Origin of the sequence: Pseudomonas sp. KB_15 (assembly GCF_052114525.1) — a bacterium.
In the GTDB taxonomy this organism is placed as follows: Bacteria; Pseudomonadota; Gammaproteobacteria; order Pseudomonadales; family Pseudomonadaceae; genus Aquipseudomonas.
The window spans coordinates 1-57,671 of record NZ_JBFREX010000018.1; the positions used below are offsets into that span (position 1 = coordinate 1).

Below are 57,671 nucleotides of genomic sequence, written 5' to 3' on the forward strand. Positions count from 1 at the left end.
CAAGCTTGCGCGGTCGACCTCGCAAACGCTGCCGATGGTTGTTGGCCGATAAAGGCTATGACGCCGAAGCTTTGCGCCGCTACTGCGACCGGTATCGGATGCAGCCGGTGATTCCTCTGCGCAGCATGAAGCGTAAACCTAAGCCGGGGCTGCCGAGACTGTTTGATCGTCCCAAGTACCGGCAGCGCAATATCATTGAGCGCATGTTCGGCTGGTTGAAAGAGAACCGCCGCATCGTTACGCGCTTCGACAAGCTTGCGAAAAGTTATGCCGCGATGGTCTCGCTGGCCTGCGCCATGCGCTGTTTACGACATTACTTTTCGTACAGAGCCTAGCTTGACCTTTGGAATGTTTGTGACATAAACGGAGCGCTCATGAACGCCCCGCTAATGCTCTTCAGGATGGAGCTGACTTCAAGCCGCGCACTTGGACATGCAGTCACCGGCTGGTAGGGCAAGAGCAAAACGTCTGTTCAGAGATCCAATGGTGGGTTCTTCAGACAAATTACGGTCAACCGGCCTATACGTTTGACGACCGAGTCTACTCTGCGAGAGGCTCAAGATGAGGCAGTTGCCAAGTCCAACAATCACAAAACCTTAATTCCGCAGAGCGTCGGTGAAATGCTAAATGCTAGGTCAGCGCAACCGGCAGATAGCTCAAAGCTGAAACTGACCTGCATATGCCATAGGCTATTGATGCAAAAGCGGAGCGATATCAAATGGAAATAGCATATCCAAAGTCGATCTCACTCGCTGGCACTCCGCCACGCATACCCCAGTTCTCTGGCTCTTGCTCGACCAGTAGTATCAGCGGGGCATGCTCTGAAATATCGAGCTGCGCAGCGATTCTTTTACTGATCAACTGATAAAGCTGGCGCTTGGTTTCCAGCTTGCGTCCTTTGAAGACCGTGATTTCAATTTGGATGAACTCACTGCGATCTCCTGGGGAACGGAAGTGGTCTTTGTCATAGCAGACATAGCGTGCCTGGAGCTCTTCGTCACTGACCTTGAACACCGATTTCAAGCAACCATAAATTGTCTCGATTATGGCTTGTTGGGTCTCGGCGTCACGGTGTACAGGGTCTTCTACTCTAACGATTGGCATACTGACCTCAGTTCGAATGCGGCTTGGTCGCGGCGTGCAGGAGCTCCATCAGGAACTCGGCATGTTCGTGTTTTCGGTCGTCGAGTAACCACTGAAGCGCAGCTGACGAATCCGGCGAGGATTTGTCCTGGGAGAGTTTAAAGCGCCCTTCAGAATTTTCCGGCTTTATGACCAACCCAAGAATGTGTGGCAGGTTCGATATAACCCGAGGGTCGTGCTCGTCGACCTGAAAATCAGATTCCTGCTTTGCCAGCCTTTTCGCGGTTTGCTCGAGGATTTCCAGTTTTTGGTGGGGAGCGTCCAGCACCGTGATCTTTGCCTGCATGTGAACGGCAAGGTAATTCCAGGTGGGGAGCTGGCGGGAGACGTAAGCCTGTGGAGGAATGTAAGCCGAAGGCCCCATGAAGACGATTTGAGTACTCAGATATTGTTCGCCTTTGAACTGTGGGTTATTGCCGTCGACATGTCCGAACAACGAGCCATCCGGCTGACGCAATAGGGGAATGTGGCTACAAAAGAATTGGCCGTCCCGGTGTGAGGTGATCATTGCCAGCGGAAACGCATCAATGAAACGGTCAATCATTGCCTGATCTATGGAACGGTATTGAGGGTAATGAAATGGGCAGGCAGACATAGTATGTACTCTGATTTAGAAGATAAGATCAGGACGCAAGCACGGTGCGACGTTGTTTGCGGCGATCAAGTGCGATGACCATTTGCGCCAGCCAAGTCATGGCGTTACCGGCCTTGAAAGAGCCTGATGAGAGCAGCAGATGCAGGCCGTTGACTCCACAAAGTCGATCCATCAACGTTCGTCCCATCAGCATTGAAAGCGCAATGCCTCGACCGTTACAGCCACTCCAACCCATGATTCGTTCGTCATGATGGTGAATCATCGGCATACCGTCTGGAGTTAGGCCCACCCACCCGGCCCACTGTTGCTCAGGCTCTTGTACGACAGTGCCATAGAGGCGCTTGATGCGATCCTGGAGCAATGCACTGCAATCGGCAGAGTTCTGTAGCGGTAACGCGAAGCAGCCCGTCAGCAAGCTTTTACGCCCTAGGCGGCGTGCAAACCACATGTCTTTGCGGTTGTCTGAAAATGGCAGCAGGCCTCCACCAGAGTGCAGCTGAGGTACAGCGAAAGTCGCAAGCGTTAGGGCCAGCGGGCTAACTGCCCGCCGAGTCTTGCGGCTGGCGGCAGAACCATAGGCATTGCCGGCGATAAATACGCGTCCTGCCTTGATCTCACCCTGCTGAGTTTGCACCGCGATCCAGCGATCCTGCGGTCGAACATCGAGCGCACTGCAATGCTCGATGATCTGCCCACCTTTGCGGTTGATCGTGTCCGCCAGTTGGTACACGAATGCGAGGGGATTGATGGCACCAGCATCGCTAAAATGGAGGCCCTCGGCATACTCTGGAGTCCCTAATGAGGACTCCAGTGCTTCAGGCTCCATGGGTTCTACCTTGACCCCCAGGCGCATCCAATTCTTTGCCAGTTCAGCTGCCCCAGCCTTCGTAGCCCGAACCATTGGTTGTACCCAACCTTTGACCGTTATCTCCGATGGGGTGTACTCAAAAATAGACTCCGCTGTTTCGCGCAGAGCCGCCAAAAATGGCGCGGTATTCTCGCCTAGCAAGTGTTGGAGTGACTCCGGCGAGTGCCTCGATGGGATGGGTACAACGAAGCCCGAATTGCGACCGCTTGCCCCAGAGCCGACGTACCCGGCCTCCAACACGGTTACCGAGTAACCAGACTCAAGCGCCCGTAGCGCTGCCGCCAATCCACCAATTCCTGCTCCTACTATCACGACGTCACTTTCAAACGGAAGGTTACCGGCGCGAGCGGTGCGGCAGGGCAGCTGTGTTTGCCAACAAGAGGGCGCCGCCAGCATTTCGCTTATGGCGAGTTTACGCATGGCGCTGTTCCCTGGCCTTCAAGTTGCTGGCCAGTGATTGCACAATGTTTTGTGAACGTAACGCCAGCAAGCTGAACGAGCCTGCGTCGCCCATGCCATGCGAAGACTCGCACAAGCCGTTGAGGTAGGTGGGTAGGCCGTTGTGCAAGTCGACCCGATAATCCCTGGCAATGGTCAACGTGTCGATTTCATTTTCACGGGCGATTGGGGCCAGCAATCTCGGGAACGGTTCCTGACGGTCTCCGGCGCCAAGGTCAAGGAAACCCGTGGCCAGAATAACCAAATCGAACGACTGGCTATGAACGATCCCTTGAAGATACTGCCGACTTTCGATTTGCACCCCGTTAGGGGTAGGTATGCAGCCGACCATGTCCTCACACGTTCGTAGCTGCAACAGACCTTCACCTTGCAGCATTTGCTCATACTTACGTACATAGAGCTGGTTTAGGACATCGATGTCGGCAGACGAATAATTGGTATGCACCAGTTCCTGACGTAACCGCGCCTTATGTTCTGCGCTGGCGTTGTGGAACGTGTCGACGAATGAGGGGAAGTAGACCTCGTCGGAAAACGGGCTTGTATCCTTCTGGCGATAGCCAAAATTACGTGTGAACCCCACGACCTCTCGTACTCCAGTGTGACCACTGGCGTGAAGCAAAATCTCTACCGCACTCTGACTGCCGCCGACTACAGCTACCCGGCATCGCCCATTGGTGGCTGCCACAGCTTCGGCGAGGGCAGGCAAGTAGTCGTTCAAATGGCGTACGCGTCGATCTTTGATGTCCACGAAAGGGGCCGGAATGTGAGGCGTACGGCCAGGGGCGAGCACCAAAGAACGAGCATGAAATACCCGGCCATCGACGCAACACACTTTGTAGTGGGCGCCTTCGCCATTCGGTGGGTTGACTGCTTCCACCGATGCAGCTTCACAGCCGTAGGCGACTTTATCGTCAAAGAAATTTGCAGCCCAAGAAACGTACTGGGCATATTCCGCACGCAGGGGATGATGCAACGGAAGGTTCAAATGCTCATAAAGGCGATCTTGTTCAAACAGGAAGTTCGTGAAGCTGTAACGGCTACGCGGATTGCGCGGGGTCACTAGATCTCGCAACGGATGATTCTGGATGTCTGAGCCCGGCAGCAGCATGTTCGGCTGCCACAATGGGCCCAAGCGCTTTTCAAGAAATTGCACGCTCATGCCCGGAGCCAATTCTTCCAGGGCGATTGCCAATGCGATGTTTGCTGGGCCAAATCCTATTCCCAGTACATCTAGGATCTTTCCAGGAGTGTTCATGCCTGCACCTCCGCATGGCGAGTAAGTTTAGTGATCTGAGTTGAACTGACCATTTGTGAGGCCAGAGCACGGTCAAGCCGCTCTAATACCAGGTCGACTTCAGAGCTGGTGATTACCAAGGGCGGGAGGAAGCGCAGCACTGCGCCATGGCGTCCTCCCGTTTCAATAATCAGGCCCTCGTTCAGACAGGCACGCTTAACACTTGCAGCTATGGCTCCAGCCGCCTGCGGGTGACCTAGTGCATCGACGCTGCCATCCGGTTCAATCATTTCCATGCCGAGCATCAAACCCCGTCCACGAACGTCACCGATGCATGGATAGCGCTTCTGGAGCTGCAACAGGCCTTGGCGTAGCTGTTCACCGACAACCTTGACGTGTTCCAGCAGCCCTTCTTTTCTGATGAACTCCAAGGTCGCGGCTCCGCTGACCAACGCGATCTGATTGCCCCTGAACGTACCGGTGTGTGCTCCCGGCTTCCATTGGTCGTACTGATCTAAATACAGCAACAACGACAGTGGGTAGCCACCACCGATAGCCTTTGAAAGCAGAATGGCGTCTGGCACGATATCCGCCTGCTGGAAGGCAAACAGGTCTCCACTGCGACCAACACCGGCCTGGATTTCGTCAATGACCAGTGGAACATCGTACCGTTGGGTGATTTCCCTCACCTGGCGCAGCCAATGCGCGCTTGCTGGAATGCAGCCCCCTTCGCCCTGTATTGCCTCGAGTAAAACCATCGCCGGTTTGCCAATGCCACTTTCCGGATCGCTGAGGGCGTTTTCTAGGCAAACGAGGCTGAGTCGTTCTGTCTCTTCCGAACTTGTGCCTGCGCCAAATGGGCTGCGATATACGTAGGGGTAGGGCAGAAAGTGCACTTCGCCAGGCAGGCCAGTAATCTCTTGTTTGGGGGTCAGGTTGCCCATCATGCCTAGTGTGCCGTGAGTCATACCGTGATAAGCACCCTGAAATACGATGATCGGACGGCGTTTCGTCGCGGTTTTGAAGAGTTTGAGGGCAGCCTCGGCGGCGTCGGCTCCCGTAGGCCCACAGAACTGGATCTTCGCTCGTTTGGCAAAGGCCGGGGGAAGCATCTCGTAGAGCTCCTGGACAAAATGCAGCTTTGCCGGGGTCGCTATATCGAGGGCCTGTTGCAACTGCCCGGATTGCAAAAACTGGATGACGCGTTGCTGCACAAATGGGTGATTGTGACCAAGGGGAAGAGCACCTGCGCAAGCAAGGCAATCCAGGTAACGGCGCCCATCGATGTCGACAACTTCAGTGCCTGCACCTTTGCTCAGAACTTTTGGGATATTCCGGGCGTACGTCCGGGCATTGGATTCACGACGCGTGAGAAAATCGATAGATGATTCAGTCATGGTTGACATTCCTTGTCAGATGGAAACAGATTCAATGACCTGAGATTGTTGATTGGTGGATGCTGCTTCACCCAGCGCACGGATCCAGCGGCGGTACTCAATGCCCATTCGATCACTTACCACGTGCATTTCCGCGTGGGGGTCTAGTGGCAGGCGGGCGGGGCGCTGGGATTCGACAATACGGCGATCCTGTTCGAAAACAATATTCTGCCGAGAAAGGATCTGTTCGAGCGTCAGATCCTGGCCAAAGTTAATAGCGACTATCAGCCAGATAACGCATTGAGATTCATCCACCGGAGTGGCGTTGAAAAAGGTGCAGAAGCGTTCCGTTTCACCGGTTTTTTTGACGAAATATGCAGTCGTAGGATTCAGGACTGAATAGGTATAGCGGGCATTAACCGGTATGCCACGATGGTCGCCGTACGGTTGAAAGACGCAAATTTCAGAAGAGTGCAGGCCATGTTCGTCTTCCTTCACGTTGTACCGCTTCAGCGGTTCAGGTGCGTCCGGTAAACCATTGAGATTGGCATGCACAAAGGGAAAGTGTGACGCATCGATGAAGTTTTCGAGTGAGCGCAACGCGTTTGCGTTGTAAAGGTATGGGCCCGCAAACACCTTGCGGAAGCTGTCGTCATGCCACTGTGGCAATTCAGGCAGCGGTCGCAGCGGTTTCTCCAGGCTCACCCAGATGTATCCGTACCGCTCTTCAGCAAAGTGGCGAAAAATTAGGCGCTGAGATGAGGGGCCTTTTCGCTCTGGATGTGCAGGAACTAACGTGCATTCGCCTTGGCTGCTGTAGCGCCACCCATGATAAGGGCACTCGATCTGCCCTTGTTTGACGCAACCAAGTGACAGTTTTGCACCTCGGTGGCCGCAGTAATCCTTCCAAGCATTCACTTTTCCTTGGTCGTCTCGCCATAAGACCAATTCCTCGCCAAGTAAGCGCACAGCCTTGGGTTGATCGGCGCCGACATCCGTACTCAGGCAAACCACATGCCATTGCCCTGCGAGCGCCCGGTAATCGAGTTCGTTGGGATTCCATTCGCCTTTGTATAACATGCCATCTCCTTGTAGTGCATATTAGCTAAAAATCTGTTTTTACAAATCGTCGAGTGCCAGATACTTTGCTGTTTGAATAATCAACTCGCGCTCAGAAAAGCTCGTCAATTCAGCCGCCATGGCATGGCTATCTCCAGAACGCTGGAGTTCAACCAGGGTCTTTTTCATAGCATGGATGGCTGCTCGCTGCAGATCCGATGGCACGATGACAAGTTGATAACCGAGTTCTGCAAGTGCTGGCAGAGAAACGAGAGGAGTTTTACCACCATAGAACATGTTCATAAGCTTAGGCCCAGGAAGCCGTTGGGCAATAATCTGAATTTGTTCCAGCGTTTCCGGCGCTTCTACAAAAATCATATCGGCACCAGCATCAACGTAACGTTGCGCCCTAACAAGCGCTGCTTCGAAACCTTCAATCGCAATCGCGTCGGTTCGCGCAATAACCAAGCAATTAGCGTCTTGCAAACTAGCACGCGCTACTTTGATCTTCTGGCACATTTCTTCAACATCGATAAGCGACTTGTTATCTAAGTGCCCGCATCGTTTAGGGAACGTTTGATCTTCTAGATGGAAGGCTGCTACACCGATCCCTTCCAATGCTCTCACGGTGCGTTGCACGTTGGCAGTTCCGCCAAATCCAGTGTCCGCGTCTGCGATAACGGGGATATCGCTGGCTTCTACAATTTTTTCAATCCGCTCGATAACTTCAGAAAAGCTCAGTAACCCGATATCGGGATAACCAGAAGATCTGGCGATAGCGCCCCCACTTGCATACACAGCGTCAAAACCCGCCAGACTTACTAGTCTTGATGACAGGCCATCATAGGCGCCAGGAGCCATAATGGTTTTTCCAGAATTCAAAAGATCGCGAAGAGCTTGAGCACTTTTCAATTGCAAACCTCACTACAGATGGTTAATTCCAGGCAGTCGTGCTGGATGTGTTTTTAACTGATACCAAAATAGGCTCGGTACACAAGAGTAATACCGCTAACCAATATGATAATGTTTATTAGCTTGGTGAATGTGTTGCGAGACATTTTAAATGAGATATGTTCGCCAGCCCAAAGTCCTAGCAATAAGGCTGGCAATAAGTAGATCGCAGTCACAACTAACGCAAGATCGGCGTAGGCCCCTGCTATGGTGAGCATGGTAATGCGTACGAGCGTGCTAATTCCTATCAATGTGCTTTGAGTGGAGCTTGCTTCCTCTTTTGTGCTTGTCCTGCCATTCAAATATATCGCGTAGAGGAAGCCGCCGCTGCCAAACAGGGCGCCAAACAGCCCGCCGCCTACACCCAAGGGCATCGCCCACGCCGGAGATATGTAACTAGTTTTTACAGGCTTTGTGAGCATATACAATGCGTATAAGGTTACGAAACATCCCATCGCGAGCATTAAGACGTCAGATTTGGCTTTTAGTAGCACCGCTATACCAGCCATGCTACCAATGGCCATAAATGGCACCAGCCTTGTAAGTTCAATGCGCACGACATGCTTATGAGAACGCGCTAGCTTTCCAAATGCTGCCACGCAGTCAAGAAGCACTAGTAGGGGGATCGCTTGCGACAGAGGCATGTAATTCACCAACACAGGCCCCGCGACCAGCGCCGTCCCAAAACCTGCGATAGAAAAAATTACGTAAGACAGGCTGATGGTGACGAACATTATTGCCAAGGTTGCGTTGTCRAATGGGGCGTGGAGAAAAGCGTCTGGCATTATCGAGATCTCCCTAGTGTGTTGGTTCATCACCCTACCCAACAGAGCAGAAATCTACTAATATGAAAAAGTCACATTTCTGATCACATTTTGGCATAGCTCTTATGATATCAATGAAGCAGTTGCGATATTTTGTAGAAATCGCGGAACATGGAAGCTTCAGTGGCGCAGCGCAGAGACTATTTATTGCTCAATCCGCGCTAAGTCGACAAATGAAGGAGCTAGAAAGTAACCTTGGGGCGCTTTTGTTCGAGCGCACCGCAAGGCAGCCTCAGCTAACACATGCTGGCTTAGCCTTCTTGCCAAGAGCAAAAGCAATTTTAATCGACGTCGACAGCGCAGCTCGACTGGCTACTTCGGTAGGTAATGGCCAAAGCGGTACTATACGGCTTGGCCATGCCAGCACGGTACCGCTTATAGGTAGGTTAAAAGAGGCGCTTGGGGTTTATCTGGACGGCATGAGCGATGTTAATATCGAAGTGTCGGAAGAGTCTTCAGAAATGCAACTAATGAATTTGGTTAATAATCGTATTGATGTGGGGTTGTTTCGGCTGCCGGTTTTACATCAATTAGATGACATTAAGCTTGTTACCTTGTTTAGTGAGAAGGTTGTCGTGGCAGTCGGCCAAGCTCATCCTCTGTCATCAAGACAATCTATATCACTTGCCGAGTTGCGAGATGAGCCATTCGTTTCGATAGCGCATCCAAAACGCGGCGGRCTTAGTTATCTGTCTTTTGAACTTTGTGCTCGCGCAGGATTTACTCCGAAGTCAGCGCAGGTTTATTCGTTAAAAACCACGCAATCGTTGCTTATCCAGGCCGGATTCGGCATAGCTCTGCTTCCCGCTTCGATGGTGAAAGCTTCTTCCTTGCATGCCATTGATATAACAGATGAGGGTTGTGAAAGCGGGGTCGTTCTTGCTCATCACGAGCGAAATTCCACTCTGGTCGCAGCTTTCGTTGAGCACTTTCGAGATGCATTTTCCGTCGATTGAAGTTCAGCGTTATAGCACGGTAGAGAGTCGAAAATAATCGATAACGTTCGCCAAAAGCGGCCTGCTTGTTGGCGCCGACGCCGAATTGACCCAGTTGCCAAGATATCACTGACCCGCTCAGACTCCTCGCGAACCACTACCTTTGCTGGATTTGTGTTGATTTGAAGGTGGGTTAGACTCGCATCAGCACGTAGGTCAATTGGTCGCGTTAGGAATGGCAGTCACAGCACCGGGTCGAGACCGGCGATGGGCACGGCAGCGAGCACCTGCGTCATGATTCGATCACCGTTGCTGTGACGTCTCAGGCCCCGTTTGAGAAGCCGCAACGGATTGGGCAGATCGGCAAACGGTGCGCCATTGCGCAGTGCACCCGGCTTGCGTTCGATGAGTGGGATGTAATGCTGCCAGTCAAAACTGACCTGATCTCGATCAAAGAGGCGCTCGTGGCTGGCAATCATCGTTTCATCGGCGATGACCACGATCCGGAATGGGTAAAGACGGCTGCTGACCCACTGGCCGACTCGCTCACAAGGCACCGAATAGCGATTTCGCGCCACGCTGATCAGGCAGGTGCTGGAGACCCGTACGGTGCGCTCGACGTAGCCATCAAAGGCCGTCGGCATCGGCATCATTTCGACCCGTTCCAGCTCCAAAACTTCCGCCACCGTAAGTCCGTTGTACTGCGGATGCAGCAGCTCGCTCCAGAGCGCACGACAGCGTTGGCCGAGCCAGGCATTCAGTTCCTCGAAGGTGTGGAACATGCAGTTTTGAGCGTCAAGCCAAATGCGCCGTCGACTGTCTTGAACGTTCTTCTCGACAATGCGCTTTTCCCAGCCAGAGGCTACGTTGCAGAAATCCGGATCGAACAGGTAGTGCGCACACATCACGGAAAACCGGGCATTGACCGTGCGGCCCTTGCCTTTATTGACCTTGTCGACAGCCGTTTTCATGTTGTCGTAGATGCCGCGACGCGGCACGCCACCTAACGCTCCGAACGAGCGTGTATGGGCATCGAAGAACATCTCGTGACCTTGGCTAGGGTACGCAACCAACCAGAATGCGCGACTGGCGCAAAGCTTCATGTGGGAGACCTGTATGCGTCGAAACAGGCCACCGATCAGCAGCCCTTCTTCGCTCCAGTCAAATTGAAAAGCTTCACCGAGCGCAAACGTCAGCGGTACAAAAGCTCGTAAAGACTTGCCTTGCTCACCTCGCCACGAGCGTACAAACGCCGTGAGCTGGCTGTAGCCGCCGTCATAACCCTCGGCCTTGATCTGCTCGAAAAGTGCTTTGGCGCTTCTGCGATTGTGCTTTGCCCGGAACGAATCGGCTTTCAGCGCCTGTTCCAGCGTGTCGTGGAAAGGGCTGAGTTTGTTGAAGGTCGCGCACCGCTGGTACGCCGGCTGAGTGGCTTCGGGCGCTCTGACCCATTTTCGGATGGTGTTTCTCGACAGCCCGGTACGCTTGGCTATCTGGTGCAGTGAGAGCTTGTCGCGGAAGTACATCCGCCGGATTTTTCCCAACATTTCCATGCTGATCACCCTGTGTTCTCCTGCTCGGAAAGTGAGCAGAAGCAGTTGAACACCTGGGTCAGTTTTCAGTCGGCAGAACAGCCTTTACTGGGTCAGTTTTCGGTCAGCGGCAACAGAAGTGAATGTCGCTATCAAGTAATTCAATGCCGTTGTCCTCTAGCGAGAAGCGCTGGCTACCCTGGTTCGGTAAAACTGGAAAAATCATGATGGGCTGGTCGTGTTGGCTCAATCAGTCCGCTTACCCGGTGATTGAACAAACATTCGAAGCCATCACTGAAACCCGTGTGCAGTTGCTGCAAAACTGGACGCGCGAGCAATGGGAGCACCTGGCTGAACTGGCGGAAAACCTCGGCCGTAATTTCGCCCATCTCGACAGTTCCTCGTTGATGGACAAACTCAGCCAGGCAGAAGATTTTTCGGAGCTGTTTGTTGTTGACGCCAGCGGTAATGTCGTCGCCTCGACTTGGAATCGGCGCGGCAAAACTCGGCTTGAGCAAACCCGTGCCTTGGCCGAAGGGTTGAAGGCGCCGTTTCTTCACGGCCCTTACAGCGATCCATTGACCTTGCAAATCGGTCCGTCGTCTTCCCGCTTCCACGATGAAGTCACGCTGATGTTCTATCAGCCCCTGAAAGTCGAGGGAAAGGTCCTTGGCTGCCTCTGCGGTCGCGTGCCCAACGATGTGCTGGGCGATCTCATCCAGCGCGAGGCCGGGCACATTTTTACCGAGTCGGGCGATAACTATCTGTTCATGGCGCAATCGCGTTTTGATCCCGCTATAGAGCCGGGAACCGCCTTATCACGCTCGCGTTTCGAGGACGGAACATTCACCCATGGCGAAAATCTGAAAAGCGGTGTGCACACGCCATGGAGGACCGTACAAATCCAGCGACACACTGAACTGGAGCTGCGCTTTACGGATCCGGCGACGCAGCAACTGCACCCGGGCGTACGCGAGACCATCCGCTTGGGTTCCAACCTGTTCGTGACATATCCCGGTTATTCGGACTACAGGCACATTCCAGTGGTCGGCAAGGGCGTCACGTTTCAGTTGCCTGGATCACCAGACCGCTGGGGCATGATGTGTGAAGCCGATCTGGAGGAGGTCTACCGCCGGCGCTCCCTCAGTTATGGTTTGATGAAACCTTACATCGCGACCATGACCGGACTCTTTGCCTGCAATTTCATGGTCCAACATTCCAGTGGCCTGGCGCAGGGTATGATCGATACCGTCGAGGTTTTGAGCATGTTGTGCGCCACGGTCCTGTTCAGCCTGCTCGGGCCTAAACGTCTCGCGGCGAGGTTGAGTGAGATGACGAGTGTTATCAGGACCATTGCCGAGGGCGAGGGTAATCTTCGCCAGCGGTTGGACACAACGCGAATGGCCAACGACGAAACCGGGGACATGGGGCGTTGGATCAACAGCTTCATCGACCACCTGGACTCGGTGGTCGGGCAGGTGGTGAAGGCCAGCCGCAATGTCGGCACCACCAACCTGATGATGCTCGGGCGCAGTCAGGAAGCCAGCGTCGGGTCCACCGAGGTCGCCGAAGCGGTGCATCGCATGATGATTATCGTTGAAGATCAATTGGGCGAGATCCAGCAAGCATCTGCAAGCGCTGAACAAATGAAGCAGGCGATGGATGAAGTCGTTACCCGTGCTCGCGAGCAATTTCTCGCAGTACAAGAAGGGACGCAGTCCATTCGGGATGTGGTACAGCGCTCTTCTTCGAGCGTGCAGTTGCTCGACAGCAAGATGACTCAGATCGGCAACATCACCGGCCTGATTAGCGACATCACCAACCAGACTAATCTGCTGGCACTCAATGCGGCCATTGAAGCCGCACGCGCGGGTGAACATGGGCGAGGCTTTGCGGTGGTTGCCGACGAGGTACGCAGTCTCGCCTCACGCACATCACGTGCTGCGGACGATATCAGGCAGATGGTCGAAGGCTTGCAGAGCGAAACGCAAAAAGCTGTCAGCTTCATGGAGGAGGGCGTCAAGGACGTCGATAACAGCCTGCGCCTGGCCGAAGATGCCTCCTCAGAAAACGTGCAGTTACATCAAGCCGTGGAAAGTATGTTTGCGATCATTCAGCAACTCAATAAGCGCAGTCTTGACTACGGTAAGACGATCAAGCAAGTCGATCAATCCTCCGCAGAGATGCGCCAGACGGTGGTGGTGCTGCAAAGCAGTTCGGAAACGGTGAGGCTCAATGCCAACAAGCTGCAAAAACTAGTGGGCCAGTTTGAGGTGAGTAGCAACAACGAACGAGTTGTGGCGGCTTAAATCTGCGCGAAGGGGACATGTCACGCTCAGTTGCGGCGTTTAACCGTCTCGACAGTCCGTTTCGAACGGTTTGGTGACGATACGAAAACGTTCCGTACTTGAGGCGTGGGCATTCCCTGCCGAGCTGGTTGTCGTTCACAAACACGTGCAATCTCTTTTAGCCACTTGCGCCTGGATGCTAGGCAACCCGTCACTTGCAATGACTTGCGCATGATGCGTTCGCTGATCCGCCAAGGAGTGGGTATCGGCATGTTGTCCTGGCTACACAGTTGTGCAGCCAGACTCACACCGCTGATCCGTCAATAACCTCATCTGTGGCCGCGAGAAAGACCTTAACGGCATCGGAACAAAGCATCTCCTGAGGTCGATGATTGCCGAGGAACCCGCTGCTAGAGGCAAACCAAAATGCGATTCCCCATCCATCTTTTTTCGATCTCAATACATCGAGTATCACCTTCAGATCAGGTACCGGCCCGTGCCCAGCAGCGTCCTGGAAGGCATACTTTGGAAACAATGAGCAGCCGGCGTGCTCAATTGAAAAAATCTGTCCCTCAGCTTCCCATTCATCCAGAGTCGTAGGGGGCAGGCCAAGTCGCTGAGCAGTTTGGTCCAGAGAGAGAAAGTCACCACTATCGAGGATGGCTTTCTTCGCGAGCTCGAGCATTTGCTGCTCCCGAAAGGCGGTATCCCGATGCGCAGCCATAGTAGGATCCCTTGAGCAAAAAAACACGATCCGCCATTGGACATAGGGCAGTCAACACCAGATGCATGCGTGTACGGAAAAGGTGATTCCRGGAACGGCTCTGACTGGCATCGTGTGCAGTAATTGGCCGGAAAAAACGAAAACCATCCATATTTTTTCTTAAGATCAGGATTGTTGCTGTAACGGCTACAGCCGGTGTACTGCGGGGGCTAAGGAGAATTTAACATTCAAAAGTGAGTTACTAATTCTCCGGAAACCCCTCTGTAATTAACCGGAAATTCGTTAGCAGGGTTGCGGGCAGCAAGAATTGCTAGCCTCATTTTCCGGTGAACTAGAGATTTTCTGGAGGGCTGCTGGATAAAGAATTTTATTTACTCTTTAAAATCAGCGAGATAGTCGATTATCCGACATTCCATTTAATTAACGACGCTGACAGGCCTGTGGAGAAGTTCCGCCCTGATACATCATTTAACATAATATACATTATGCGAAGCGTCCYATACGGGCCTGAGGGCTCTGGGTGATCAGATTTGAAGCCAGGCGCTGCCTCACTACAATGTCATCAACCACGAGGCATCGACTATGACCACTAAAACGAAAAGCCATGTTAAAGCTGAAGCCCGAGCCAAGCTTGCACGTCTGCAAAAGTCGCCTAGGTACCAGAGCTTTTTCACCGTTGCTGCTATCGATGCTTTTGCAAAGGTTGAGACATCGGCCTTCGCTGGAACGTCCTGCAAAGACTCTGTACACGAAATTCCGGTCCCTTAGGACACGGAAAAACAACCTGACGGCACAATACACTGACGCCAGTTCGTTCGTAGGATTCCATTATGCGAACCTACGGATAAAAGCCTGGAGGCCATGAGACACGACTTTCGATGTGCTAAAGCCCCCGAAAACGCTCAAATCTAGCTTCGATCAATCACGATACGCTTCTGGATCAAGAGATCGAGGTTTCATACCCAGCAAGTCGATGGTTCTTTTGGTAAGCACGACATCATCAAAGCCATTGAAACCTTCCCCTGAGTGCCGGATGTAACCCTCATGTTCGAGCCATCGGACACATGCCATGAAGTGCTTTTCTTCGGAGCTTAAGTCAATCATAGGGCCTTCCCCCCAATTCCCATCTGCTGCTGATTTGCTCACGACCGAATATCCAGCTGAATCCGCCTGAATATATAGAGGTTCCGGAAAGGACTTTCGAAGGTGCTCAAATATGCTGACCACAGCGGTATCAAAGTTTTCGACTTGCTGATTTACCATTAAATATTCCTCAATTGATGATATGCATCCCTGCTGCATTAAAAGAGCGTCGGGGATTGACATATTCTAGCACATATGATTTTCACTACTTTTGATGAGCAATTCGAAGGGAAATACAATGTGGCTGGTTATAACTAAACTAAATGACTATTTAGTTGAGCTATAACGACTTTCAGTAACTACTATTCAACACGCTATCTTTCATTGGTATGGCTGACTGACCAGGTTTATCCAGGACGATGGCCACGCTCTGTTTAGCGCGAGTCACCGCCACGTAGAACGCCGCTGCAGGCCCGGGATCCAGCGCAACGCCTTTTTGCAGAAATATTGTAATGGGGGCCGTAGCGATGATAAGTGTCCGTTCATACGTAGTTCCCTTCGCGACCTTGAAATTGGTGTAATCCAGGTCGAACTCTTTGCCCGAATTTGCACTTACTCGAAGGCACTGAGGGTTGTAGCGCGCCACGTACTCAGCCACGTGCTTCTTTGCGACTAAAAACATCCCATCATGCTCGGTAACTACTTCATTGAGTGACTCGGTCGGAGGGAATCCCCACGCCGGGTCGAAAATAGTGTCTGAGAACGCTGCAATATCGGGGCTACACCGCCATGTGGTGGTGCGGAATTGAAGGTCAAGAATGCCCTTCTTTTGCCTTGTCATGAACCAAGAGATCGCTTGGCTATAGGCATATTGCTTGTTTTTTTGCCCCGGGGATTGGTGGACAAGACTGATTGCCTGATGTCCCCGACCATTCGAATGTCAATGCAAGCCGCGAATAGCCTATCGAGGATTTCCCAGTCCCATCCGCTGAGATCCTGCACCTCATCCACCAAGATTTCGTCGTAAAGGCTTTCAAGACGATACAGTAGCGCTCCCCTACTCTGCTCCATCAAGTCATGCGCTAGATGGCCCAGTAACCGTGAATCCGGTTTTGCCCATGCCGGGCGCTCCCAGTAAAAGATGAGCCGATCAAGAGGGGCTATTCTCATTGCAAAACGAACCGAGCAGCGAAGGAGGCGTCATCATACTAGATGGTCAGGTCGCTACCCCGCTCCTCGACTGAGCGTTTTCCAGCGTTCAACCAAACGCCCCCTTCCCTTTTTTGATCCGCACACACACATGACAACGGCGAGTTGAAGTTTTTTCATGCCCTGTAAAAGGTTGCCCGGCTCGCGTCCCGGTCGTAGCACAGACTTGGGTGTATCCAGCGTTTGCTGCTGGCCAGCGCCTCAGCGAGCCTTTGGCGCCGCTTTGCCGGGCCGCCGCGGGCGTTCCGTACCGGAATAACTGTTGCTCGTCGCCAGCTGTTCGCTCAACGTCTCGGCACGGGCCTGCGCCGCCGCAACCTGTTCGCGTTTACCTATTATCGGTCGAGCGCTACGGGGGTCATAGGAGTCAAAGGTTCATTCGAAAGTGTGCCATCCAACAAACGCTAATTTCTTTCAATTGCCGCTCCCACACACATCAGTGTCCTCACTCTCTAACCCCGCAACATAGAAATATCTCGCTTGGGTTACGCTCTGGTCGGTGCTGGATGCTCAAACATTGTCCCTGTGCTCTTTACTGCTGTTGGCCGCCAGCAACGTATGCCACAGGCGGTAGCCATCCCCGCTGTCATCTCGATGGGCTACGCGGGGATTCTGATAGGTCCCGTATTTATCGGAGCGGTCGCCCATTTGAGCACCTTGTCATTCGCTCTTGGCTGCGTAAGTGTTCTGCTGGTTTTTGTCAGTGCGACAGCTCGATTACTTCGAAACTAACCGGATCTTTTCAGACGCGATTTCAGCATTGGCCATTGCGAATCGAGCTCAATCGTTCAGAAAGCGGGGAAACATCACGATGGATGTATCACTGAATTATCAAAGGGACCTGCCAGGTATGTTCAAGAGGTGAAAGGTCATGCAGTTGTACCCACAGATGTCGGAACAAGAACTCCTGATACAGGTTCAGATACTGCTTCATCGGCCCCCCTCAGTCGGATGTTTCTTCACCAATGCGCTTCCTTGATTGGTTTTAAACTGCTGCTTGCCGGCAGTTCGTCAGAGCGCCTTTAGCGCACGTTCGACGCTGATAGCAAGCGGCGTGGTTGGCCTCCCGATAAGTTCAGCCAAGGCGCGCTCGTTGCCATAGAGAGCCCCCAGGGAGGCGCTGACGTCATAGGAAGCCAATGCTGCGGCAAGCCCCTTCGGCAAGCCAACACCTTCGAGCGCGGCGGCGTAGTCGGCTTCCGGGAGGTTACGGTAAGGGATGTTCTTGCCGGTCTGCTTCGAGATTTCCGCCGCCAGATCAGCCAGCGTCCAAGAGGTATCGCCAACCAGTTCGTAGGTAGTGTTTTCATGGCCGTCAGCAGTCAACACCACTGCGGCGGCTTCGGCCAGATCCTCGCGTGTCGCTGACGAAATCCGGCCTTCGCCTGCACTACCAAACAGCGCGCCATTAGCCAGCGCCACACCAGCGAAACCTGTGTAGTTTTCTGTGTACCAACCATTGCGCAACAGCGTGTAGGAAAGTCCGGACGCCTTGAGGGTAGCCTCGGTTGAGCGGTGCTCGTCGGCAAGTGCCAGCACGGACGAGTCAGCGTGCAACACGCTGGTATAGACAATGCGCTTGATGCCGGCCCTCTTCGCCGCCGCAATAACGTTGGCGTGCTGCGCGGCGCGCTGACCGATTTCGCTGGAGGAGATCAACAGCAAGGTTTCCACTCCGGACAACGCCGCATCCAGCGTCTCGGTCTTGGAATAGTCGAACGCTCTTGCCGCAACGCCGAGCGCTTTTGCCTGTTCCGGCTTGCGCACCAGGGCAACAATGCTGCTCGTGGCGGTTCGCTGCTTGAGATTCTCGATGACGATGCGGCCCAGTTGGCCGGTGGCTCCAGTAACGGCAATGCTCATGAGGTCACTCCTTGGTGAACGGAAGAGTTGAAGAAATAGCCATGAGCGAATATAGGATTTAAAATTACTTTTAGTAAGTACGCACAAAAAGGTAAGTGTATGAGTGCAAGCGTTCCTTCAAGATCATCAGAAAAGCCGTCAGCCGTCCCTGTGTCCGAGCGGTTGAGGCGTGGCGACGTGCTGACTCCACAATGCCCATCGCGTGAAATCCTGAACCACCTGACTAGCCGCTGGGGGGTACTGGTGCTGATTGCTCTGCTGCCTGGCACGCTGCGGTTCAGCCAGCTACGACGCAAGATCGGCGGCGTCAGCGAACGAATGCTGGCGCAGACGCTTCAGTTGCTGGAAAGCGATGGAATGGTGGAGCGTCACGCCTATGACATCGTGCCGCCACACGTGGAATACACGCTGACGCCTATGGGTAGGGAAGCGGCCGTAAGGGTGCGAGAACTGGCCGACTGGGTGGAGACGCACTATGCAGCCGTGCTGCGTCAACAAGAGGCTTTAGCCGTGGAGAGAGGCCGGTAGGCCAGGCGGCGCAAACAAGTCACGAACCAGCACAAGAGGCCCATCGCTTGTTGGCGCTAATACGATTTTGACCCAAACCGCCGGAAATCATTGACCCATTCGAATACTCAGCAATCGATGACCTTGCGTGGGATTTCAGAGGCTGCACATGGGTCAGCTAAAATCAGTAACCTGGGTCAAAATCGCATCAGCCCCAACAATATGAAGACTCTCACGGCCAACAACATGCCATGCAATATCTAGTCATGGGATCTGAGTGTTCGGGCGGTTGAATACTGTGCGGCCGATGGAAGATCGAAGCGCTATCCCTTTTTCGTTAGCGAACTCAAAAATCGCTATCCTTCTTGGATGAACCTACGATTTTTTCATCGGCTGCCAATAGTTTTGGAATGGCACCTTTGAGAAATTCGACCCACGTCTTTGTTTTCGCATCCACGAATTTTCGTGATGGGTATATGGCAAATAAACTTAACTCTTCAAAATGATATTCTGGCAGCACGCGCACGAGTGTCCCCGTCCTGAGGCCATCGACTGCAGAAGCCATCGGCTGAATACCGATACCCATCCCACTTTTTATCGCGACGGTCATCCCGTCAGCGGTATTTATGTGAAAGGGTGACAGTGGGACGTTGACTGTCTCCACGCCTTCAGGCCCTGTAAGCGCCCAATTTTCAACTGGCATTACCGCATTCATGATTCTCAAGCAATCATGTTCGAGGAGAGCCTTTGGCTGATCGGGGTGACCGCGTTTTTTCAGGTAGGCTGGCGAAGCACAGAGGATGCTGTAAGTGCTGCCGAGCCGCTGAGCTACAAATCCTGAATCAGGTAAATCCCGGGCTAAAACAATCGACATGTCATAGCCTTCTTCCAGCAAATCAGGCAGTCGATTGGTAAGTGTCAAATCAAACATGACCGATGGATGAGTTTCTCTGTACTTGGCAACGGCATCGATCACGTAGTGGTTACCAATAGCCGACATCGCGTGAATTTTCAACCTGCCTGTGGGCAGGGTATGAGCAGTACCCGCCTCTTCTTCTGCTTCACGTACATTGTCAAGAATTTTTTCACATCGTTGTAAATAGAGCATGCCGGCACCGGTCAACGCCAGGCGTCGAGTCGTCCGATTAAGCAGACGTGTCTGGAGCTTGGCCTCCAGACTGGAAACTGCTCTGGAAACGTTCGTTGTGGTGGTTTCCAATATCTGAGCCGCTGCCGTAAAGCTGCCGCTTTGAGCTACAACAACGAAAAAGCGCATGGCCTGAAAAACGTCCATCGTCACCTCAGAAAGAAATAAAAAACTATAAAATTTGGACTGTATTCAAGCCGGCTTATCTAAAAGGAAGCTACGGATGTCCTCATCTCCACACCCAGATTCTCGACCGTCCGATCTTGGATTGGCTTAGTGGATTTCCTCCCCCCTGGTTCATCCGCGTCTTGGATGCTCAGTTACTAAAAGGCGCGCTCCATACCGTTCCATATCCCATCCCTCGATGATGTAGAGGTCGCTCCCTAGCGGTGCGRGCACCTGCAACTTCAAGAAAGAAACGTATGTTTTCCCAATTCACTCGACTTTTCGCTGTGCATTTTTGCATGTCAATCAGGCGTTTCTGTCAATTCTTATTGCAAAAAAGCCACCCTATACTCGCGATCAAGCTGGTCTACCAGCATCGTTTCCTAGCCAGTAAGCCACTACAAAAACAATATAGGGCTAACAGCATGAGCGCATGGGTTAACGTCGGCGTATACGCCGAACACAAGCAGTTGTGCCGCTACGCAATAACCGCAACCCTCACTGTGCACCGCTGGCTCGTGCCACTGCTCGTAACGCATTGGTACGACATCGACTTCCCACATCGCCCTCCCATCCCCGGACGTTCATTCGACCGGCAATGAGTCCTGCAACCCGCATTCAGGTGACGCCCCGCACGGGCGTCGCCCGAGTACTCGTCTGCCTCTGAAAAGGCGGAAACAACAACAAAAATTACACTCGGAGCCTCACTATGACGACTGACCATCCGAACCACGTCCATACCTGCGCACAGGTCAGGGCCAATCCCAAGTTCAAGCACCTCACCCGCCAGCGCGCGCATCTGGCCTGGTCACTGAGCTGCGTGGTTCTGGCTATTTATTATAGTTTCATCATGGTGGTGGCTTTTGTCCCTGCCTGGCTGCACCTGCCGCTGTACGACGGCAGCCACCTCAGTCTCGGCATGCCAATCGGCGTGACGATCATCCTGTTGTCCTGGCTACTCACCGCCTGGTACGTGCACAGAGCCAACACCCACTTCGACGTGCTCAGCTCGCAGATCCTCCAGGAGTCCCGCGCATGAAACGCCTGCCCGCCCTTCTCGCCCTTTGCCCTCTGCTGGCCAATGCCGACACCATCACCGCAGAGAAGCAACCACTCAACGTGCATGCCATCGGCATGTTCTTCGTCTTCGTCCTTGCCACGTTGCTGATCACTTGGTGGGCGTCCCGCCGCACACGTTCCGCTGCCGATTTCTACAGCGCCGGTGGCGGTATCACCGGCTTCCAGAATGGCCTGGCAATCGCCGGTGACTATATGTCGGCAGCAACTCTGTTGGGCCTGTCGAGCATGGTATTCGCCAAGGGTTATGACGGCTTCGTCTATATCATTGGCTTCTTTGTCGGCTGGCCTATCGTCACCTTCCTGATGGCCGAGCGCTTGCGCAACCTGGGGCGCTACACCTTCGCCGACATCGTATCCTACCGCCTCGATCAAACCCGCGTACGCAGCTTTGCCGCCCTCGGATCGCTGACTGTGGTGTGCTGCTATCTGGTGGTGCAAATGGTCGGCGCCGGTCAACTGATCAAACTATTGTTCGGTCTCGACTACCGCACGGCGGTGGTGGTAGTCGGCGTGTTGATGTTGGTCTACGTGATCTTCGGCGGCATGCTCGCCACCACTTGGGTACAGATAACCAAGGCGGTCCTGCTCCTGGCGGGCGGCACTACCCTGGTGCTGATGGCCATGAGTCGCTTCGACTTCAGCTTCGAGACGCTGGCCGCCCAGGCTGTAGCCGTGCATGCCAGTGGCGTGCAGATCATGGGCCCGGGCACCTTGCTGGCCGACCCGATCAACGCGGTGTCGTTATCCCTTGGACTGGTCTTCGGCATCGCCGGCCTGCCTCACATTCTGATGCGTTTCTTCACGGTACCCAATGCCAAGGAGGCGCGTAAATCTGTGCTGTTCGCCACGGTGTTCATCGGTTTCTTCTTCCTGGTGGTCTGCGTCCTGGGCTATACCGCCATCGTCATCGTCGGCACGGATCCTCAGTACTACGTCGATGGCAAGCTCGGCGGCGCCATGATTGGCGGCGGTAATATGGTGGCCATGCACCTGGCGAAGGCGGTGGGCGGCAACCTGTTTCTCGGTTTCCTCTCCGCCGTGGCTTTCGCCACCATTCTCGCCGTCGTGTCCGGTCTGGCCCTGGCCGGTGCCTCGGCCATCTCCCATGACCTTTATGCTTCGGTATTGAAGAAGGGCCGCGCCGACGAGAAAGAAGAAATGCGCGTGTCGCGCATTGCCACCGTCTGCCTGGGCATCGTTGCCATTTCCCTTGGCATTCTGTTCGAGGGCCAGAACATCGCCTTCCTGGTCGGCCTGACGTTCGGCATCGCCGCCTCGGCGAATTTCCCGGTACTGATCATGTCCATGTACTGGGGCGGCCTGACCACCCGCGGCGCCCTCTATGGCGGCCTGACCGGTCTGATCAGCGCACTGGCCCTTGTGGTCTGCTCACCGTCGGTTTGGGTTGGTGTACTGGGACATGCCCAGGCGCTATTCCCTTACGACCAACCGGCGCTGTTCTCAATGCCCCTGGCCTTCCTGGTCATAGTGGTCGCTTCCAGGCTTGACCGCAGCGAGCGCGCCGACCGCGAGCGCGCCGCCTATGCCGACCAGTTCGTCCGTGCCCAGACCGGCCTTGGAGCTTCCATGGCCAGCAGTCACTGACGCTGCTTTTTCCGGGGCTGATGCCCTAGCGCGAGTCCGCTCCTTTGCTTCGCGCTTTTTTACGCCCGACCTGCGCYGCTCGGCGCAGGACACCCAAAAAGCGCCCCTCCCTCGCCAACTCCAAATGGCGCGGGAGCGGCTCGTCGACAACAAAAACAACAAAAGGCATCCAATGAAACCTACCACCCTTACCCTGTTCCTGGCCGGCAGCGGCCTCGCAGCACAAGCCCACGCCGACTTCTTCGCAGACAGCACAGCCAACCTTGAGTTACGCAACTTCTATTTCAACCGTGACTATCGCCAGGACAACGCCGCCCAATCCAAACAAGAGGAATGGGCCCAGGGTTTCCTGCTGCGCTATGAATCGGGATTCACCGAAGGTTTGATCGGTGTCGGCTTCGATGCCATCGGCCTGGTCGGCGTCAAGCTCGATTCCAGCCCTGATCGCGCAGGCTCCGGCCTGCTCAAACGTCACCGCGACACGAGCAAAGGTGCACAGGACGAGTACGGCGAACTGGGCCTGACCGCCAAAATGCGTGCCTCGAAAAGCACGCTGAAACTCGGCACGCTGTTGCCGAAACTGCCGACGGTATTGGCCAACGATTCACGGCTGTTGCCACAAACCTTCAAGGGCGGTCAGTTGACGTCGCTGGAACTCGAAGGCCTGACCGTGGATGCCGGGCGACTGACGCAGGTCAATCAGCGCGACTCCTCGGACTACGAGGACATGGGCATCACCCGAACCGGCGCCAAGGGCATTACCACACGTCATCTCGATAGCGACAGCTTCGATTTCGCCAGCCTGAACTACAAATGGACCAGCAACCTCGCCACCGGCTACAGCTACGGTCACCTCGACAATTTCTATAGCCAGCACCTGGTCAACCTGACCTACGTGTTGCCCGTGACGACGGGCCAGTCACTGAAGACGGATCTGCGCTTTGCCCGTTCAACGGATGATGGCGGCAGCAATATTGATAACAATGCGATTGGCGCGATGTTCACCTATAACCTCGGCGGGCATGCGTTGGGCCTGGGTTACCAAGGCATGAGCGGCGACACCGGCTACGCCTACGTCAACGGCACCGATGCGTTCCTGGTGAACTTCGTGCAGATCGGTGACTTCGCCAGCAAGGACGAAAAATCCTGGCAGGCGCGTTACGACTACAACTTTGCGGCCATTGGCATTCCGGGGCTGACCTTCATGACCCGCTATCTCACCGGTGACAACATCGATCTGGGCGGCAACCGCCCGGAAGGCAAGGAATGGGAACGTGATACCGACATTGGTTATGTCGTGCAGAGCGGGCCGCTGAAGAATGTCGGCGTGAAGTGGCGCAATGCAACGGTGCGCTCGACCAACTTCGGCAGCGACCTGGATGAAAACCGCCTGATCATCAGCTACACCCTGAAGCTCTGGTAAATACGCACGCGAGCCGAATGCTACTCCCAGCGCCTGGCGGTGTGAGTGGCATTCGCCTTGCGCTTCTGCCTCGTCACGGGCCAAACAGACCCATGCATTTTTGCACAACACACCGGCTTTTTTAGGCATTCATATTTGTTTTATGCATACCTATACTCGATTCAAATCTGGTCGTGAACCAGGTCAGTCCCGACAAAAATAAACAAGGGAATCCACCGTGAAACCATTCTTGCTGGCCGTCTCTCCATCATCAGGTCTGCGCACCTATCCCGTACGCCCCGCGGCGCGCAGCGATGCCACTCTCGCCGCGTGACTGCTTCGTACTTGCTACCCGCGCCGATCGACACCTTGATTGATGGAGAGAACAATGAATACCAACAGCCAACCCTTCCTCGCCGCTCGCGACTTCCTGCTTTCCCACCGTACCGATTACGCCACAGCGGTGCGTGACTTCCGCTGGCCGCAACTGAGCGAGTTCAATTGGGCGCTGGATTACTTCGATGCCATGGCGCAGGGCAATCACGCCAACGCCTTGTGGATAGTCGAAGAAGCCGGCAGCGAACAGCGCTACAGCTTCCAGCAATTGGCCTCGCGCTCCAACCAGGTGGCTAACCACTTGCGTGCCCTCGGCGTGCGCCGCGGCGAACGCATCCTGCTGATGCTCGGCAACGACGTCGCCCTGTGGGAAACCATGCTGGCTGCCTTCAAAATCGGCGCCGTGGTCATTCCCGCTACCGCTCTGTTGACCCCGGATGATCTGCGCGACCGCATCGAGCGCGGCCAGGTTCGCCACCTCGTGGTCGGCAATGCCCATGTCGACAAGTTCGTCGGCCTGGGTGAAGGCTGCAGCCGCATATGCGTCGGTCCGGGCCCCGCCGACTGGACCCCGCACAGCGCAGCCAGCGAATATTCCGAGCAGTTCGAAGTCGAGGGCCTCACCCTGGCCACTGACCCGATGCTGCTGTACTTCACCTCCGGCACCACCTCCAAACCGAAGATGGTGCTGCACAGCCACCAGAGCTACCCGGTCGGCCACCTGTCGACCATGTACTGGATCGGCCTGCAGCCGGGTGACCTGCACTTGAACATCTCATCACCGGGTTGGGCCAAGCATGCGTGGAGCTGCCTCTTCGCACCGTGGAACGCCGGCGCCTGCATCTTCATCCACAATGTCGCGCGCTTCAGCGCCACGGCTCTGCTCGGCGCGCTTGAGCGCTACGGCGTCACCAGCCTGTGCGCCCCACCCACCGTCTGGCGCATGCTGATCCAGGAAGACCTGGCCAGTTACAAGGAGCGCTTGAAACTGCGTGAACTGGTGGGCGCCGGTGAACCGCTGAACCCGGAGATCATCGAGCAGATCCTGCATGCCTGGGACTTGCCGCTGCGTGACGGCTTCGGTCAGTCGGAAACCACCGCCCTGGTCGGCAATACACCCGGCCAACTGCTCAAACCCGGCTCCATGGGCCGTCCGCTGCCGGGCTACCGAGTGACCATGCTTGACCCCGATGGCGTACCCGGCAATGAGGGTGAAGTAGCCCTGCCGCTGGATGTGCGACCACTCGGTCTGATGTTGTGCTACGAGGACAGCCCGGAAAAAACCGCCGAAGTGATGCGCGACGGTTACTACCGCACCGGTGATACCGCGCAGATCGACGAGGATGGCTATGTCACCTTTGTCGGCCGCGCCGACGATGTGTTCAAAGCCTCCGATTACCGCATCAGTCCCTTCGAGCTGGAAAGCGCGCTGATTGAGCACCCTGCGGTGATGGAAGTGGCCGTGGTGCCAAGCCCGGACCCGCTGCGCCTGGCCGTGCCCAAGGCGTTCCTGATCCTGGCCCATGACGAACCCGGCAGTGCCGAACTGGCCGGCAGCATCCTCGCTTTCGCCCGCGAGCACCTGGCGCCCTACAAGCGGGTGCGACGTATCGAATTCGTCAGCGAACTGCCCAAGACCATCTCCGGCAAGATCCGCCGGGTAGAACTGCGGCAAATGGAAGTGCAGCGCCGCCAGAGCGATGCACGCGGCGCGCAAGAGTACTTCGAAGAAGACTTCCCACAGCTCAAGGGCTGAACCCGGGCCGGTACGCCGGCCCTCCTGAATTCAAACACGACCGCTCGGCCAACCAGGCCGAGGGGCCTCACTCGACTCAAAGAAAGTAGACAGGACCCGAAAATGACCTCCTCCAGCATTCCTAGCGTCAAGCTTCTCATCAACGGCGAATTCGTCGAATCGCGTAGCACTCAGTGGCGCGACGTGGTCAACCCGGCCACCCAGGATGTCCTGGCCCGCGTGCCCTTCGCCACCGCAGAGGAAATGGACGCCGCCGTGGCCAGCGCCAAGGAAGCCTTCAAGACATGGCGCAAGACTCCGATCGGCGCCCGCTCCCGGATCTTCTTCAAATACCAGCAACTGATCCGCGAGAACATCAAGGAACTGGCCGCCCTGCTCACCGCTGAACAGGGCAAAACCCTGCCGGATGCCGAAGGTGATGTGTTCCGCGGCCTGGAGGTGGTCGAGCACGCCGCCTCCATCGGCAATCTGCAGATGGGTGAGTTGGCCAACAACGTCGCCAATGGTGTCGACACCTACACCTTGATGCAGCCGCTGGGCGTGTGCGCCGGCATCACCCCGTTCAACTTCCCGGCGATGATCCCGCTGTGGATGTTCCCGATGGCCATCGCCACCGGCAACACCTTCATCCTCAAGCCGTCCGAGCAAGACCCGCTGGTGACCATGCGCCTGGTCGAACTGGCGCTGGAGGCCGGTGTACCGAAGGGAGTGCTCAACGTCATCCACGGTGGCGTCGACGCGGTGAACCTGATCTGCGACCACCCGGACATCAAGGCCGTGTCCTTCGTCGGTTCGACCAAGGTCGGCACACACGTCTACAACCGCGCTACCCAGAATGGCAAACGTGCACAGTGCATGATGGGTGCGAAGAATCATGCCATCGTCCTGCCCGATGCCAACAAACAACAGACCCTGAACAACCTGCTGGGTGCTTCCTTTGGCGCTGCGGGCCAGCGCTGCATGGCTCTGCCAGTGGTGATCCTGGTGGGTGAAGCGCAGGCCTGGTTGCCGGACCTGATCGAGCGAACCAAGACCCTCAAGATCAATGGCGGCACCGAGCCGGGCACCGACATCGGCCCGGTGATCTCCTGCGCGGCTCTGGATCGCGTCAACAGCCTGATCGCCAGCGGCATTGCAGAAGGCGCCACGCTCGAACTGGATGGACGTAACCCAAGCGTGCCTGGCTATGAGGACGGCAACTTCGTCGGCCCGACCATCTTCTCCGGCGTCACTGCACAAATGTCCGTGTACCGCGAAGAAATCTTCGGCCCGGTGCTGTGCGTCATGCATGCCGCCAGCCTGAGCGAGGCGATCGAGATCATCAACGCCAATCCGAATGGCAACGGCACTGCTTTGTTCACCCGTTCCGGCGCTGCCGCGCGTCACTTCCAGGAAGAGATCGACGTCGGCCAGGTGGGCATCAACGTGCCGATCCCGGTGCCGGTCCCGCTGTTTTCCTTCTCTGGTTCCCGTGCCTCCAAACTGGGCGACTTGGGTCCCTACGGCAAGCAGGTGGTGACCTTCTACACCCAGACCAAGACGGTCACCCAGCGCTGGTTCGATGAAGACGACACCAGCGGTGCGGTAAACACCACCATCACCCTGAAATGACCTTTGCTGGCCGGCGCCAAGCGCCGGCCAGTCAGGAGCTGAAAGATGGAATACCAAACTTTACTGGTCGATGTGCAACAGCGCGTGGGCCTGATCACCCTCAACCGGCCACAGGCGCTCAACGCGCTGAACAGCCAATTGATCGCCGAACTGAACCAGGCCCTTGATCGCCTGGAGGCCGACCCTGAAATCGGCTGCCTGGTCATCACCGGATCCACCAAGGCCTTTGCCGCGGGTGCTGACATCAAAGAGATGGCCGCGCTGAGTTATCCGCAGATCTATCTGGACGATTTCTTCGCGACCGCCGACCGCATCGGCGCCCGGCGCAAGCCAATGATTGCCGCAGTGGCTGGCTACGCGTTGGGTGGCGGTTGCGAGTTGGCGCTGATGTGCGACTTCATCTATGCCGCCGATAACGCCCGCTTCGGCCTGCCGGAGCTGAACCTGGGTGTGATCCCCGGGATCGGTGGCACCCAGCGCCTGAGCCGCGCCGTAGGCAAGTCCAAGGCCATGGAGATGTGCCTGACTGGTCGCCAACTCGGCGCCGAGGAAGCTGAGCGCGCCAATCTGGTGGCCCGTGTTTTCCCCGTCGCAGAGTTGCTGGAACGAACCCTGGAAGTCGCCCGCGGCATTGCCGGCAAGTCGCTGCCAGCAGCCATGATGATCAAGGAATGCGTCAATCGCGCCGAAGAGATCAGCCTCACTGAAGGCGTACGGTTCGAGCGCCGGCTGTTCCATTCGCTGTTTGCCAGCCACGACCAAAAGGAAGGCATGCAAGCCTTCGTCGACAAGCGCGTGCCGAATTTCCTGCACCGCTGAATCCAACTCGCAAAAGGTAGCCATCATGCATATCGGATTTCTCGGCCTCGGCAACATGGGCGGCCCAATGGCCCGCAACCTGCTCAAGGCTGGCCACAGCCTGACCGTTTTCGATCCCTTCCCGCAGGCGGTCGCCACCCTGGTGGAGGCCGGCGCCAGCGCCGCCGACTCCCCCGCCGCCGTGGCCAAGGCCGGGGTTGAGGTGATCATCACCATGCTGCCGACCGCCGAGCACGTGAAGCAGGTCTATCGGGGCAAGGATGGCCTGCTGGCCAATATCGGCCCAGGCGTGTTGCTGATCGACAGTTCGACCATCGACCCACTGAGCACCCGCGAGGTGGCCAAATATGCCCTTGCCCAAGGCAACCCGATACTCGACGCGCCGGTATCCGGCGGCACCGGCGGCGCGGCGGCAGGCACCCTGACCTTTATGGTCGGCGGCCCGGTCAGTGTGTTCGACCAGGCCCTGCCGATCCTCTCGGCCATGGGCAAGAACATCGTGCACTGCGGCGCAGCAGGCAACGGCCAGGTGGCCAAGATCGCCAACAACATGCTGCTCGGCATCTCCATGGTCGGTGTCGCCGAAGCCATGGCCCTGGGTGTAGCCCTGGGCATGGACGCCAAGGTCCTGGCCGGGGTGATCAATACCTCTACCGGTCGCTGCTGGAGCTCGGAAATCAACAACCCGTTCCCAGGCGTGCTGGAAAACGCTCCAGCCTCGCGTGGTTACAGTGGCGGCTTTGGTACCGACCTGATGCTCAAGGACCTCGGCCTGGCCACCGAAGCAGCCAGGCATGCGCGTCAACCGGTGGCGCTCGGTGCTGTAGCCCAGCAGCTGTACCAGACCTTCAGCCTGCAAGGTAACGGTGGCCTGGACTTCTCCGCCATCATCAAACTGTTCCGCGGAGAAGCCTGAGCATGAGCGAGCAGCAAGCCCCAGTGCTGGCCAGCGTGCGTAACCGCGTCGGCCACCTGACACTGAATCGGCCAAATGCGTTGAACACCCTGGACCTGCCCACGGTGCGCCTGCTCTGCCGGCACTTATGGGCTTGGGAGCAGGACCCGGAGATTGTCGCCGTGACCCTGCGCGGTGCTGGCGAAAAGGCCTTCTGCGCCGGTGGCGATATCCGCATGCTGTACGACAGTCACAAGGCCGGCGACAACCAGCATGAGCTGTTTCTCGAAGAAGAGTACGCCCTGGATGAGTACCTGCACGGCTACACCAAGCCAGTGCTGGCACTGCTCGATGGTTTCGTCCTCGGCGGCGGCATGGGCCTGGCCCAGGCCGCCTCGTTACGGGTGATCACCGAGCGCACGCGGATGGGCATGCCGGAAGTCGGCATCGGTTTTTTCCCTGATGTCGGTGGTAGCTATTTCCTGCCGCGTTTGCCAGGTGAACTAGGCACCTATCTGGGCATCACCGGCTGCCAGGTGCGTGCCGCCGATGCCCTCTATGCGAACCTTGCCGACTACTACCTGCCCAGCGAACGACTGGCCGAACTGGATGCCAGAATCGACCATTTAATCTGGACCGCTGCACCCGCCGAAGACTTGCAGGACCTACTCTCCGACATGGCCACCGAGCGTCTGGCCGGGTCCGGGCTCAAGGCCTGTCGCCAGGCAATCGACGAATATTTCGCCTTGCCCGATGTCCCGGCCATTCGCGCCGCGCTGCAGGGCGAACATCGCCCTGAGCTGCAAGACTGGGCCGAGCAGACGGTTAAGCTGCTCGACAGCCGCTCGCCGCTGGCGATGGCTGCGACGCTTGAGTTGTTGCGTCGTGGTCGTTACCTGAGCCTGGCCGAGTGCTTCGCCCTGGAGTTGCACCTCGACTATCAGTGGTTCGACAAGGGCGACCTGATGGAGGGCGTGCGCGCCCTGATCATCGACAAGGACAAGCGCCCTTGCTGGAACCCACCAACCTTGGCAGAGCTGGTTCCTGCCCGGGTGCAAGCCTTTTTCAACGACTTTGAACGCGCCTCCGGCAAGCCCGTACGCACCGCCTGATCGGCAGGAGACTTTACAATGCACGATATCGAATTGACCGAAGAACAACGCATGATCCGCGACATGGCGCGCGACTTCGCCCGCAGCGAAGTCGCGCCGCATGCCCAGGCCTGGGAGAAAGCCGGCTGGATCGATGACGCGGTGGTGACGCAGATGGGCGAACTGGGCCTGCTGGGCATGGTCGTACCGGACACCTGGGGCGGCAGCTATACCGACTATGTGGCCTACGCCCTGGCCGTTGAAGAAATCTCGGCCGGTGACGGTGCCCTCGGCGCGCTGATGAGCATCCACAATTCGGTGGGCTGCGGCCCCCTGCTGAAATACGGCACCCCCGCGCAACAGGACAGCTGGCTGCCGCTGCTGGTCAGTGGTCAAGCGATCGGCTGCTTCTGCCTGACCGAGCCACAGGCCGGCTCCGAAGCGCACAACCTGCGTACCCGTGCCGAACTGCGCGACGGCCAATGGGTACTCAATGGCGCCAAGCAGTTCGTCAGCAACGGCAAGCGCGCCAGACTGGCCATCGTCTTCGCCGTCACCGATGCGGAACTGGGCAAAAAGGGGCTATCGGCCTTCCTGGTACCCACCGACAACCCCGGGTTCGTGGTCGACCGCAGCGAGCACAAGATGGGCATCAAGGCCTCAGATACCTGCGCGGTGACCCTGAACGACTGCACCATCCCCGAGGCCAACCTGCTGGGTGAACGCGGCAAGGGCCTGGCCATTGCCCTGTCGAACCTGGAAGGCGGCCGCATCGGCATCGCCGCCCAGGCCCTGGGAATCGCCCGCGCCGCCTTCGAAGCCGCCCTGGGCTATGCCCGCGAACGCATCCAGTTCGGCAAGCCGATCATCGAACACCAGAGCGTGTCCAACCTGCTCGCCGACATGCACACCCGGCTCAACGCCAGCCGCCTGATGGTCCTGCATGCCGCGCGCCTGAAAAGCGCCGGACAACCGTGCCTGTCCGAAGCCTCCCAGGCCAAGCTGTTCGCCTCGGAAATGGCCGAACGCGTGTGCTCCAGCGCCATTCAGATCCATGGCGGCTACGGATATCTGGAGGATTACCCGGTGGAGCGTTACTACCGCGACGCGCGTATCACTCAGATCTACGAAGGCTCCAGCGAGGTCCAGCGCCTGGTGATCGCCCGCGAACTGAGTCACTACGCGATCTGACCCCCTCCAGCCGGGCGCGCCTGCCGCGTCCGGACTTCACTGTATTCCCTCTCGCGGAGTTGCCGATGTTCGGCTTGCGCAATATTCCCATCAGCCGCCGTCTGTGGCTGATCTTGCTGGCATCCATCCTGATGCTGATAGTGCTCGCCGGCCTGATGCTCAAGCAGAGCCATGACGACCTGTATGCAGCCAAGGCACTAAAAACCCGCCACGTGGTCGAGACCGCCAGCGGCATCCTGCGCCACTTCCAAAGCCTGGAAGGCCAGAGCCTGAGTCGTGAGCAGGCGCAGCAACAGGCCATCGCAGTGATGCGCGATTTGCGCTACGAGCACGAGGATTACTTCTGGCTCGAAGATCTCGACACACGCATGGTCATGCACCCTAATGCCAAACTCGAGGGTAAGCGCATGGCTGGTACACGCGATCCTGACGGCAAGGCGTTGTTCGACGAAATGGTCGCCGTGGCCAAACGCGATGGCGCGGGGCTGGTGCACTACCGCTGGCCCAAACCGGGAACCGATGCGCCAGTGGAGAAGGTGTCCTACGTCGAATTGTTCAAGCCTTGGGGTTGGATTGTCGGCTCAGGCATTTACATCGACGACGTGCAAGTTGAGTTCCGCCGCCAATTGATACAGGCCTTTGTCATACTATTGACGATCGCCCTGCTGCTCAGCGCGCTGATCCTGGTGATTGCCCGCAGCATCGCCTCGCCGCTGGCGCAGGTGGTCGATGCCATGGAGAACATCGCCGGTGGCGAAGCCGACTTGACCCGCAATCTGGATAACCGCTGGCGCGACGAGCTGACCGCTCTGAGCGGCCACTTCAACGCGTTCACCAGCAAACTGCGCGCGGTGATCGGCCAGTCTATGCAGACAGCCAGTAGCCTGGACAAGGCCTCGCAAGCATTCGGCGAGATTGCCAGCGCCAGCCAGCGCCACAACCAGCAGCAGTCACAGCAAATGGAACTGGTGGCCGCCGCCATTCACGAGGTGTCCTACGCCGTGCAGGAAGTAGCAAAGAACGCCGAACACGCCGCCAACGAAGTACGCCAGGCCGATGAACAGGCACGCCAGGGCCAGCACAACATCGATAGCAGCCTGCGCCAAATCAACCAGTTGTCCGAGACCATCGGCCAGGCCGTCGCTGTGATCCAGAGCCTGGCCCAGGAAAGCACCCAGATCGGCAGTGTGCTGGAAGTGATTCGTGCGATCGCCGAACAGACCAACCTGCTGGCGCTGAACGCCGCCATTGAGGCGGCGCGCGCTGGCGAGCAGGGTCGCGGCTTCGCCGTGGTGGCAGACGAGGTACGCCTGCTGGCTCAGCGCACCCAGCAGTCCACCGCGCAGATCCAAGGCATGATCGAGCGCCTGCAGGGCAATTCGGAGGCGGCGGTGAATGTCATCAATGCCAGCAGCGAAGCTGCTCAACAAACCGTGGAACAGGCACGCCAAACCGGTGAAAGCCTGCACCAGATCATCAGCGCGCTACGCAACCTCACCGATTTGAACGCCTCGATCGCCAGTGCCACTCTGGAGCAGTCCCATGTGGTCGAGGACATCAACCAGAATGTCACCCGCGCAGCTTCGCTGGCCTACGAGAATGCCCAGGCAGCAGACCGGTCCAACGAGGCCAGCCAGCATTTGGGCGAAATGGCGGGCCAGCTCAATCGGCTATTGGGGCAGTTTCGCGTATGAGGTGGATGAGCAACGATGGAGGCCTGATTTCATGACCCACGCCCAGCCCGTCATGTCGCGTTGCGCCAAATCGAATGCCTTGTTGCCGGTGGCCATCGACTCGCGCTATCTGGAAACCCGCCAGAAAGCGCTCGAGTTGTTCGCCAAGTGTGGCTTCAGCCGGGTAAGCATGCGTGACCTGGCCACCTATTTGGGGATCAAGGCTGGCTCCATTTACAACCACATCGAAAGCAAGGAGGCACTGCTGTTCGAACTGATCGAGGAACTCTACGAACAGTTGCTTCATGGCGCCAGCCTGGTGACTCGTCGCAAATCCGCCCCCGCTGTACGACTGCAAGGCCTGCTTGAGGCGCACCTGCTGCTACACGAGCGAATGGGGGCGCATTTCCGTCTGGCGGAATACGACCTCCATTGCCTGACCAGCGAACAGCATGCCTCGATTCTGGGCCTGCGCCGACGCTACGAGGAGCACCTGGTGGAAACGATAGAGCAACTCACCGGCAAACCGGCCAACGCCACCCGACGCGCCACCTTGAGCGGCATCGTTTCCCTGCTAAACCAACTGCCGGCCTGGGTTTTGGAGCCCCAGGCAAGCAAAGGAGCACACCGCAAGTTGCTGCATGACATGGTGATGAGTGCTCTTCAGGGTGCGTTGCGGGCAACTTAGACGCGTAGCTTCTGCCTTACTGCCTCTATGGCTACTCATCGATTGCCTCCTGGTAGCGCCAGGTTTGATGGATCTAGTCCGTCATTTGAACGTCACACTTCAGACTCAGGCTCCCAACGGCGAAACAGCACGCTGGCGTTAACACCGCCGAAACCGAACCCATTTGAGAGCGCATGCGTGATCGACAACTGCCGAGCGTTGAGTGCGACCAGATCAAGGCCGCCGGCCGCCTCATCGGGATGATCGAGATTCAGCGTGGGCGGCACCACCTGGTCGCGAAGCGCTAGTACGGTGAACACAGCTTCAATGCCTCCGGCCGCTCCAAGCAGATGCCCGGTGGCGGACTTGGTCGAGCTGATCGCGACGCTAGAGTCGCTCCCGAATACCGAGCGAATCGCTGCCAGTTCGCCTTTGTCACCGACCTGCGTGGAGGTCGCATGTGCATTGATATGCTGAACATCGTCAGGACTCACAGCCGCCTGGCGCAGTGCCTGTTCCATGGCGCGGCGTGCGCCGCTGCCGTCCTCCGGACCCGCCGTCAAGTGATAGGCATCGGCGCTGGTGCCGTAACCGACCAGTTCCGCCAGTGGCTTGGCTCCACGAGCCAACGCATGCTCCAGTGACTCGATCACCAGTAACCCGGCACCTTCGGACATGACGAAGCCGTCACGGTCGCGATCAAAGGGGCGTGAAGCCTGCTGTGGGTACTCGGCAAAACCAGTTGATAGCGCGCGGGCCGCCGCAAAACAACCCAGGGTTACACGGTCTATCGCTGCTTCGGTACCGCCGCATATGGCGATATCCGCCTCACCACTTCTGATGATTCTGGCCGCATCGCCGATGGCTTGTACCCCAGCAGCACAGGCTGTTACCGGAGCGCCGAGCGGCCCTTTGAATCCGTTCCGAATGGATACGTGCCCGGCCGCCATGTTGGCGAGAAAAGACGGCGCAGTGAACGGCGACAATCGGCGAGGACCACGCGCATCGGTGGTGCGGACAGCGTCGGCAATCGCGCCAAAGCCACCCACGCCCGATGCAATGATCGTGGCGGTCCGCTCCTGGTCTGTGACTTCTGTCGGATGCCAGCCTGCCTGCTCCAGAGCTTCGTGCGCTGCCACAAGTGCAAACTCGATGAAGCGATCCATCTTCTTGCGATCCTTGGCCGAGATGATGCGCTCCGGGTCGTAACCCGCGATGGCATCATCTTCTAGAGACGGCACCTGGCCGCCTACTGCAACGCCCGTACCCTCAGTAATATCGGCAGGCAGGTTACGGATGCCAGAACGCCCAGCCAGCAGTCTCTTCCAGACTTCCTCTACTCCGCATCCCAGAGGCCCGACAATTCCGACGCCCGTGACCACGATTCGCTTTTGACCTTCGAGATTAATCATTGAACCCTCTTCATTTTTCAGTCGACGCCCACGCTACGGCCTATGGCTAAAGCTTTGTGGTCTGGTGAACGGCGATAGGACGGGGTGGTGTCCTATCCACCAGGCTTGCTTGCTTATTCGCTGTTTCGGTTTGACCCGTATTGTCAGGACGGATCTTGAACCAGATGGCGTACATCGCCGGCAGGAACACCAGCGTCATGATGGTGCCGACTAACGTGCCTCCGATCAGCGTGTAGGCCAGCGTCCCCCAGAAGACGGAATGGGTTAGCGGAATGAACGCCAGGATTGCCGCGAGTGCTGTCAGCAGTACCGGGCGGGCACGCTGTACCGTGGCTTCGACCACTGCGTGAAACGGGTCCAAGCCTTCTTGGGCGTTGTGATGGATCTGCCCGATCAGAATCAGCGTGTTGCGCATCAAGATGCCCGACAGCGCGATCAGCCCGACCAGGGCGTTGATTCCAAACGGCTGCTGGAAGATCAGCAGCGTTGGCACCACGCCAATCAATCCCAGCGGCGAGGTGAAAAACACCATGATCATTGCCGAGATCGAACGTACCTGGACAATGATGATCAACAGCGTCAGGGCAATCATGATGGGAACCAGCGGCACTATCGCCTGGCCGGCCTTTCCCGATTCCTCGATCGCACCCGCCTGCTCGATCCGGTACCCGCCAGGCAGCGTGTCGATAATCGGCTGCAGTTGCTTGACGATCACACCCGATACATCGGGCGGCTGAAGGCCTTCGGCAATATCGCCGCGCACGGTGATAGTCGGCGTGCGGTCACGGCGCCTAAGGATCGGATCCTCCATACGCACATCCACCTCTCCGACCTGGGACAGAGGGATACGCTGACCCGCCGCTCCCACCAATGTGAAGCCTTCAATCCGGGCGGGATCGAGCCGGATATTCCCCCCTGCACGACCAACCACCTGCACTGAACGAATGTCTTCACGAACCGCCGTGATCGGCACTCCGGCCAGCAGGAATTGCAACTGCTGGGCGACTGCACTGGATGTCAGTCCAACCGCCTGCAAGCGATCCTGATCCAGGTTGAAATGCAGCGTCGGCGTCAGAGGGCCCCAGTCGCTGTTGACCGTCCTCATCATCGGGCTGGCTTGCATGACATCTTGTACACGACCCGCAATCTCGCGAAGCTTCGTCGGGTCAGGCCCTATCACCCGGTAGGCCACCGGGAATGGCGAATACGGACCAAACACAATTTGAGATGCCCTGACTCGGGCCTCTGGGGCGAGGCCAGCAGCGACCGCTTCGCGAAGACGGAACTTGAGGGTTTCACGTGCCTCCTGACTGTCCGTCAGCACCACGATCTTGGCGAACGATGGATCGGGCAGTTCTGGCGCCATCGCCAGGAAGAAACGCGGCGCGCCCTGCCCAATATAGGCCGTGACGATTTTTGCCTCTTCCTGCTTTTTCAGCCAGGCCTCGACCTTTGCAGCAGTGGCACTGGTCTGCGCGATCGAGGTTCCGTAGGGCATTTGCACCTCGACCATCACCTCGGGACGGTCCGAGGTCGGGAAGAACTGCTTCTTCACCAGGCTCATGCCCAGAACCGCCACGAAAAACAGCATGATAACCGTGCCAGCCACCAGCCATTTGCGAGCGATGACGCGTGTCAGAACCCGGCGGAAGCGGTTGTAACGGGGGGTGTTGTAGATAGCCGCATGCCCACCCTCGACCTTCTTGATGTCTGGCAACAACTTCACTCCCAGGTAAGGGGTGAAAGCCACCGCGACGACCCAGGAAGCGATCAAAGCAATGCCGACGATCCAGAACATGTTGCTGGTGTACTCGCCGGCAGTGGACTGGGCGAAACCGTTGGGCATGAAGCCAATCGCCGTTACCAGCGTACCGGAGAGCATCGGCGCGGCCGTATGACTCCAGGCATACGCGGAAGCTTTGATTCGGTCGTAGCCCTCTTCCATTTTCACCACCATCATTTCGATGGCAATGATCGCGTCGTCCACCAGCAGTCCCAGCGCCAGAATCAACGAGCCGAGTGTAATACGGTCAAAGTTCTTTCCGGTGGCCGCCATCACCACAAACACTATCGCCAGCGTCAACGGTACCGCCGCTGCGACCACGAGGCCTACCCGCCAGCCCATGCTGAGAAAGCAAACAAGCATCACCACCAGCAGCGCGACAAAAAATTTGACCATGAACTCGCCAACGGCCGAGTCAATGTTCACGGCTTGATCAGTGACCTTGGTCAGCGTCATGCCCAGCGGCATGCCTTCATTTATCTTCGCCGTCTCGGCGTCCAGCGCCTTGCCCAGGTCCAGGCCATTCCAGCCTTCGCGCATTATGACCCCCAGCAACAAGGCCTCTTCGCCGTTATTGCGCACCAGGAAGGTGGCAGGGTCTTCGTAGCCTCGTTCAACCGTCGCCACGTCCGAGAGCTTCAACGTACGCCCCTGAATCGCCAGGGGCGTGTCACGAATTTTCTCCAATTTATCGAAAGCGCCATCCACCCGCAGGAAAACCTGCGGCCCGTTGGTTTCGATGGAACCGGCGGGTGTGAGCACGTTCTGGCTGTTCAGCGCGGCGAAGATGTCCTGGGGAGAAACGCCCAAGGTGGCCAGTCGGTCATGGGAGAAGGACACAAAAATGCGCTCGGCTTGCTCACCGATGATGTTGACCTTCTTCACGCCCGGCACATGCAACAGTTGTTGGCGCAACGACTCAGCATCACGCACCAACAGTCGCTGCGGCTCGCCTTTGGCTTTGAGGGCAAAAAGCGCAAACGTCACGTCCGAATACTCGTCGTTGACCAATGGCCCGATCACACCCGCCGGTAGCTTGGTGGCTTCGTCATCGAGCTTTTTGCGCGCCTGATAAAACTCTTCCTGCACCTGTGAGGGTGGCGTGCGGTCCAACAACGAAACCATCGTGAAAGCGAGACCGGGCCGCGTATAGGTTTCCGTGCGGTCGTACCATTTCAGTTCTTGCAGGCGTTTTTCAAGTGGCTCTGCTACCTGATCCTGCATCTCCTGCGCCGTGGCGCCCGGCCACGCGGTAATGACCGTCAACTGCTTGACCGTAAACGGAGGATCTTCCGCACGCCCCAGCTTGAAAAACGCCAGGGTGCCTGCAACGGCAATCAGGAAGATCAGAAACACCGTAATAGATCGCTCACGAACGGCGATCGCGGAAAGATTGAAGCGCCCCTCGCTCATGGACGCCCCCCGGCAACTTTTTCGTCATCCTGTTGAGGCAATCTCACCTCTTCACCTTCGCGCAACAGATGTGCGCCTAACGCTACGATCTGCTCGCCGACTTTGAGGTCGCCCGCGACTCGCACTGTGTCGTCGCTCAAACCCAGGACTTGTACAGGTCGCCAGGCCACCTTCGCCGGTGTACCGGCGATGACCCACACGCCAGTGCCTTGGCCTGGGTCATAAACGGCAGCGATCGGTACTTGCAGCCCCTGCCCCTGCGTGGTGCCTTCAGTGATCCGAAGCGTGACGGTCGAGCCTATCGGTGCATTGGCCAGCGCGCCCTCAAGCACATACCGCGCCTCGAAGGTGCGTGTCATACGGTCGGCCGAGTCAGACAGCAGCCTGAGCTTCGCTGTAACAGCATCCGTGGTATTGCCATAAAGCGTCGCCTGCGCAGTAGATCCTGCTGCGGGGCGCAACGTCTCGGGCAGGTGAACGATGGCTTCGCGCTGTCCTGCCCGCGCTAGTCGAACCACGGGCTGTCCCGGGCTGACAACTTGTCCGGGCTCGGCGAGCGTCTCCACCACCACGCCGTCGGAATCCGCAAGCAGCACCGCATAACCAGAAGCATTACGGGCAACGTCAGCCTGCGCTTCAGCGGCGCTAAGCTGCGCCTTTGCGGTATCCGCTGCGGCTTTAATCTGGTCGTAGGCCGATGCAGAAATAGCGCCTGCGGCAACCAGACTGCGGTATCGCGCCTCGTCATCTGCTGTCTGCTTGGCTCGGGCCCGAGCGGCTATGACCGACTCTTGCTGTGCTCGCGCCTGCAACCCTAGGTCGATTGGGTCGAGGCGCATGAGTGGCTGACCACGTTTAACGGTCTGACCGGTGTCGACCAAGCGCTCAAGTATCTTGCCTGACACCCGAAAGCCCAGGTCGCCCTGGACGCGGGCAACCACGACACCACTGAAAGAACGCGAGACGTCGGACGAAGCCTGAACAGCAGTGGACCTCACCAAAGGGGCATGCGTGCGTGGATCTTCAACGGTGGATGAGTCGCCACATGCCGTCAGGACGAGAGGCAACAAGCAAGCGGCAATGGGGAAAGGTCGAAGCCGGCGCATAGGTTCCCTTACTTAAACAAATAGGACAGGCGTCATATTCTCAGTCTAGTGACCTTTTATGTCAATGGTCACAAATTATGAAGTTCTAAGCGCCTCAACCTTGGGGGTGAAATCGCCGAATACACTGAGCCAATTTCGAACTTGGCTGAACGAGCGTCGATTGACAGGAAGTGACCGTAACGTAATATGGTCACAAACATACACAATTGAAGGAACCTCAATGCCTCCCCTCCGTCCCGTTGCTCTCTTGGTGAGTGCCAGCTTGATGACAGGTTGCGCGGTCGGTCCGGACTATCACCGTCCGGACACCCCGCTTTCGGACCGTTACTTGGGTCAGCCTTCTGTCGAACAGAGGCTTGGGGCGACGCCTGCCAGTCTTGTTACCTGGTGGGAAGGCTTCGGTGATCCACTGCTAGCCGACTTCGTCTCCAAGGCACTTGAGCAGAACCTGGATCTGGCGCAAGCGTCGGCGCGAGTAACGCAGGCACGGGCAGGACTAGGCGCCGCAAATGCCGCTTTATTACCCTCCGGAAACATCAGCGGCCAAGCCGCGCGTTCCTACCAGTCAATCGAGACCCCACTCGGCCAGGTGTTGAACTCAACGCCTGGCTATGATCGGTACGGAAGTTCCTACGAGGTCAACCTCGATGCTAGCTGGGAGGTGGACGTCTTTGGCGGACTGCGACGCGGACGCGAGGCTGCACTGGCCGAGTACCAGGCTTCCGAGGCGGGTGTCGCTGCCACACGACTGGCCATCGCCGCGCAGACCGCCGATATCTACATCACTATCCGCGGATTGCAGACCCGGTTGGACATTGCGAACCGACAAGTCAAAACGCAGCAGGAGCTACTAGAGAAAGTCCAATTGCTCTACAGCAAGGGCCTCGCCGCCAACTATCAGGTTCGTCAGACTGAGGGGGCACTATCGCAGGTCCAAGCGACAGTACCGGCCCTGCAGACCGGCCTGGATGCTGCCATGAATGCACTGGATGTCATGCTCGGCACGCCGCCAGGCACTCACCGAACGCAATTGGCAAATACGGGGAACATTCCTGTAGCGCCGCAGATAAAGGCCACGGGAACGCCGGCCGATCTGCTGCGCCGCAGGCCAGATCTTATTGTTGCTGAGCGCCATCTCGCAGCCTCAAACGCACGCATCGGGGAAGCGATTGCTGAGTACTACCCGAAATTCTCCCTGAGCGCATTGCTGGGCAGTGCCACGGCTGTATCCGCAGGCAACCTTTTTACCGGCGGTGCCAGCCAGTCGGCGGGCGTATTGGGGCTACGCTGGAGACTCTTCGACTTCGGTCGCATAAACGCCCAAATCGAACAAGCCAAGGGACAGGAAGCCGAAACCCTGGCCGCTTACCGTCAGTCTGTGCTGCGCGCCACCGAGGATGTCGAGAACGCGTTCTCCTCACTGGTAAATCGGGAAGCTCAAGCAACCACCCTCACCGGGGGAGAGGCGTCTCTGACGCAAGCTCGCCAATCGTCGTTCATTGCCTATCAGAAAGGTACGGCCAGCCTGATCGATGTCCTTCATGCCGACGAGACGATGCTGCAGGCTTCCGATGCCCGAGCGCAAGCACGAACGGAATCGGCACGGGCGGCGGTCGCGGCATTCAAAGCGCTTGGTGGTGGCTGGCAACCTCCTGAAGCCCAGCCTGTAGCGACCCGATGACTTAACCAGATGACGCGGCACTTAATTCACGCCCCCTCCTCTTTCAGATACTACCCAACCCGAGAGCGGGCTTCGCTCACCGACTGACGACCACTGGTCTCAGGCCGTTCTGTTGCGATGCGGTCAGCAGCCAATTGCTCAATAGAAACCAACCGGAGAACAGCGAAATGAAATCGAACGAGAATTCCTGGGTGCTCATCACAGGCGCATCAAGCGGATTTGGCGAGGAGTTTGCCCGGCAATACGCAGCGCAGGGAAAATCGCTAGTTCTGGTAGCAAGAAGGCTGAGTAAGCTCGAAGCGCTATCGGCGCAGTTGCGCGAACGTTTTGGTGTTGATGTGATCGTCGAACAAGTAGACCTTTCCTCGATCCCGGCGATCATCGAACTGCATGAGCGACTCAGCGAACGCAATATAGTGATCGATGTGCTCATCAACAATGCGGGTCATGGATTGCAGGGGCCTTTCCTGGATCAGCCTCTGGACCACTCACTGACTATGATTGATCTGGATATCGCCAGCCTGACAGCCCTGACACGCCTTTTCGCGGCCGACATGCGAGCCCGCAAACGTGGGCACATCCTGATGGTCGCAAGCTTGCTGTCCTTCTTGGGCGTGAAGAATTTCGCCGTTTACTCTGCCGCGAAAGCCTATGTTCTTCGCTTCTCTGATGCGCTTCATCGTGAACTGAAAAATGACGGTGTCGTCGTTACCGCACTTTGCCCTGGGATGTCAGATACCGGATTTGCAGAAAGCGCCAAACAACGGATCACACCGGCCTTAAAAATGGTGATGATGCAGCCTCAACCCGTCGTGCGTGCAGGCATCCGTGCGCTGCAAGCCGGACGCATGAGCGTGGTGCCGGGTTTTGGCAACAAGGCCATCACTGTCTTGACGTGGGCCACGCCACGTCGGTTTCATCAGAGCCTTATGGCGCAGGTGATGGGAGTCTGAGGGGGGGGGTGACAAAGAGGCCTTTTACCTCAGGGGAAAGGCCCAAGATGTGTTCTTAAAGGTCGGGAGGCAACGCGTGCTCCCGACAGGACATTTATCGTGTAACAGCACTCAATTAGAAGCGGTAACTAACAGACGTACCGAGCCCGCTCGCACTGTTCTTATATTTGGCACTGTATGCACCTCTGGTCGGCGAGGTGTCGTTGACCTGCACGCTCTCTTCCCACAAGTAAGAGTAAGCAACATCGATCGTGACATTATCCGCCGGCGTCCAGCCAGCACCGAAGCTGACAACCTTCCGGTCGCCCGTAGGAATGCGCGGTCCACGATTGGTGTTATTGGCCGGTGACTGATCGACCGAAAAGCCTGCGCGAAGTACCCATTGGTTGTTCAGTTGATATGCCGCACCGATAGCATGAGCCCACGTATCGTGCCAATTCTGTTCTTCGGTAATGGTGCCCAGCGCACCGCTCAATGCAGGGGGTAAACCTGTGTTCTCGATGGTTAACGCTTTGAAGCGACTCCAGCGAGTCCAGGTGCTCCCCACGTATAGGGTCCAGTCGTTATTAAGCTGATGAGTCACCGAGAAATCCACTGACTCCGGGGTATCCACATCCAGCGAAGCGTCATAACTGCGGCCGCTGACCCCCCAACACGCTAAAGATGCCGTCAGTGACCTTGGTCTTGGCATCCAATTGATAACTGACCTTGGAATGGTAGGTCATGCCCAAACGGGTTCGATCTGTAGCCTGCACCAAGATACCGGCGTTAAAACCCAGGGCAGTGTCGTCACCCGTGCTTTTGAGTTTTCCGTCATTGCGACCAGGGCTAAGAGGATTGGGCACCATACCGGAAATTTCACCACCGATACGGTTGATGGTCGGACCGAACCCGATCGACACTTTGTCGTTGAAGGCATAGCTGACAGTGGGCTGGAACGTAAGGGTCGTGACCTCGCTTTTGTTGGCGTAGTAACGCCCGGCGAAACCGCTGCCATAGTCAGTCATCAGACCGAAAGGCACATAAAAACCTACACCGAACGCCCAATGCTCATCGATCGGTTTGACGTAGTAACCCATAGGTACGGTGGTGGTTGGCACCATGTCGCCGTCTTCCTGGCCGCCGAATGTACTGCGGGTGTGGCTGATGTCGGACTTGGCGAAAAGAGTCGCCGCCCCCACGCTGACCTGTTCTCTTTTCAAGCGAGACATGCCCGCAGGGTTACCGAAGACCGTGCTCGCATCTTCAGCGGCGGAAGAACGACCGGCAAACCCGGCCCCCATTCCACTGATGCTTTGTTCATTGAGAGCGAAGCCGCTTGCAAAAGCGTTTGAGGATGCGAGCACGACAGCAAGGCCAAATGGGGTCTTGAGCACTATTTTTTTCATTGTTTGAACTCTATGGGTATCACTGAGATGAAGCACTAGAAGCGACGGACCACCATATTTATTCATGTGACCAAATCAGTCAATGGTCACAGTGCAGCTAAATAAAATGCCCTTCGACGGATGGAAGAAGGGCAAAGTGAAAAGCCGCTTGGGATCTGACGCGTACCGCCGTATGCGATAAACCTTTAGCCAAAGGTCAAGGCATGAGGCTACGCAAGATGAGGTTGGAGGTGAGCGTGGGCGCCTCCTCGACGAAATCGAGGTTGTACTGCAGCAGCAAGGGGTTAACGAATGGTCGCAGTGCGAGATGTATCGCTTCTACTGTCTCGTCCAGCGGAGTCTTGCGTTCAAATTCGCCAATCTCTCGCCCCTCTCGCACGATTTGCAACACGAAGCGTTTGATCTGTGCGTCATAAGCCTGCGAACTGGGCCAGCTTTCCGACGCTGCGAACGCTGCAATGTCATAGAGTTTTCGGTCGTTAAAAAACAGATTCACACCTGTGGCGATCACCGTTTTGACCAAACGTCGAAAGCGCTCCGTCGGCGACAGGTCTTCTACATTGATAGCCTGCTCCACAGCCGCGACGATTTCTGCCAGACAATTTGCGCAGATTGCTTCACCGATCGCCTGCTTGGAATCAAAAAATTTGTAGATGTAGGCCTTGGAAAACCCGATGGCCTTGGCCAGGTCGGAAACCGTGGTTTTACCATAGCCGAATTGACTGAAGTGTTCGTTGGCCGCTGCGACAATTTGATCGCGAATCTCGTGATCGATTGGGCCACGGGGGCTAGGCGAAGATATTGATGGCTGATTCATGGGAATAGCTTACTCACCCTATCGAGGACTTACAAATCGTGACCAAACAAATATATAGTCACAAATCTAACGTTTGGAAACCACAGTTGATCTGATTTGAAACGAGCTGACGTTTTGAGTAGTCCAACATGGCGCATTAGCGTTCCAACAGCTCATTGTCGCTAACGCTAGACAGCTTTATCCCCTTTGCCTCGTGCTGATGACGAAGCTCAGCCCAGTCTCTATAAGGGCAGGGTTTCACAGACGGCATCTGCAAAGACCAGTTTCTGACCGCTGCACAGCACCTGTGTGAACTGGGTGCCGATGTGCTCATCCTGGGGTGCACAGAGCTACCCCTGGTGCTCGAGCATAGCGAATCCTACATGATCAAAAATCATGAGGTTGCATTGGTCGACCCGACAACCATTTTGGCATTGAAGTGCATTAAACTTGCCCGTGAGAACACGGACAAGCCTCAGTCACTGAGCAAGCAACACTGTGTCGATTGATTACAACGGAGCTACGTCAAGGGAAGGCGTCTGTATTCAACGGGACAGGCACCTCCATCCCAAAAACCGTCTTCGAAGCGGAACGAGGCGCCGTAGGCAGAATCCGGTAAATGGTTAGCGCCATCCTCCCGTAACCGCGAACGGAAAGTACCGCTATGTGGCCGGGTACGATACAAGCCACGTTTTTGCAGTTCAGGAATGACCAGCTCCACGAAGTCCTCAAGGCTGCCCGGGCTGATCAGCGGATTGAGCATGTAGCCGCTGGTGCCGGAAATACGGGCGTGCTCTTCGATCCGATCGGCCACTTGTTGCGGCGTTCCCACCAGAATCAGATCACTGCCCCGAGTGATGTTGGCAAAGCGCTGTTTGACATCACCGGCGGTCAAGGGCTTGCCACTGCCATCGGGACGCATCACATAGGAGGTCATGCCTTCGGTGTGAGTAGACAACGCGTCGCTGTCCGCGTAGCGGCTGATGTCGATACCGGTATCGCCGGCATAACTCACCAGTTGCGCCTGCAAGTGATAGTTGCTTTGCAGTTCGTCATCGCTATGTGCGGCGCCAGCTTCAACTTTAGCGATTCTGCCAAAACTCGTTGTTGCTCTGCTGCCCCTGAGATTTTTTTGTTCATCTGTTCGATGCTCAGTCCCCCCCGCAGTTGGCATTGCCTATGTTCGCTAGCGAACAGACTTCGCCGCGATGAATAATCCACACTCGTCGGTGGAATGCTGCGCCCGGCGGCGCAATGCCCCGCACACCTGGCCTGGCGTAGAACCGCCTTCATTCCACATGCGACCTGCCCTGCGCCGGTCGTACGAAGGATTTCATGCAAAATATCCTGACTCGCACACTGTCCAGCCTTTGGCGCTCACCGGCCATCTGGCTCAGGTGGAGTGCAGCACGGCACAAGTTCGAGTACGAGCCCATCCTGCGTGCCGACCTGTTCAATGCGCAGCAGATGGCAGACCACGGTATCGTGCTGGCACGCCAACATGTGCTCGGGCGCCTTTCAAAAAAGGATGCCTTGCTGGGCCGCCTGACTGACAACCAACTGCTTCTGGAGCGTAGCTGCGCAGCGCTCAAGACCGTACAACTGTCCAGCCGACGCGCTACCCCTGCGGCAGAATGGCTGCTGGACAACTTCTACCTGATCGAAGAAAACATCCGTACCGCCCGGACCCACCTGCCCGACGGCTATAGCCGGGAATTACCACGCCTGGCCGAAGGCCCTTCGGCAGGCCTGCCTCGGGTCTACGACATTGCCCTGGAAACCATCGCTCACGGCGATGGCCGGATCGACGCGCAAAGCTTGAATTGTTTCATCGCCTCTTATCAGACCATTACGCCGTTGGCTCTGGGCGAGCTATGGGCAATCCCGATCATGCTGAGACTGGCGCTGATCGAAAACTTGCGGCGCGTGGCGTCTCGGGTAATGGCCAACCGGGATGACCGCAACCTTGCCGATGACTGGGCCGATCGATTGATCGAAATGGCCGAGCGCGACGCCAAGAGCGTGGTGTTGACCGTTGCCGACATGGCGCGTTCGGCACCACCGATGACACCACCATTCGTTGCAGAACTGGCGCGCCGCCTGCAAGGACAAAGCGCCGCGCTGATATTGCCCATGGCGTGGATAGAACAAACGCTCGGTGAGTCCGGCCTTACGGTCGAACGGCTGGTGCAGATGGATGCCCAGCAGCAATCCGGTAACCAGGTGTCCATCAGCAACAGCATCGCCAGCTTGCGGTTGCTGGCAGCGACCGACTGGCGCGAGTTCGTCGAGCTGCTCAGCCATGTCGAACAGGTATTGTGCACGGACCCGGCGGGCGTCTACGCGAACATGGACTTTGCCACCCGTGATCGTTACCGCCATGTGGTCGAACGCCTTGCCCGGCATTGCGTGCATTCCGAAACCAGGGTGGCACAAGCCACCATCGAACTGGCCGCGACCACACAGCCCACAGCCCGTGTAACCGGGCACGTGGGCTATTACCTGGTGGCTGACGGGTTGCACAGCCTGGAGCAGGCGCTGCACGCCAGCGTACCGCTGCTCGAACGATGGAAGCGGCTGCTACAAAGCGCCCCGTTGAAGTTCTACCTGTGCCCTGCACTGCTGCTGACACTGCTGCTGGCCTGGCCATTTCTCAGCAGTGCTTATCGCAGCGGCACGCCACTCTGGTGCCTGGTCCTGCTCGCCGTGCCCGCGTTATTGATGACCAGCCGCCTGGCGATCGGGTTGGTCAACTGGCTGGTGACGCTCACGGTAGCCCCGTCACTACTGCCGCGCCTGGATTACAGCAAGGGCATACCGACCGAGGCGCGAACGCTGGTGGCGGTGCCTACGATGTTTGCCAACGCCGGCGACATCGAGGCCCTGGCGGAAGGCCTGGAAGTGCGATTCCTGGCCAATCGCGATGCCAACCTGCATTTTGCGCTGCTCAGTGACTTCATGGACGCCCCTGCCGAGGTGATACCCGAGGATGCCGAACTGCTCGCCCTGGCGCGCCAACTGATCGAGGCGCTCAACCACAAATATGCCGATGGCCAGGTCGACCGGTTTTTCCTGCTGCACAGGCCCAGGCACTGGAGCTCGACCGAGCGGGTATGGATGGGGCATGAACGCAAGCGTGGCAAACTTGCTGAACTCAACGCTTTGCTGCGTGGTAAAGGACAGGAGCGCTTTGCACTGATCGTCGGTGATGTCGCGCCACTGGCTTCGGTGCGCTTCGTCATCACCCTGGACACCGATACCTTGCTGCCACGGGATGTCGCGCATCAGTGCATCGGTGCGATGATGCACCCGCTGAACCATCCGGTATTCGATGAACAGAGCGGCAAGATCGTCAGCGGTTACGCCATCCTCCAGCCACGCGTGGGGATCAGCCTGCCCAGCACGGCACGCTCAACCTACGCCCGTCTGTTTGGCAGCGATGCGGGTGTCGATCCTTATACCCGTGCCGTCTCCGATGTTTATCAAGACCTGTTCCAGAACGGTTCCTTCATCGGCAAGGGCATCTATGCCGTCGACGCCTTCGAACAGGCACTCGAGGGCTGTCTGCCCGACAACCGCATTCTCAGTCATGACCTGATCGAAGGCTGCTATGCCCGCTGCGGGCTGCTCAGCGATGTACAACTGTATGAGGAATACCCGTCTCGCTACAGCGCTGATGCCAAGCGCCGACACCGCTGGATTCGCGGAGACTGGCAAGTGCTGTACTGGGCCTCGCCGTGGGCACCGAAACCCCAGGGAGGATTTGCGCTCAACCGTCTGAGCAACCTTGCCCGCTGGAAGATTTTTGACAATCTGCGCCGCAGCCTGGAGCCAGGCGCCTTCCTGGCCATGCTGGCATGGGGCTGGTTGGGTTCGAGCGAGGCCGTCTCCTGGACATTGGCGGTGGTGGCTCTGGTATTTCTCCAACCGGTACTGCAGTCGGTATTGGCGCTGGTACAGAAAGCTGCTGATATTACCCTGAGGCAACACCTGAGCGCGGCATTACGGACCTCGGGCCAGCATTTCATGCGAGCGCTGTTGTCGATTGTCTGGTTGCCGTCCGATGCGTTGTTGAGCTTCGATGCGATTGGCCGCTCACTGTGGCGCATGCTGATCAGCAAGCGCCTCCTGCTGCAATGGCAACCTTCTCGTGAGGTGGAGCGCGCCAGTGGCAACGATCTGTCCGGTATGTATAAAAGCATGTGGATTGCCCCTGCTCTGGCGCTGATTCTATTCGCGGCCCTGCTGCCAACTCTCTACGTACTCGCACTGGCGGCACCCTTGCTGCTGGTGTGGTTGGTGAGCCCGGCGATTGCCTGGTGGATCAGCCTGCCGACAACCCCGGCGGGATTTGACCCGTCAGCGCAAGACCTGCGCTTCCTGCGCATGCTGTCACGCCGGACCTGGGCGTTTTTCGATCGCTATGTGGGCCCCGAGGACAACTGGTTGCCTCCGGACAACGTCCAGGAGATACCCAAGCCAGCCATTGCCCATCGCACCTCACCGACCAACATGGGCATGGCCTTGCTCTCTCACCTGGCGGCCCATGATTTCGGCTATTTGAGTACCGGGCGTTTGCTTGAACGCATCACTACCACGCTTGAGTGCATGGCCGGCCTTGAGCGACACCATGGGCACTTCTACAACTGGTACGACACCCAGACACTGCAGCCACTGGCACCTCGGTATGTGTCCACCGTGGACAGCGGCAACCTGGCGGGCCTGCTGCTCACCCTGCGGCCGGGGCTGCAGGGGTTGGTCGACACCCCCCTGTTCGATCAACGCACCCTCAGCGGTCTGGGCGACACCCTCGATGTGCTGCAGCAGGCACTACAGGGCGAAAACCTCGATGACCGTGCCGTGCTTGAACTGCGCGCGAAGGTGACCTTGGCCGTGGGCCAGGACAGCCCGCACAACCTCCTGCAATTACTGGATTTGGCGGATGTTCTGACGATCGAAAGTCCGGCCACGTCTGCTGAAGAAGCACACTACTGGCTGCAGGCACTACAGGCGCAGTGTGCGGATCTGCGGGCAGAACGACTGCGCTTCGAACTGCCGTTGGCACCCGCCCGGGCCAAGGCACCGGCACCCACACCAGCACTCAGCCTGCGGCAAATGGCCGAGCTCGATTGCACGCTGTGGCTGCCCGCCGATCAGGCGCAAGTGCAGGCGGTACAATGCCTGGCTCGCGCACGAATCAGCCACCTTGAGCGCCTGGCCGAATTGTCCGCGTCACTGGCCAGCATGGACTTCACGTTCCTCTACGATGCTCAACGTGACCTCTTCTCGATAGGCTACAACGCCGACGAGCGCAGGCTGGACAACGGCTATTACGACCTGCTCGCTTCAGAGGTGCGCCTGACCAATTTCGTGGTCATCGCCCAAGGCCAGCTGCCGCAGCAGGCCTGGTTCACCCTCGGGCGCTTGCTCAGCAACAATCGGGGGGTACCGGTACTGCTTTCCTGGTCCGGATCAATGTTCGAGTACCTGATGCCAAACCTGGTCATGCCCAGCTATGAAGGTACGCTGCTGGAGCAGACATGCCGTGCGGCCGTCGCCTTGCAGATCGAGCATGGCAACCAGTTGGGTATCCCCTGGGGCGTGTCCGAGTCGGGTTACAACACCCTGGATGCCCACTTCAATTATCAGTATCGGGCGTTCGGTGTTCCAGGCCTTGGCCTCAAGCGCGGATTGGCCGAGGATACCGTGATTGCGCCGTACGCCAGCGCCCTGGCGCTGATGATCGAGCCGCAAGCGGCCTGCCGCAACCTGCAACGCCTGGCGGCCCAAGGGTCGGCCGGCCGCTATGGCCTGTACGAAGCGGTCGACTACACCGAGGCACGCCTGCCACGCGGCCAGCGCTATGCGGTCGTGCGGTCGTTCATGGCGCACCATCAGGGCATGAGCCTGCTGGCCTTGACCAGCCTGCTGCTGGACCGGCCCATGCAGCGACGCTTCGAGTCGATCCCGGCATTCCAGGCGACCATCTTGTTGCTGCAGGAGCGCGTCCCCAAAACCGCTGCACCCTACCTGCATGCAACCCAGGCACCTGCCACAGGGGAAAACGGACGCACGCAGGAAACCAGGCTGCGAGTGTTCGCCGATCCCGGGCGCAAGCGCCCCGCCGTCCAGCTACTTTCCAATGGCCGTTACCACGTCATGCTCAGCAGTGCCGGTGGCGGTTACAGCCGCTGCAACGACATCGCCGTGACCCGCTGGCATGAAGACGCGACCTGCGACAACTGGGGCATGTTCTGCTATCTGCGCGATGTCAGCAGCGGCGTATTCTGGTCCTCGGCCCACCAGCCGACCCGGCACCAGCCAGAAAGCCATGAGGCGATTTTCAGCGATGCCCGGGCCGAGTTTCGTGTCCGCGAGCTCGACTTCGATACGCACACCGAGATCGTCGTGTCTCCCGAAGACGATATCGAACTGCGCAGGCTGCACATCACCAACCGCGCCCGTGTACGTCGCAGCGTGGAGATCACCACCTACGCAGAGGTAGTGCTGGCGCCGGCAATCAGTGATGCCCTCCACCCTGCCTTCAGCAACCTGTTCGTGCAGAGCGAATTGTTGCCGGCGCTGCAGGCAATCGTCTGCACCCGCAGGCGTCGCTCCAGTGAGGAAGCAGTGCCCTGGATGTGCCACCTGCTGGCCGCCCATGGCGTAGACATCGACGCCATTTCCTACGAGACCGATCGGGCGCGATTCATCGGCCGAGGACGTAACGTTGCAGCACCGGCGGCGCTCGATGGCAATGTCGAGCAGTTGTCCGGCACCGCAGGCTCGGTGCTGGACCCAATCGTGGCCATCCGCTGCCGTATTGCCCTGGAACCCGGACAAACGGCGACCATTGACCTGGTGACCGGCATCGCGGACAGCCGTGAGGGCTGTCTGTACCTGATCAATAAATATCGCGACCGGCACCTCGCCGATCGCGTCTTCGACCTGGCATGGACCCACAGCCAGGTGTTGCTGCGCCAACTCAATGTCTCGCTGGAAGATGCCCGCCTGTTTGAGCAGATGGCCTCTTCGATCCTCTACGCCAATGCCTCGTTGCGCGCGGAAAACAGCGTCTTGACGGCCAACCGACGTAATCAATCGAGCCTCTGGGGCCAGGCGATCTCCGGGGACTTGCCCATTGTTCTGCTGCAGATCGCAACCGTGGAGAACATTGAGCTCGTACACCAGATGGTCAAGGCCCATGCCTACTGGCGGCAAAAGGGGCTGATGGTGGACCTGGTCATCTGGAACGAAGACCAGGCCGGCTACCGCCAGCAACTCCAGGACTTGATCATGGGTGTGGTGACGTCCGGCAGCGAAGCTTCGCTGATCGACCGTCCCGGGGGCATTTTCGTGCGTCCCGCACAGCAGTTGTCGAACGAGGACCGTACGCTGATCCTGTCGGTGGCGCGCCTGGTGCTGAGTGAAGGCAACGGCAGCATTGCCGAGCAAGTACATAGGCGTCACGCAAGCCCGGCATACCCGGCATTCGTACCCACGCTCAAGCGCCAGGCAAAGGCAACGGCGGCCGCTACCCTGCCCGCCATTGAAGGTTTGCTCCTGGGCAACGCCTATGGCGGCTTCAGTGCCGATGGCAGCGAGTATGTCATGACCTTGCAGCCGGGAAGGCCGACGCCGGCGCCATGGGCCAACGTGTTGGCCAACCCGCACTTCGGCACGGTAATTTCTGAAAGTGGAGGCGCTTACACCTGGATGGAAAACGCTCACGAATTTCGTCTGAGCCCCTGGCATAACGACCCGCTCACCGACACCAGCGGCGAGGCGATCTATGTGCGCGATGAAGAAACCGGATATTTCTGGTCGGTGACGCCACAGCCTTGTCCCGGTACTGGCGCGTACCGCACCCGGCACGGCTTCGGCTACAGCGTCTTCGAGCACAATGAAGACGGTATCCACACCGAGTTGTGGGTGTATGTGGCGCTGGACGCTTCGATCAAGTTCTCGCACTTGCAGATTCGCAACCGTTCAGGCCGCGCCCGGCGCCTGTCGACGACCTGCTATGTAGAGTGGGTGCTGGGCGACTTGCGCAGCAAATCAGCGATGCATGTGGTGACGGAAGCCGACCCCAGCAGCGGCGCATTTTTCGCCAGGAACGCCTATTCGATCGAGTTTTGCGAACGGGTGGCGTTCCTCGATACCGACTCGACCGACACCAGCATCAGCGGCGATCGCACTGAGTTCATTGGCCGCAACGGCAGCCTCAAGGCACCGGCCGGACTACAACAGGCTCGCCTGTCGGGCCGTACCGGTGGTGGCCTGGATCCCTGTGCGGCGATTCAGGTTGCCCTCGACCTCGACAACGGTGACGATCAGGACGTGGTCTTCCGACTCGGTGCAGCCAGGGATACGACGTCAGCCCAGCGCCTGGTTCAACAGTATCGGGGCCTGGGGGCGGCAACCGCAGAACTCGAGGCGGTACGCGAGCATTGGCGTTCGCAGCTGGACGTGATTCAGGTCCAGACCCCCGACCCGAGCATCAATGTCATGGCCAATGGCTGGCTGATGTACCAGGTCATCGCCTGTCGCTTCCAGGCCCGCAGTGGCTACTATCAGTCCGGCGGGGCCATCGGCTTTCGCGATCAACTGCAAGACTGCATGGCGATGATCCATGCCGATCCCGCCAGCGTACGTGGCCATTTGTTGCTGTGTGCAGCCCATCAATATGCCGAAGGCGACGTGCAACATTGGTGGCACCCGCCGCTCGATCGGGGTGTGCGCAGTGGCTGTTCGGACGATTATCTGTGGCTGGCGCTGGCGACCAGCCACTATGTCAACGTCACCGGCGACCTCAGCGTGCTGGCCGAATCCGTGGGCTACCTTGAAGGCCGACCGCTCAATGCCGGGGAAGAGTCCTATTACGACCTGCCGGGCAAATCGCACCTCGAAGAAAGCCTCTATCAGCATTGTGTACGCGCTATCGAATACAGCCTGCAGCGCGGCAGCCACGGCCTGCCGTTGATGGGCACTGGCGACTGGAACGACGGGATGAACCGGGTCGGCCATCTGGGCAAAGGGGAAAGCGTGTGGTTGGGATTCTTCAGCTTTGATGTGTTGCAGCAGTTTGCCATCACTGCCCAATTGCATGGCGACCCTGTTTTCGCACAGCGTTGTACCCAGCAGGCCGCCTTGTTGCAGGCCAGTCTGGAGGAGCATGCCTGGGACGGTTCATGGTACCGGCGCGCCTGGTTCGACGACGGTCAAGTCCTGGGCTCGGCCAACAATGACGAATGCCGCATCGACTCGATCTCGCAAAGCTGGTCGGTACTGTCGGGTGCCGCCTCGCAAACGCGGCGCCGCACGGCCATGGCTTCATTCGAGAAGCATTTGGTACGGCCCGACACAGGCGCGGTCCTGCTGCTCGATCCACCCTTCGACACAGGCTCGCTCGAGCCCGGCTATATCAAGGGCTATGTGCCGGGCGTACGGGAAAATGGTGGCCAGTACACCCATGCCGCAGTCTGGGCCGGCATGGCTTTCGCCGAGCTTGGCGATAACGTCAGGGCCTGGAGGTTGCTAAACATGATCAATCCCGCGGGCCATGAAATCGCCAGCCGGATAGAAACCTACAAGGTCGAGCCCTATGTCATGGCTGCCGACGTCTATGGCACGCCGCCCCATGCGGGCCGTGGGGGGTGGACCTGGTACACCGGGTCGGCCGGCTGGACGTACCGGTTCATCGTCGAGTCATTGCTTGGCTTGCAGCGTGTCGGGACTTCATTGCATATCGAACCGCTGCTGGCACAGGGCTGGCCTGGTTACACGCTGCACTACCGCTATGGGGTGACGACTTACCACATCGATGTGCGCCCTGGCACAACCACCACGCTTTCGGTCACGCTGGACGGCGAGCTGCTCGGCCAGGACGCGCTGCAATTGTCAGATGACGGCAGGGAACATCAGGTGCTGGTGACATGCCCGGTTAAAGCGCATCAGCCAGAAACGCCTGGGTGCGACAGAAACGTCGAAGCCGATCTTGAGCGCTGAGATACAGCGCTCTTGGCGAGCCAGGGTTCAGGCATCAATGCCAGGACCCTGGTGGTGCGGATGCACGGTTTCACTCAGCTTGGTGTGAACAGGTTGGTTGGCCGCCTGCCCCGGCTTGGAATGCAGGGGCATCGGCATGCTCTGTGGCTGTTTCGCAGTGGGCTTGCCAGGGCCCTGGCGAAGATTCGGGTCAATGTGCTTGCTCATGACAATCTCCAACGTTCGGCGCTGCAGATGCAGCGTCGCTCCCTTGATCATCGCAGATCGCAGCGGCTACTTCGGTGCGTTGCCCCGCATAGTACGCTTTGGAGTAACCTGTCCCCATCAGGGAATTCTCCCTCGAATGGTGGCTGATATGTTTGCTGTACCCAAGCCACAACAGAACTACCTGCTGGCAGCGCTTCCGACGCCAGCGCTGGATCGCCTGCTCCCCCACCTCGAACTGGTCGAGCTGCCACTGGGCAAAGTGCTCTATGAGTCCGGCGGCGCCCTGCGGCATGTCTACTTCCCCACCGACTCCATCGTGTCGCTGTTGTATGTGATGGAGAACGGCGCCTCAGCCGAGATTTCGGTTGTCGGTAACGAAGGCCTGATCGGTGTTGCAGTCTTCATGGGCGGCGAAAGCACGCCCAGCCGAGCCGTTGTGCAAAGTGCCGGGCATGCTTACCGGTTACCCGGCCAGCAACTCAAGGACGAGTTCAACCGTCATGAAGAGATGCTGCTGCTGATGCTGCGCTACACCCAGGCACTGATCACGCAAATGGCCCAAACTGCGGTGTGCAACCGGCACCACTCCATCGACCAGCAGCTGTGCCGCTGGTTGCTGTTGTCGCTCGATCGCCTGTCAGGCAATGAACTGACCATGACCCAGGAGTTGATCGCCAACATGCTGGGTGTACGACGGGAAGGCGTAACCGACGCCGCCGGCAAGCTACAGCGCCTGGGTGTTATCGAATACAGTCGGGGACACATCAAGATCCTGGACAGGGCTCGGCTCGAGGAGCTGAGTTGCGAATGCTACGCCGTGGTCAGAAGAGAAACCGAACGATTGTTGCCCTACTTTCCATGGCCGAAGTGACTCATGAAGGTCTGTCGGGACGCCCCCGGTCAAGCTACGACGACCTCTTTTTGCTCGACTTCTGTCAGGTGTAACGGGCAGAAATCGGCCAGAAGCGGGCATTGACCTGGGTTTGCTTTCGACCATCAGCATACATTCAACATGCCTGGCAACCAGTCGCGACCAGGTCCGTTGGGCATCAGCACTCTATGCACGGATGCGCGTCGGCAAGCCGATAGCCTCTGGATCGCTCCTGTTGCAAGGGTAACGGAACGGAAACGCTAACGAGGGTGTCAGCTGTATAGACACCCCTGTTTCTTCCCTCAACCCAAATGAAGCGGTGAAGTCATGAACAATATTATCTACCTCGTTGGCGCCGTCGTGATCGTCCTGTTTATCCTGTCGTTTGTCGGCATAGTCTGATTCAGCCACTCGTGGTCAAAACAGATTGAGAGGGTGCGTTTGCCAGGAACACCCCTAAAACGGCTGCGGTGTTCAGTCCCCCCGTCACTGCGACTGAATCCAATCAAGGAAACGCCGGATCGACGGCTCCTCGCCCGTGCGTTGAACATGCGCGAGACACCATCCTCCGGCCTGCATGACGTCTGTATGCATGGGTGTGACCGGCTGCCCGAACGAAGATCGGAGGTTGCCGGGCAGATCATCAGGCCATTGGATAAAGCTAATATAAAACAATAGATTAATTTCTATTTTTTAAAGTGATTGCGACACACACAGATCTTGAAGCACGCAACCACCTCATTCTCGCGTCAGCTTTTCGATCAGCGCCCAATGCTCAGGAAACTGCTGACCGAGCTTTTGCCGGTCGCCCATTTCCATATCCGCGAAATCAAATCCTGGCGAAACCGCTTCACTGATCAAGCCGAATCCTGCAGCGCCTTGCATCACCTGCGAAGCTTTCCAGATTCCACCGGCCACGTGCAGCTGCAAGCATTGTCCGGCGAGAACGTCGTGACCCATCACGATGGTTTTCAATGTGCCGTCCGGAAAAATCAGCGTGTACTGAATCGGATCGCCCAGATGATAGTAATGAACGATGTCTGACTGGTTCAGATGGAAATGACCTGTCGGAGAATCCTGGGTCAACAGGTAGAAAATCGACGTCATGCAGTGCCGCTGGCCACCCGAAGTCAGGATCATGTCCTGGTCGTCCGATTGGTAGGTTCTGCGAAAAAAACCACCTTCGATATGGGGCTCAAGGCCCAGGGCCTTGATCATTTCTCCAATCTGCAGGGTGCTTTGAGTCATTGTCCGTACGCCTCCAATTCCTGATTTTGATGACATATTCGAAGCATTTACCGACATAAATCGACTAAATAGTGCCTTGGTCGATTTTGTTCGTCTGAAGTCAACTCGAACCTCGAAGTCCGCGGCAGAAAACCGGACGACTTCCCTCCCCTCAGTCTCAGCTAAGTTTCGATCCGTATCGTCTCCCTTGCGCAATTCCTGCGCTGCAAAGGAGAGGCACCTCCCATGAAACCCGCTACAGCCGGATGGCTCAACAAAGTACCCGAGGTGACGCTGTCATTCTGGGTGATCAAGATCTTGTCCACGACCGTGGGTGAAACCGGCGCGGACTTCCTCGCTGTCGATGCCGGCCTCGGCCTGGGCTGGACCAGCTTCGGCATGGCGACATTGCTGGCCATTGCGCTGTTCATACAGATGCGCAAAACCGCCTGCTCGCCCTGGATCTACTGGCTGACCGTGGTGCTGGTGAGCATCGTCGGGACGCAGCTCACTGATATCCTGACCGACGTTCTCGACGTCAGCCTGTACACCAGCACCGCCGTGTTTTCAGTTTTGCTGGCACTCAATTTTCTCGTCTGGTACCGGGTGGAACACAACCTGTCGATCCGCGAGATCGTCACCCCACGCCGGGAATGGTTCTACTGGACGACCGTGCTCTGCACCTTTGCCCTCGGTACGGCAGCCGGCGACCTGGCCACCGAAGCACTGGGACTGGGT

At 57.5% G+C, this 57,671-nt stretch carries 40 protein-coding genes and 7 pseudogenes (1 of these 47 running past the window's edge); 24 read left to right on the plus strand and 23 right to left on the minus strand.

Annotation, left to right across the window (positions count from 1 at the left end):
- Window positions 1-335: transposase (locus AB4Z35_RS16570; RefSeq protein WP_442098153.1), on the plus strand; the 335-nt coding region annotated here is incomplete at its 5' end.
- 379 nt (window positions 336-714) lie between these two features.
- On the opposite strand, the gene AB4Z35_RS16575 is transcribed toward AB4Z35_RS16570, so the two are convergent.
- From AB4Z35_RS16575 to AB4Z35_RS16610, 8 genes are read right to left on the minus strand one after another with little or no spacing between them, the layout of a single operon-like run.
- Complete coding sequence (locus AB4Z35_RS16575; protein ID WP_442098154.1) at window positions 715-1,104, minus strand: tautomerase family protein; 390 nt, start codon at window positions 1,102-1,104, stop codon at window positions 715-717.
- A gap of 7 nt (window positions 1,105-1,111) precedes the next feature.
- Window positions 1,112-1,738, minus strand: coding sequence for an FMN-binding negative transcriptional regulator (locus AB4Z35_RS16580; protein ID WP_442098155.1), 627 nt, complete (start codon window positions 1,736-1,738; stop codon window positions 1,112-1,114).
- Between the two features lie 28 nt (window positions 1,739-1,766).
- Window positions 1,767-3,026, minus strand: a complete 1,260-nt coding sequence (locus AB4Z35_RS16585) for an NAD(P)/FAD-dependent oxidoreductase (protein ID WP_442098156.1) — start codon at window positions 3,024-3,026, stop codon at window positions 1,767-1,769.
- Window positions 3,019-4,320 carry a SidA/IucD/PvdA family monooxygenase gene (locus AB4Z35_RS16590; RefSeq protein ID WP_442098157.1) on the minus strand — a complete coding sequence of 434 codons (1,302 nt, stop codon included), beginning with the start codon at window positions 4,318-4,320 and terminating at the stop codon, window positions 3,019-3,021. Before AB4Z35_RS16590 ends, AB4Z35_RS16585 begins: the two co-directional genes overlap by 8 nt.
- Window positions 4,317-5,696 (minus strand): diaminobutyrate--2-oxoglutarate transaminase family protein, encoded by a 1,380-nt coding sequence (locus tag AB4Z35_RS16595; protein ID WP_442098158.1) that lies wholly within the window; start codon window positions 5,694-5,696, stop codon window positions 4,317-4,319. Before AB4Z35_RS16595 ends, AB4Z35_RS16590 begins: the two co-directional genes overlap by 4 nt.
- Before the next feature lie 15 nt (window positions 5,697-5,711).
- Complete coding sequence (locus tag AB4Z35_RS16600; RefSeq protein WP_442098159.1) at window positions 5,712-6,755, minus strand: aromatic ring-hydroxylating dioxygenase subunit alpha; 1,044 nt, start codon at window positions 6,753-6,755, stop codon at window positions 5,712-5,714.
- Between the two features lie 39 nt (window positions 6,756-6,794).
- Window positions 6,795-7,646, minus strand: a complete 852-nt coding sequence (locus AB4Z35_RS16605; RefSeq protein ID WP_442098160.1) for an isocitrate lyase/PEP mutase family protein — start codon at window positions 7,644-7,646, stop codon at window positions 6,795-6,797.
- 53 nt (window positions 7,647-7,699) lie between these two features.
- Window positions 7,700-8,470: a sulfite exporter TauE/SafE family protein gene (locus AB4Z35_RS16610; protein WP_442098161.1), complete on the minus strand. Its 771-nt coding sequence runs from the start codon at window positions 8,468-8,470 to the stop codon at window positions 7,700-7,702.
- 104 nt (window positions 8,471-8,574) lie between these two features.
- Here AB4Z35_RS16610 and AB4Z35_RS16615 point away from each other — a divergent pair, with 104 nt between their 5' ends.
- On the plus strand, window positions 8,575-9,465 hold the full coding sequence (locus AB4Z35_RS16615; protein ID WP_442098163.1) for a LysR family transcriptional regulator: 891 nt from the start codon (window positions 8,575-8,577) through the stop codon (window positions 9,463-9,465).
- A 224-nt stretch (window positions 9,466-9,689) separates the two neighbouring features.
- Here the strand turns inward: AB4Z35_RS16615 and istA are convergent.
- Window positions 9,690-10,997 (minus strand): annotated as a pseudogene (gene istA, locus AB4Z35_RS16620) (IS21 family transposase); the annotation flags it as partial.
- A 1,637-nt stretch (window positions 10,998-12,634) separates the two neighbouring features.
- On the opposite strand from istA, the gene AB4Z35_RS16625 reads away from it, so the two are divergent.
- Window positions 12,635-13,285 (plus strand): methyl-accepting chemotaxis protein, encoded by a 651-nt coding sequence (locus AB4Z35_RS16625; RefSeq protein WP_442098216.1) that lies wholly within the window; start codon window positions 12,635-12,637, stop codon window positions 13,283-13,285.
- 283 nt (window positions 13,286-13,568) lie between these two features.
- Here AB4Z35_RS16625 and AB4Z35_RS16630 read toward each other — a convergent pair whose 3' ends face one another.
- From AB4Z35_RS16630 to AB4Z35_RS16645, 4 genes are all read right to left on the minus strand, one after another.
- Window positions 13,569-13,988, minus strand: coding sequence for a hypothetical protein (locus tag AB4Z35_RS16630; protein ID WP_442098164.1), 420 nt, complete (start codon window positions 13,986-13,988; stop codon window positions 13,569-13,571).
- A gap of 918 nt (window positions 13,989-14,906) precedes the next feature.
- Window positions 14,907-15,314 carry a hypothetical protein gene (locus AB4Z35_RS16635; protein WP_442098165.1) on the minus strand — a complete coding sequence of 136 codons (408 nt, stop codon included), beginning with the start codon at window positions 15,312-15,314 and terminating at the stop codon, window positions 14,907-14,909.
- Window positions 15,315-15,423: 109 nt separating this feature from the next.
- On the minus strand, window positions 15,424-15,912 hold the full coding sequence (locus AB4Z35_RS16640) for a hypothetical protein (protein ID WP_442098167.1): 489 nt from the start codon (window positions 15,910-15,912) through the stop codon (window positions 15,424-15,426).
- Complete coding sequence (locus AB4Z35_RS16645; protein ID WP_442098168.1) at window positions 15,909-16,241, minus strand: UvrD-helicase domain-containing protein; 333 nt, start codon at window positions 16,239-16,241, stop codon at window positions 15,909-15,911. Before AB4Z35_RS16645 ends, AB4Z35_RS16640 begins: the two co-directional genes overlap by 4 nt.
- A 507-nt stretch (window positions 16,242-16,748) precedes the next feature.
- On the opposite strand from AB4Z35_RS16645, the pseudogene AB4Z35_RS16650 reads away from it, so the two are divergent.
- Window positions 16,749-17,012, plus strand: a pseudogene (locus AB4Z35_RS16650) (MFS transporter); the annotation flags it as partial.
- Window positions 17,013-17,291: 279 nt separating this feature from the next.
- Here the strand turns inward: AB4Z35_RS16650 and AB4Z35_RS16655 are convergent.
- Window positions 17,292-18,143 (minus strand): SDR family oxidoreductase, encoded by an 852-nt coding sequence (locus tag AB4Z35_RS16655; RefSeq protein WP_442098170.1) that lies wholly within the window; start codon window positions 18,141-18,143, stop codon window positions 17,292-17,294.
- A gap of 99 nt (window positions 18,144-18,242) precedes the next feature.
- Here AB4Z35_RS16655 and AB4Z35_RS16660 point away from each other — a divergent pair, with 99 nt between their 5' ends.
- Together AB4Z35_RS16660 and AB4Z35_RS16665 are read left to right on the plus strand one after the other, a co-directional pair.
- Entirely contained in the window at window positions 18,243-18,671 is a 429-nt protein-coding gene (locus tag AB4Z35_RS16660; RefSeq protein WP_442098171.1) for a winged helix-turn-helix transcriptional regulator, read from the plus strand.
- Between the two features lie 203 nt (window positions 18,672-18,874).
- Window positions 18,875-18,943 (plus strand): annotated as a pseudogene (locus tag AB4Z35_RS16665) (DUF2790 domain-containing protein); the annotation flags it as partial.
- A gap of 53 nt (window positions 18,944-18,996) precedes the next feature.
- Here AB4Z35_RS16665 and AB4Z35_RS16670 read toward each other — a convergent pair.
- A complete protein-coding gene (locus AB4Z35_RS16670; protein WP_442098173.1) occupies window positions 18,997-19,944 on the minus strand; it encodes a LysR family transcriptional regulator in 948 nt (315 codons plus the stop codon).
- Between the two features lie 727 nt (window positions 19,945-20,671).
- Between AB4Z35_RS16670 and AB4Z35_RS16675 the strand changes: the two genes are divergently transcribed.
- The 12 genes and pseudogenes from AB4Z35_RS16675 (at window position 20,672) to AB4Z35_RS16730 (ending at window position 34,109) form a co-directional block, all read left to right on the plus strand.
- Window positions 20,672-21,001, plus strand: a complete 330-nt coding sequence (locus tag AB4Z35_RS16675) for a DUF485 domain-containing protein (protein ID WP_442098174.1) — start codon at window positions 20,672-20,674, stop codon at window positions 20,999-21,001.
- On the plus strand, window positions 20,998-22,647 hold the full coding sequence (locus AB4Z35_RS16680; protein WP_442098175.1) for a cation acetate symporter: 1,650 nt from the start codon (window positions 20,998-21,000) through the stop codon (window positions 22,645-22,647). The genes AB4Z35_RS16675 and AB4Z35_RS16680 overlap by 4 nt, the downstream gene beginning before the upstream one ends.
- A gap of 172 nt (window positions 22,648-22,819) precedes the next feature.
- Complete coding sequence (locus AB4Z35_RS16685; protein ID WP_442098176.1) at window positions 22,820-24,070, plus strand: OprD family porin; 1,251 nt, start codon at window positions 22,820-22,822, stop codon at window positions 24,068-24,070.
- Window positions 24,071-24,437: 367 nt separating this feature from the next.
- On the plus strand, window positions 24,438-26,141 hold the full coding sequence (locus AB4Z35_RS16690; protein WP_442098178.1) for an AMP-binding protein: 1,704 nt from the start codon (window positions 24,438-24,440) through the stop codon (window positions 26,139-26,141).
- A gap of 102 nt (window positions 26,142-26,243) precedes the next feature.
- Complete coding sequence (locus AB4Z35_RS16695; protein WP_442098179.1) at window positions 26,244-27,752, plus strand: CoA-acylating methylmalonate-semialdehyde dehydrogenase; 1,509 nt, start codon at window positions 26,244-26,246, stop codon at window positions 27,750-27,752.
- A gap of 45 nt (window positions 27,753-27,797) precedes the next feature.
- Entirely contained in the window at window positions 27,798-28,571 is a 774-nt protein-coding gene (locus tag AB4Z35_RS16700) for an enoyl-CoA hydratase (RefSeq protein ID WP_442098180.1), read from the plus strand.
- 25 nt (window positions 28,572-28,596) lie between these two features.
- Complete coding sequence (mmsB, locus tag AB4Z35_RS16705) at window positions 28,597-29,487, plus strand: 3-hydroxyisobutyrate dehydrogenase (RefSeq protein ID WP_442098181.1); 891 nt, start codon at window positions 28,597-28,599, stop codon at window positions 29,485-29,487.
- 2 nt (window positions 29,488-29,489) lie between these two features.
- On the plus strand, window positions 29,490-30,578 hold the full coding sequence (locus AB4Z35_RS16710) for an enoyl-CoA hydratase/isomerase family protein (RefSeq protein ID WP_442098182.1): 1,089 nt from the start codon (window positions 29,490-29,492) through the stop codon (window positions 30,576-30,578).
- 18 nt (window positions 30,579-30,596) lie between these two features.
- Window positions 30,597-31,748, plus strand: coding sequence for an acyl-CoA dehydrogenase family protein (locus AB4Z35_RS16715; RefSeq protein WP_442098183.1), 1,152 nt, complete (start codon window positions 30,597-30,599; stop codon window positions 31,746-31,748).
- A 155-nt stretch (window positions 31,749-31,903) separates the two neighbouring features.
- Window positions 31,904-32,584 (plus strand): annotated as a pseudogene (locus tag AB4Z35_RS16720) (cache domain-containing protein); the annotation flags it as partial.
- Window positions 32,585-32,707: 123 nt separating this feature from the next.
- Entirely contained in the window at window positions 32,708-33,442 is a 735-nt protein-coding gene (locus AB4Z35_RS16725) for a methyl-accepting chemotaxis protein (protein ID WP_442098218.1), read from the plus strand.
- 31 nt (window positions 33,443-33,473) lie between these two features.
- Window positions 33,474-34,109 (plus strand): TetR/AcrR family transcriptional regulator, encoded by a 636-nt coding sequence (locus tag AB4Z35_RS16730; RefSeq protein ID WP_442098184.1) that lies wholly within the window; start codon window positions 33,474-33,476, stop codon window positions 34,107-34,109.
- Between the two features lie 92 nt (window positions 34,110-34,201).
- Here the strand turns inward: AB4Z35_RS16730 and fabF are convergent, their stop codons facing one another.
- From fabF to AB4Z35_RS16745, 3 genes are read right to left on the minus strand one after another with little or no spacing between them, the layout of a single operon-like run.
- Window positions 34,202-35,500 (minus strand): beta-ketoacyl-ACP synthase II, encoded by a 1,299-nt coding sequence (gene fabF, locus AB4Z35_RS16735; RefSeq protein ID WP_442098185.1) that lies wholly within the window; start codon window positions 35,498-35,500, stop codon window positions 34,202-34,204.
- A gap of 46 nt (window positions 35,501-35,546) precedes the next feature.
- Window positions 35,547-38,696, minus strand: coding sequence for an efflux RND transporter permease subunit (locus AB4Z35_RS16740; RefSeq protein ID WP_442098186.1), 3,150 nt, complete (start codon window positions 38,694-38,696; stop codon window positions 35,547-35,549).
- Window positions 38,693-39,802, minus strand: coding sequence for an efflux RND transporter periplasmic adaptor subunit (locus AB4Z35_RS16745; protein ID WP_007993320.1), 1,110 nt, complete (start codon window positions 39,800-39,802; stop codon window positions 38,693-38,695). The genes AB4Z35_RS16740 and AB4Z35_RS16745 overlap by 4 nt, the downstream gene beginning before the upstream one ends.
- A gap of 220 nt (window positions 39,803-40,022) precedes the next feature.
- Here AB4Z35_RS16745 and AB4Z35_RS16750 point away from each other — a divergent pair, with 220 nt between their 5' ends.
- Both AB4Z35_RS16750 and AB4Z35_RS16755 read left to right on the plus strand, forming a co-directional pair.
- A complete protein-coding gene (locus AB4Z35_RS16750) occupies window positions 40,023-41,483 on the plus strand; it encodes an efflux transporter outer membrane subunit (RefSeq protein WP_442098188.1) in 1,461 nt (486 codons plus the stop codon).
- Window positions 41,484-41,650: 167 nt separating this feature from the next.
- A complete protein-coding gene (locus tag AB4Z35_RS16755) occupies window positions 41,651-42,436 on the plus strand; it encodes an SDR family NAD(P)-dependent oxidoreductase (protein ID WP_057396028.1) in 786 nt (261 codons plus the stop codon).
- A 115-nt stretch (window positions 42,437-42,551) separates the two neighbouring features.
- On the opposite strand, the pseudogene AB4Z35_RS16760 reads toward AB4Z35_RS16755, so the two are convergent.
- Window positions 42,552-43,824 (minus strand): annotated as a pseudogene (locus AB4Z35_RS16760) (OmpP1/FadL family transporter).
- 196 nt (window positions 43,825-44,020) lie between these two features.
- Window positions 44,021-44,641, minus strand: coding sequence for a TetR/AcrR family transcriptional regulator (locus AB4Z35_RS16765; RefSeq protein ID WP_442098190.1), 621 nt, complete (start codon window positions 44,639-44,641; stop codon window positions 44,021-44,023).
- A gap of 233 nt (window positions 44,642-44,874) precedes the next feature.
- Between AB4Z35_RS16765 and AB4Z35_RS16770 the strand changes: the two are divergent.
- Window positions 44,875-45,129, plus strand: a pseudogene (locus AB4Z35_RS16770) (aspartate/glutamate racemase family protein); the annotation flags it as partial.
- Window positions 45,130-45,140: 11 nt separating this feature from the next.
- On the opposite strand, the pseudogene AB4Z35_RS16775 reads toward AB4Z35_RS16770, so the two are convergent.
- Window positions 45,141-45,674: pseudogene (locus AB4Z35_RS16775) on the minus strand (LLM class flavin-dependent oxidoreductase); the annotation flags it as partial.
- 281 nt (window positions 45,675-45,955) lie between these two features.
- Here AB4Z35_RS16775 and AB4Z35_RS16780 point away from each other — a divergent pair.
- Window positions 45,956-54,628 carry a GH36-type glycosyl hydrolase domain-containing protein gene (locus tag AB4Z35_RS16780; RefSeq protein WP_442098192.1) on the plus strand — a complete coding sequence of 2,891 codons (8,673 nt, stop codon included), beginning with the start codon at window positions 45,956-45,958 and terminating at the stop codon, window positions 54,626-54,628.
- A 27-nt stretch (window positions 54,629-54,655) separates the two neighbouring features.
- Here AB4Z35_RS16780 and AB4Z35_RS16785 read toward each other — a convergent pair whose 3' ends face one another.
- The gene (locus AB4Z35_RS16785) at window positions 54,656-54,835 is read right to left on the minus strand and encodes a hypothetical protein (RefSeq protein WP_442098193.1); all 180 of its coding nucleotides are present in this window, start codon (window positions 54,833-54,835) and stop codon (window positions 54,656-54,658) included.
- 148 nt (window positions 54,836-54,983) lie between these two features.
- Between AB4Z35_RS16785 and AB4Z35_RS16790 the strand changes: the two genes are divergently transcribed.
- A complete protein-coding gene (locus AB4Z35_RS16790; protein ID WP_442098194.1) occupies window positions 54,984-55,706 on the plus strand; it encodes a Crp/Fnr family transcriptional regulator in 723 nt (240 codons plus the stop codon).
- Window positions 55,707-56,444: 738 nt separating this feature from the next.
- Here AB4Z35_RS16790 and AB4Z35_RS16795 read toward each other — a convergent pair.
- On the minus strand, window positions 56,445-56,954 hold the full coding sequence (locus AB4Z35_RS16795) for a cupin domain-containing protein (protein WP_442098195.1): 510 nt from the start codon (window positions 56,952-56,954) through the stop codon (window positions 56,445-56,447).
- A 225-nt stretch (window positions 56,955-57,179) separates the two neighbouring features.
- Between AB4Z35_RS16795 and AB4Z35_RS16800 the strand changes: the two genes are divergently transcribed.
- Window positions 57,180-57,671, plus strand: the 5' portion of a protein-coding gene (locus AB4Z35_RS16800) for a COG4705 family protein (RefSeq protein WP_442098196.1). 276 nt of this gene lie beyond the right edge of the window; 492 of the gene's 768 nt are visible here — the first part of the coding sequence; the start codon lies at window positions 57,180-57,182; its stop codon lies off the right edge, out of view.

Coding starts and splice junctions, on each gene's coding strand:
- AB4Z35_RS16750 (WP_442098188.1), top strand. CDS start 40,023: ATGCCTCCCCTCCGTCCCGTTGCTCTCTTGGTGAGTGCCAGCTTGATG.
- AB4Z35_RS16585 (WP_442098156.1), bottom strand. CDS start 3,026: ATGCGTAAACTCGCCATAAGCGAAATGCTGGCGGCGCCCTCTTGTTGG.
- AB4Z35_RS16630 (WP_442098164.1), bottom strand. CDS start 13,988: ATGGCTGCGCATCGGGATACCGCCTTTCGGGAGCAGCAAATGCTCGAG.
- AB4Z35_RS16660 (WP_442098171.1), top strand. CDS start 18,243: ATGAGTGCAAGCGTTCCTTCAAGATCATCAGAAAAGCCGTCAGCCGTC.
- AB4Z35_RS16730 (WP_442098184.1), top strand. CDS start 33,474: ATGACCCACGCCCAGCCCGTCATGTCGCGTTGCGCCAAATCGAATGCC.
- AB4Z35_RS16715 (WP_442098183.1), top strand. CDS start 30,597: ATGCACGATATCGAATTGACCGAAGAACAACGCATGATCCGCGACATG.
- AB4Z35_RS16755 (WP_057396028.1), top strand. CDS start 41,651: ATGAAATCGAACGAGAATTCCTGGGTGCTCATCACAGGCGCATCAAGC.
- AB4Z35_RS16695 (WP_442098179.1), top strand. CDS start 26,244: ATGACCTCCTCCAGCATTCCTAGCGTCAAGCTTCTCATCAACGGCGAA.
- AB4Z35_RS16780 (WP_442098192.1), top strand. CDS start 45,956: ATGCAAAATATCCTGACTCGCACACTGTCCAGCCTTTGGCGCTCACCG.
- AB4Z35_RS16670 (WP_442098173.1), bottom strand. CDS start 19,944: ATGGACGTTTTTCAGGCCATGCGCTTTTTCGTTGTTGTAGCTCAAAGC.
- AB4Z35_RS16675 (WP_442098174.1), top strand. CDS start 20,672: ATGACGACTGACCATCCGAACCACGTCCATACCTGCGCACAGGTCAGG.
- AB4Z35_RS16655 (WP_442098170.1), bottom strand. CDS start 18,143: ATGAGCATTGCCGTTACTGGAGCCACCGGCCAACTGGGCCGCATCGTC.
- AB4Z35_RS16575 (WP_442098154.1), bottom strand. CDS start 1,104: ATGCCAATCGTTAGAGTAGAAGACCCTGTACACCGTGACGCCGAGACC.
- AB4Z35_RS16580 (WP_442098155.1), bottom strand. CDS start 1,738: ATGTCTGCCTGCCCATTTCATTACCCTCAATACCGTTCCATAGATCAG.
- AB4Z35_RS16765 (WP_442098190.1), bottom strand. CDS start 44,641: ATGAATCAGCCATCAATATCTTCGCCTAGCCCCCGTGGCCCAATCGAT.
- AB4Z35_RS16595 (WP_442098158.1), bottom strand. CDS start 5,696: ATGACTGAATCATCTATCGATTTTCTCACGCGTCGTGAATCCAATGCC.
- AB4Z35_RS16725 (WP_442098218.1), top strand. CDS start 32,708: ATGGAACTGGTGGCCGCCGCCATTCACGAGGTGTCCTACGCCGTGCAG.
- AB4Z35_RS16680 (WP_442098175.1), top strand. CDS start 20,998: ATGAAACGCCTGCCCGCCCTTCTCGCCCTTTGCCCTCTGCTGGCCAAT.
- mmsB (WP_442098181.1), top strand. CDS start 28,597: ATGCATATCGGATTTCTCGGCCTCGGCAACATGGGCGGCCCAATGGCC.
- fabF (WP_442098185.1), bottom strand. CDS start 35,500: ATGATTAATCTCGAAGGTCAAAAGCGAATCGTGGTCACGGGCGTCGGA.
- AB4Z35_RS16690 (WP_442098178.1), top strand. CDS start 24,438: ATGAATACCAACAGCCAACCCTTCCTCGCCGCTCGCGACTTCCTGCTT.
- AB4Z35_RS16745 (WP_007993320.1), bottom strand. CDS start 39,802: ATGCGCCGGCTTCGACCTTTCCCCATTGCCGCTTGCTTGTTGCCTCTC.
- AB4Z35_RS16795 (WP_442098195.1), bottom strand. CDS start 56,954: ATGACTCAAAGCACCCTGCAGATTGGAGAAATGATCAAGGCCCTGGGC.
- AB4Z35_RS16600 (WP_442098159.1), bottom strand. CDS start 6,755: ATGTTATACAAAGGCGAATGGAATCCCAACGAACTCGATTACCGGGCG.
- AB4Z35_RS16740 (WP_442098186.1), bottom strand. CDS start 38,696: ATGAGCGAGGGGCGCTTCAATCTTTCCGCGATCGCCGTTCGTGAGCGA.
- AB4Z35_RS16700 (WP_442098180.1), top strand. CDS start 27,798: ATGGAATACCAAACTTTACTGGTCGATGTGCAACAGCGCGTGGGCCTG.
- AB4Z35_RS16685 (WP_442098176.1), top strand. CDS start 22,820: ATGAAACCTACCACCCTTACCCTGTTCCTGGCCGGCAGCGGCCTCGCA.
- AB4Z35_RS16790 (WP_442098194.1), top strand. CDS start 54,984: ATGTTTGCTGTACCCAAGCCACAACAGAACTACCTGCTGGCAGCGCTT.
- AB4Z35_RS16710 (WP_442098182.1), top strand. CDS start 29,490: ATGAGCGAGCAGCAAGCCCCAGTGCTGGCCAGCGTGCGTAACCGCGTC.
- AB4Z35_RS16635 (WP_442098165.1), bottom strand. CDS start 15,314: ATGTCAATCCCCGACGCTCTTTTAATGCAGCAGGGATGCATATCATCA.
- AB4Z35_RS16785 (WP_442098193.1), bottom strand. CDS start 54,835: ATGAGCAAGCACATTGACCCGAATCTTCGCCAGGGCCCTGGCAAGCCC.
- AB4Z35_RS16640 (WP_442098167.1), bottom strand. CDS start 15,912: ATGACAAGGCAAAAGAAGGGCATTCTTGACCTTCAATTCCGCACCACC.
- AB4Z35_RS16590 (WP_442098157.1), bottom strand. CDS start 4,320: ATGAACACTCCTGGAAAGATCCTAGATGTACTGGGAATAGGATTTGGC.
- AB4Z35_RS16645 (WP_442098168.1), bottom strand. CDS start 16,241: ATGAGAATAGCCCCTCTTGATCGGCTCATCTTTTACTGGGAGCGCCCG.
- AB4Z35_RS16625 (WP_442098216.1), top strand. CDS start 12,635: ATGGATGAAGTCGTTACCCGTGCTCGCGAGCAATTTCTCGCAGTACAA.